This is a genomic window from Rhizobium sp. LjRoot98 (genome assembly GCF_964252935.1).
In the GTDB taxonomy this organism is placed as follows: domain Bacteria; phylum Pseudomonadota; class Alphaproteobacteria; order Rhizobiales; family Rhizobiaceae; genus Pararhizobium.
Map to the genome: position 1 here is coordinate 282638 of NZ_CAXUPW020000001.1, position 56132 is coordinate 338769.

At 60.3% G+C, this 56132-nt stretch carries 57 protein-coding genes (2 of these 57 running past the window's edge); 21 read left to right on the forward strand and 36 right to left on the reverse strand.

Annotated elements, in window-relative coordinates:
• Nucleotides 1–204, forward strand: partial view of a type II toxin-antitoxin system RelE/ParE family toxin gene (locus tag ACSQ3J_RS01365; protein ID WP_436038530.1) — the 3' portion only. It extends 84 nt beyond the left edge of the window; only the last 204 of its 288 coding nucleotides appear in the window; its start codon lies off the left edge, out of view; the stop codon is at nt 202–204.
• Between the two features lie 86 nt (nt 205–290).
• On the opposite strand, the gene rarD is transcribed toward ACSQ3J_RS01365, so the two are convergent.
• Nucleotides 291–1229 (reverse strand): EamA family transporter RarD, encoded by a 939-nt coding sequence (gene rarD, locus ACSQ3J_RS01370; RefSeq protein ID WP_060503568.1) that lies wholly within the window; start codon nt 1227–1229, stop codon nt 291–293.
• A gap of 244 nt (nt 1230–1473) precedes the next feature.
• Here rarD and ACSQ3J_RS01375 point away from each other — a divergent pair, with 244 nt between their 5' ends.
• Nucleotides 1474–3459 (forward strand): bifunctional 2',3'-cyclic-nucleotide 2'-phosphodiesterase/3'-nucleotidase, encoded by a 1986-nt coding sequence (locus ACSQ3J_RS01375; RefSeq protein ID WP_060503569.1) that lies wholly within the window; start codon nt 1474–1476, stop codon nt 3457–3459.
• A 160-nt stretch (nt 3460–3619) separates the two neighbouring features.
• On the forward strand, nt 3620–4501 hold the full coding sequence (locus tag ACSQ3J_RS01380) for a DMT family transporter (protein ID WP_060503571.1): 882 nt from the start codon (nt 3620–3622) through the stop codon (nt 4499–4501).
• Nucleotides 4502–4584: 83 nt separating this feature from the next.
• On the opposite strand, the gene cimA is transcribed toward ACSQ3J_RS01380, so the two are convergent.
• From cimA to cysS, 8 genes are all read right to left on the reverse strand, one after another.
• Nucleotides 4585–6201 carry a citramalate synthase gene (gene cimA, locus ACSQ3J_RS01385; protein WP_436038531.1) on the reverse strand — a complete coding sequence of 539 codons (1617 nt, stop codon included), beginning with the start codon at nt 6199–6201 and terminating at the stop codon, nt 4585–4587.
• A 210-nt stretch (nt 6202–6411) separates the two neighbouring features.
• Complete coding sequence (pip, locus tag ACSQ3J_RS01390; protein WP_436038532.1) at nt 6412–7371, reverse strand: prolyl aminopeptidase; 960 nt, start codon at nt 7369–7371, stop codon at nt 6412–6414.
• Nucleotides 7372–7405: 34 nt separating this feature from the next.
• Nucleotides 7406–7879, reverse strand: coding sequence for a GFA family protein (locus ACSQ3J_RS01395; RefSeq protein WP_436038533.1), 474 nt, complete (start codon nt 7877–7879; stop codon nt 7406–7408).
• 1 nt (nt 7880) lies between these two features.
• Nucleotides 7881–8375 (reverse strand): GFA family protein, encoded by a 495-nt coding sequence (locus ACSQ3J_RS01400; protein ID WP_436038534.1) that lies wholly within the window; start codon nt 8373–8375, stop codon nt 7881–7883.
• Complete coding sequence (locus ACSQ3J_RS01405) at nt 8372–8854, reverse strand: GFA family protein (protein WP_436038535.1); 483 nt, start codon at nt 8852–8854, stop codon at nt 8372–8374. The genes ACSQ3J_RS01400 and ACSQ3J_RS01405 overlap by 4 nt, the downstream gene beginning before the upstream one ends.
• A complete protein-coding gene (locus ACSQ3J_RS01410) occupies nt 8851–9255 on the reverse strand; it encodes a type II toxin-antitoxin system VapC family toxin (RefSeq protein WP_436038536.1) in 405 nt (134 codons plus the stop codon). Before ACSQ3J_RS01410 ends, ACSQ3J_RS01405 begins: the two co-directional genes overlap by 4 nt.
• A gap of 14 nt (nt 9256–9269) precedes the next feature.
• Nucleotides 9270–9524: an antitoxin gene (locus tag ACSQ3J_RS01415; protein ID WP_436038537.1), complete on the reverse strand. Its 255-nt coding sequence runs from the start codon at nt 9522–9524 to the stop codon at nt 9270–9272.
• A gap of 56 nt (nt 9525–9580) precedes the next feature.
• Nucleotides 9581–11011: a cysteine--tRNA ligase gene (gene cysS / locus ACSQ3J_RS01420; protein ID WP_436038538.1), complete on the reverse strand. Its 1431-nt coding sequence runs from the start codon at nt 11009–11011 to the stop codon at nt 9581–9583.
• 413 nt (nt 11012–11424) lie between these two features.
• Between cysS and ACSQ3J_RS01425 the strand changes: the two genes are divergently transcribed.
• Entirely contained in the window at nt 11425–11562 is a 138-nt protein-coding gene (locus tag ACSQ3J_RS01425; protein ID WP_164491950.1) for a hypothetical protein, read from the forward strand.
• Between the two features lie 4 nt (nt 11563–11566).
• Here the strand turns inward: ACSQ3J_RS01425 and ACSQ3J_RS01430 are convergent, their stop codons facing one another.
• Complete coding sequence (locus ACSQ3J_RS01430) at nt 11567–12331, reverse strand: SOS response-associated peptidase (protein ID WP_060503580.1); 765 nt, start codon at nt 12329–12331, stop codon at nt 11567–11569.
• Between the two features lie 65 nt (nt 12332–12396).
• Here ACSQ3J_RS01430 and ACSQ3J_RS01435 point away from each other — a divergent pair, with 65 nt between their 5' ends.
• The 9 genes from ACSQ3J_RS01435 (at nt 12397) to ACSQ3J_RS01475 (ending at nt 18394) form a co-directional block, all read left to right on the forward strand.
• A complete protein-coding gene (locus tag ACSQ3J_RS01435; RefSeq protein WP_436038539.1) occupies nt 12397–12819 on the forward strand; it encodes an NUDIX hydrolase in 423 nt (140 codons plus the stop codon).
• A 54-nt stretch (nt 12820–12873) separates the two neighbouring features.
• Nucleotides 12874–13296, forward strand: a complete 423-nt coding sequence (locus ACSQ3J_RS01440) for a TIGR02301 family protein (protein WP_082512061.1) — start codon at nt 12874–12876, stop codon at nt 13294–13296.
• Between the two features lie 125 nt (nt 13297–13421).
• Nucleotides 13422–13691, forward strand: coding sequence for a hypothetical protein (locus tag ACSQ3J_RS01445; protein ID WP_112834535.1), 270 nt, complete (start codon nt 13422–13424; stop codon nt 13689–13691).
• 13 nt (nt 13692–13704) lie between these two features.
• Nucleotides 13705–14454: a hypothetical protein gene (locus tag ACSQ3J_RS01450; protein WP_436038540.1), complete on the forward strand. Its 750-nt coding sequence runs from the start codon at nt 13705–13707 to the stop codon at nt 14452–14454.
• Between the two features lie 72 nt (nt 14455–14526).
• On the forward strand, nt 14527–15366 hold the full coding sequence (gene ygfZ, locus ACSQ3J_RS01455; protein ID WP_436038541.1) for a CAF17-like 4Fe-4S cluster assembly/insertion protein YgfZ: 840 nt from the start codon (nt 14527–14529) through the stop codon (nt 15364–15366).
• Nucleotides 15363–15971 (forward strand): YfbR-like 5'-deoxynucleotidase, encoded by a 609-nt coding sequence (locus tag ACSQ3J_RS01460; RefSeq protein WP_436038958.1) that lies wholly within the window; start codon nt 15363–15365, stop codon nt 15969–15971. The genes ygfZ and ACSQ3J_RS01460 overlap by 4 nt, the downstream gene beginning before the upstream one ends.
• 1 nt (nt 15972) lies before the next feature.
• Nucleotides 15973–16512: a tyrosine phosphatase family protein gene (locus ACSQ3J_RS01465; protein WP_436038543.1), complete on the forward strand. Its 540-nt coding sequence runs from the start codon at nt 15973–15975 to the stop codon at nt 16510–16512.
• The gene (locus ACSQ3J_RS01470) at nt 16502–17476 is read left to right on the forward strand and encodes an NUDIX hydrolase (RefSeq protein WP_436038544.1); all 975 of its coding nucleotides are present in this window, start codon (nt 16502–16504) and stop codon (nt 17474–17476) included. Before ACSQ3J_RS01465 ends, ACSQ3J_RS01470 begins: the two co-directional genes overlap by 11 nt.
• A 93-nt stretch (nt 17477–17569) precedes the next feature.
• The gene (locus ACSQ3J_RS01475; protein ID WP_436038545.1) at nt 17570–18394 is read left to right on the forward strand and encodes a mechanosensitive ion channel family protein; all 825 of its coding nucleotides are present in this window, start codon (nt 17570–17572) and stop codon (nt 18392–18394) included.
• Between the two features lie 11 nt (nt 18395–18405).
• On the opposite strand, the gene ACSQ3J_RS01480 is transcribed toward ACSQ3J_RS01475, so the two are convergent.
• Together ACSQ3J_RS01480 and ACSQ3J_RS01485 are read right to left on the reverse strand one after the other, a co-directional pair.
• Nucleotides 18406–18918, reverse strand: a complete 513-nt coding sequence (locus tag ACSQ3J_RS01480; protein ID WP_436038546.1) for a superoxide dismutase family protein — start codon at nt 18916–18918, stop codon at nt 18406–18408.
• Nucleotides 18919–19021: 103 nt separating this feature from the next.
• Nucleotides 19022–19753 carry a sulfite exporter TauE/SafE family protein gene (locus tag ACSQ3J_RS01485; RefSeq protein ID WP_436038547.1) on the reverse strand — a complete coding sequence of 244 codons (732 nt, stop codon included), beginning with the start codon at nt 19751–19753 and terminating at the stop codon, nt 19022–19024.
• Nucleotides 19754–19886: 133 nt separating this feature from the next.
• On the opposite strand from ACSQ3J_RS01485, the gene ACSQ3J_RS01490 reads away from it, so the two are divergent.
• Both ACSQ3J_RS01490 and ACSQ3J_RS01495 read left to right on the forward strand, forming a co-directional pair.
• On the forward strand, nt 19887–20117 hold the full coding sequence (locus tag ACSQ3J_RS01490) for a hypothetical protein (protein WP_436038548.1): 231 nt from the start codon (nt 19887–19889) through the stop codon (nt 20115–20117).
• Between the two features lie 10 nt (nt 20118–20127).
• Nucleotides 20128–20349, forward strand: coding sequence for a DUF6434 domain-containing protein (locus tag ACSQ3J_RS01495; RefSeq protein WP_436038549.1), 222 nt, complete (start codon nt 20128–20130; stop codon nt 20347–20349).
• 11 nt (nt 20350–20360) lie between these two features.
• On the opposite strand, the gene nadC is transcribed toward ACSQ3J_RS01495, so the two are convergent.
• The 5 genes from nadC to ACSQ3J_RS01520 form a co-directional block, all read right to left on the reverse strand.
• Nucleotides 20361–21269, reverse strand: a complete 909-nt coding sequence (nadC, locus tag ACSQ3J_RS01500; protein ID WP_436038550.1) for a carboxylating nicotinate-nucleotide diphosphorylase — start codon at nt 21267–21269, stop codon at nt 20361–20363.
• Nucleotides 21270–21437: 168 nt separating this feature from the next.
• On the reverse strand, nt 21438–23036 hold the full coding sequence (locus ACSQ3J_RS01505; RefSeq protein WP_060503591.1) for an L-aspartate oxidase: 1599 nt from the start codon (nt 23034–23036) through the stop codon (nt 21438–21440).
• Between the two features lie 169 nt (nt 23037–23205).
• The gene (gene nadA / locus ACSQ3J_RS01510; protein WP_060503592.1) at nt 23206–24285 is read right to left on the reverse strand and encodes a quinolinate synthase NadA; all 1080 of its coding nucleotides are present in this window, start codon (nt 24283–24285) and stop codon (nt 23206–23208) included.
• Nucleotides 24286–24456: 171 nt separating this feature from the next.
• Complete coding sequence (locus ACSQ3J_RS01515; RefSeq protein ID WP_060503593.1) at nt 24457–25701, reverse strand: MFS transporter; 1245 nt, start codon at nt 25699–25701, stop codon at nt 24457–24459.
• 108 nt (nt 25702–25809) lie between these two features.
• A complete protein-coding gene (locus tag ACSQ3J_RS01520) occupies nt 25810–26676 on the reverse strand; it encodes a helix-turn-helix domain-containing protein (RefSeq protein ID WP_060503594.1) in 867 nt (288 codons plus the stop codon).
• A 124-nt stretch (nt 26677–26800) separates the two neighbouring features.
• Between ACSQ3J_RS01520 and ACSQ3J_RS01525 the strand changes: the two genes are divergently transcribed.
• Together ACSQ3J_RS01525 and ACSQ3J_RS01530 are read left to right on the forward strand one after the other, a co-directional pair.
• Nucleotides 26801–27739: a phytanoyl-CoA dioxygenase family protein gene (locus ACSQ3J_RS01525; protein WP_060503595.1), complete on the forward strand. Its 939-nt coding sequence runs from the start codon at nt 26801–26803 to the stop codon at nt 27737–27739.
• A 110-nt stretch (nt 27740–27849) separates the two neighbouring features.
• The gene (locus ACSQ3J_RS01530) at nt 27850–28848 is read left to right on the forward strand and encodes an aldo/keto reductase (RefSeq protein ID WP_060503596.1); all 999 of its coding nucleotides are present in this window, start codon (nt 27850–27852) and stop codon (nt 28846–28848) included.
• Here the strand turns inward: ACSQ3J_RS01530 and ACSQ3J_RS01535 are convergent.
• The 16 genes from ACSQ3J_RS01535 to rpoZ form a co-directional block, all read right to left on the reverse strand.
• Nucleotides 28845–29690 (reverse strand): MOSC domain-containing protein, encoded by an 846-nt coding sequence (locus tag ACSQ3J_RS01535; protein WP_060503597.1) that lies wholly within the window; start codon nt 29688–29690, stop codon nt 28845–28847. The two genes, ACSQ3J_RS01530 and ACSQ3J_RS01535, sit on opposite strands and share 4 nt — an antisense overlap.
• 81 nt (nt 29691–29771) lie before the next feature.
• Entirely contained in the window at nt 29772–30428 is a 657-nt protein-coding gene (locus ACSQ3J_RS01540; RefSeq protein ID WP_060503598.1) for an HD domain-containing protein, read from the reverse strand.
• A gap of 40 nt (nt 30429–30468) precedes the next feature.
• On the reverse strand, nt 30469–33327 hold the full coding sequence (locus tag ACSQ3J_RS01545) for a DUF2339 domain-containing protein (RefSeq protein ID WP_060508674.1): 2859 nt from the start codon (nt 33325–33327) through the stop codon (nt 30469–30471).
• 168 nt (nt 33328–33495) lie between these two features.
• A complete protein-coding gene (locus ACSQ3J_RS01550) occupies nt 33496–34005 on the reverse strand; it encodes a PaaI family thioesterase (protein ID WP_060503600.1) in 510 nt (169 codons plus the stop codon).
• Nucleotides 34006–34019: 14 nt separating this feature from the next.
• Nucleotides 34020–34766, reverse strand: a complete 747-nt coding sequence (recO, locus tag ACSQ3J_RS01555) for a DNA repair protein RecO (protein WP_060503601.1) — start codon at nt 34764–34766, stop codon at nt 34020–34022.
• 93 nt (nt 34767–34859) lie between these two features.
• Nucleotides 34860–37184 carry a Tex family protein gene (locus ACSQ3J_RS01560; protein WP_060503602.1) on the reverse strand — a complete coding sequence of 775 codons (2325 nt, stop codon included), beginning with the start codon at nt 37182–37184 and terminating at the stop codon, nt 34860–34862.
• Between the two features lie 122 nt (nt 37185–37306).
• Nucleotides 37307–38563 (reverse strand): SAM-dependent methyltransferase, encoded by a 1257-nt coding sequence (locus tag ACSQ3J_RS01565; protein WP_060503603.1) that lies wholly within the window; start codon nt 38561–38563, stop codon nt 37307–37309.
• Between the two features lie 301 nt (nt 38564–38864).
• The gene (locus tag ACSQ3J_RS01570; protein WP_060503604.1) at nt 38865–39863 is read right to left on the reverse strand and encodes a glutathione S-transferase family protein; all 999 of its coding nucleotides are present in this window, start codon (nt 39861–39863) and stop codon (nt 38865–38867) included.
• A gap of 163 nt (nt 39864–40026) precedes the next feature.
• Nucleotides 40027–40959, reverse strand: coding sequence for a GTPase Era (gene era / locus ACSQ3J_RS01575; protein ID WP_060503605.1), 933 nt, complete (start codon nt 40957–40959; stop codon nt 40027–40029).
• 111 nt (nt 40960–41070) lie between these two features.
• Nucleotides 41071–41787, reverse strand: coding sequence for a ribonuclease III (rnc, locus tag ACSQ3J_RS01580; RefSeq protein ID WP_060503606.1), 717 nt, complete (start codon nt 41785–41787; stop codon nt 41071–41073).
• Nucleotides 41784–42518 carry a signal peptidase I gene (lepB, locus tag ACSQ3J_RS01585; RefSeq protein ID WP_436038959.1) on the reverse strand — a complete coding sequence of 245 codons (735 nt, stop codon included), beginning with the start codon at nt 42516–42518 and terminating at the stop codon, nt 41784–41786. The genes rnc and lepB overlap by 4 nt, the downstream gene beginning before the upstream one ends.
• A 200-nt stretch (nt 42519–42718) precedes the next feature.
• Nucleotides 42719–43126 (reverse strand): holo-ACP synthase, encoded by a 408-nt coding sequence (gene acpS, locus ACSQ3J_RS01590; protein WP_060503608.1) that lies wholly within the window; start codon nt 43124–43126, stop codon nt 42719–42721.
• A gap of 77 nt (nt 43127–43203) precedes the next feature.
• A complete protein-coding gene (locus ACSQ3J_RS01595; protein WP_244482031.1) occupies nt 43204–43833 on the reverse strand; it encodes a DUF2062 domain-containing protein in 630 nt (209 codons plus the stop codon).
• Nucleotides 43834–43994: 161 nt separating this feature from the next.
• Nucleotides 43995–44147, reverse strand: coding sequence for a DUF3563 domain-containing protein (locus ACSQ3J_RS01600; protein ID WP_081928008.1), 153 nt, complete (start codon nt 44145–44147; stop codon nt 43995–43997).
• Nucleotides 44148–44439: 292 nt separating this feature from the next.
• Nucleotides 44440–46662 (reverse strand): RelA/SpoT family protein, encoded by a 2223-nt coding sequence (locus tag ACSQ3J_RS01605; RefSeq protein ID WP_060508676.1) that lies wholly within the window; start codon nt 46660–46662, stop codon nt 44440–44442.
• 158 nt (nt 46663–46820) lie between these two features.
• Nucleotides 46821–47228 carry a DNA-directed RNA polymerase subunit omega gene (rpoZ, locus tag ACSQ3J_RS01610; protein ID WP_060503611.1) on the reverse strand — a complete coding sequence of 136 codons (408 nt, stop codon included), beginning with the start codon at nt 47226–47228 and terminating at the stop codon, nt 46821–46823.
• A 584-nt stretch (nt 47229–47812) separates the two neighbouring features.
• On the opposite strand from rpoZ, the gene ACSQ3J_RS01615 reads away from it, so the two are divergent.
• On the forward strand, nt 47813–48394 hold the full coding sequence (locus tag ACSQ3J_RS01615; protein WP_060503612.1) for a LabA-like NYN domain-containing protein: 582 nt from the start codon (nt 47813–47815) through the stop codon (nt 48392–48394).
• Between the two features lie 57 nt (nt 48395–48451).
• Here the strand turns inward: ACSQ3J_RS01615 and smpB are convergent, their stop codons facing one another.
• Together smpB and dapA are read right to left on the reverse strand one after the other, a co-directional pair.
• Nucleotides 48452–48928, reverse strand: a complete 477-nt coding sequence (gene smpB, locus ACSQ3J_RS01620; RefSeq protein WP_060503613.1) for an SsrA-binding protein SmpB — start codon at nt 48926–48928, stop codon at nt 48452–48454.
• Nucleotides 48928–49812, reverse strand: coding sequence for a 4-hydroxy-tetrahydrodipicolinate synthase (gene dapA, locus ACSQ3J_RS01625; protein WP_060503614.1), 885 nt, complete (start codon nt 49810–49812; stop codon nt 48928–48930). The genes smpB and dapA overlap by 1 nt, the downstream gene beginning before the upstream one ends.
• 299 nt (nt 49813–50111) lie before the next feature.
• Here dapA and ACSQ3J_RS01630 point away from each other — a divergent pair, with 299 nt between their 5' ends.
• Both ACSQ3J_RS01630 and ACSQ3J_RS01635 read left to right on the forward strand, forming a co-directional pair.
• Nucleotides 50112–52184 carry a lytic transglycosylase domain-containing protein gene (locus ACSQ3J_RS01630; RefSeq protein ID WP_060503615.1) on the forward strand — a complete coding sequence of 691 codons (2073 nt, stop codon included), beginning with the start codon at nt 50112–50114 and terminating at the stop codon, nt 52182–52184.
• 127 nt (nt 52185–52311) lie between these two features.
• Nucleotides 52312–53208, forward strand: a complete 897-nt coding sequence (locus ACSQ3J_RS01635) for an alpha/beta fold hydrolase (RefSeq protein ID WP_060503616.1) — start codon at nt 52312–52314, stop codon at nt 53206–53208.
• A gap of 110 nt (nt 53209–53318) precedes the next feature.
• Here ACSQ3J_RS01635 and ACSQ3J_RS01640 read toward each other — a convergent pair whose 3' ends face one another.
• Nucleotides 53319–54362 (reverse strand): porin, encoded by a 1044-nt coding sequence (locus ACSQ3J_RS01640; protein WP_060503617.1) that lies wholly within the window; start codon nt 54360–54362, stop codon nt 53319–53321.
• A gap of 1222 nt (nt 54363–55584) precedes the next feature.
• Between ACSQ3J_RS01640 and ACSQ3J_RS01645 the strand changes: the two genes are divergently transcribed.
• Nucleotides 55585–56132 carry the 5' portion of an AAA family ATPase gene (locus tag ACSQ3J_RS01645; RefSeq protein WP_436038553.1) on the forward strand. 463 nt of this gene lie beyond the right edge of the window, so 548 of the gene's 1011 nt are visible here — the first part of the coding sequence; its start codon is at nt 55585–55587; its stop codon lies off the right edge, out of view.

Below are 56132 nucleotides of genomic sequence, written 5' to 3' on the forward strand. Positions count from 1 at the left end.
GCGCGCATCGTCAACGACATTCACGCAAAAACAGAAAGGCTGCTGTCCAGCAATCCTTTCATCGGACGCCGTGGCGAAATTCGCGGGACGCGGGAACTCGTCATTCCCGGCACGCCCTACATTGTTGCCTACCGCGTCGGAGATACGCAGGTAGAAATACTCTTCGTCCAGCATGGCGCCCGTGAATGGCAGGAAGACGCTTAACGCACGTCCGGATCCATCGGGATCAGGATGTCTCCAGGCTCATCGCGCCACGCAAACCCGCAAAGCGGATTTTGCGTGGCTTTGGCCTATTCGGCCGCGTTCGGCACGGCTGCCCGGCGGGCGCGGCTTTCCAGGATCATCGATGTCGAATAGACCGCCAGCGCTGCCCAGATCAGGATGAAGGCTATCAGCTTCGATGTGCCGAAAGGCTCGTGGAAGACGAAGACGGCGATGATGAAGATCATCGTCGGGGCGATGTACTGCATGATGCCGATCGTCGACAGTTTCAACAGCTTGGCGCCGTTGGCGTAGATCATCAGCGGGATCGCCGTGACCACGCCGCAGGCCATCAGCCACGCGACATCGGCCCAGCCGGTATCGGTGAAATGGCCCTGCCCGGTGAATTCCAGATAGGCGATATAGCCGAGTGCGGGAACGCTGAGCAACAGCACTTCGAGGAAGAAGCCCTGATTGGGTCCAACCGGCAACGTCTTGCGGAAGAAGGCATAAAGCCCCCAGGACAGCGCCAGGCCGATAGACACCCAGGGCAGACCACCTGCATCGAAGGCAAGCACAACGACGGCGATGGCGGCGAGAACGATCGCCACGATCTGTGCCGGGTTGAGCTTTTCCTTCAAAAGAACCGCGCCGAGGAAGATCGAGAACAGCGGATTGATATAATAGCCAAGCGCGGTTTCGAGCGCCCGCCCTGCCCCGATCGCCCAGACATAGATGCCCCAGTTGATGGTGATCAGCACCGCCGTCAGCATCGCCATCTTCAGCATGCGCGGGCTGCGCAACGCCACCTTCACGTCCTCCGTGCGGCCAAGCAGGATCAAGACGGCACCGGCGAGCGGCACCGACCAGACGATCCGGTGCGCCACAACCTCGAAGGCCGGAATATGCGCCACAGCCTTCATGAAGAACGGCAGGAAACCCCAGAGCAGATAGGCCGTTAGCGCAAAGGCGAAGCCACGAGGAGAATCGCCGTTTTGCACCGCTGGTGTTTGTTTCGCGTCAGTCATGGCATTTCATCCCGTTGCAGGCTGCCAATGGCAGTCCTTTGTCATTACGGCCGTCCTACTCCAAACACGGGTGATCAACCAATTCATTTCCGTGAACCTTGCTACAGCAATGCTCACAATGCTCTGCCCCGGCTGTTTCACCGCAGCTTGTCGAAAATACCCGATATTTTACGGGGTGCATTCTGGCGTTTGCCGCTTTAGGTTCCTTACCAGGCAATGACCGGTCAGAGATAAGGACTTCACGATGTCATCCATCCTCGCGCTCCACCCGATTACCCGCCGCTCGCTCCTGAGCGGTGTCGCAGCCACCTCCGCCCTGGTTCTCCTGCACCCCTTTGCCGCGCGCGCGGCCGCCAACCAGGCGCATCTGCGCATCATGGAAACCACCGACATCCACGTCCACGTCTTCCCTTACGACTACTACGGCGACAAGCCGAACGACACGCTGGGACTTGCCCGCACCGCCTCGATTATCGACAAGATCCGTGCCGAGGCCGGTAATTCCTTCCTCGTTGACAATGGCGATTTCCTGCAGGGCAATCCGATGGGCGATTACATGGCCTATCAGCACGGCATGAAGGAGGGCGATGTCCACCCGGTCATCAAAGCGATGAACGTGCTTGGCTACGAGGCCGGCACGCTGGGGAACCACGAATTCAACTATGGCCTCGACTATATGTTCAAGGTGCTGGGTGGTGCCAATTTCCCTTATGTCTGCGCCAACCTGACCAAGGGGCAGCTCGCAGCGAATCCGAAGGACGACCAGCTGTTCTTCAAGCCCTACACGATCGTTGAAAAAACCATCACCGATGGTTCCGGCGCCGCAAACGAACTGAAGATCGGCATCATCGGCTTCGTGCCGCCGCAGATCATGCTCTGGGACATCAAGAATCTCGAGGGGAAGGCACAGACGCGCGATATCGTCGAGGCGGCCAAGGCTTGGGTGCCTGTGATGAAGGAGGAAGGTGCCGATATCATCATCGCGCTCTCCCACTCCGGCATCGATGGCTCCGGCCAGAGCGACCGCATGGAAAATGCCTCGCTCTATCTTGCCGGTGTCGAGAGTATCGACGCCGTGTTTACCGGCCACCAGCATCTCGTCTTCCCTGGCCCCAAGAGCTTTGACGGCATCGACGGCGTCGATCCAGTCAAGGGCACGCTGCTTGGCAAGCCGGCCGTCATGGGCGGCTTCTGGGGCTCGCATCTCGGCCTGATCGATCTTCTCTTGGAAAAGGACGGCAACAGCTGGAAGATCGTCGATTTCACCACCGAGGCGCGGCCGATCTATCACCGCGAAGACAAGAAGGTGGTGGCTGATGTGCCCGACCGCGCCGATGTCCTCGCCGCCGCCAGCGCCGAGCACGAGGCGACGCTTGCCTATGTCCGCACGCCGGTCGGCAAGACCTCGGCGCCGCTCTATTCCTACTTTGCGCTGGTGGCCGACGATCCTTCGGTGCAGATCGTCTCCAACGCGCAGACCTGGTACATCCAGGACATGCTGAAGGACACGGAATACAAAGACCTTCCGGTTCTTTCGGCCGCTGCTCCCTTCAAGGCGGGCGGGCGCGGCGGTGCGGACTACTACACCGACGTTCCGGCCGGCGACATCGCCATCAAGAACGTCGCCGACCTCTATCTCTATCCGAACACGGTTCAGGCCGTCGTCATCACCGGCGCGCAGGTGAAGAACTGGCTGGAAATGTCGGCCGGCATGTTCAATACCGTTGCGCCCGGCGCCAAGGACGTGGCTCTGCTCAACACCACCTTCCCCTCCTACAATTTCGACATTATCGACGGTGTCACCTACCAGATCGATCTGTCGCAACCGGCGAAATATGACGGCGACGGCAAGGCCGTAAACCCGGATTCCAACCGTATCCGCAACCTGTCGTTCGAAGGCAAGCCGATCGACCCGGCCCAGAAATTCGTCGTCGCCACCAACAATTATCGCGCCGGTGGCGGTGGCAAGTTCCCGGAAATCGCCAGCGACAAGGTGGTCTTCGCCGCCCCCGACACCAACCGCGACGTCATCGTCCGCTATATCATCGCCGAAGGCACCATCAACCCGTCGGCCGACGGCAACTGGAGTTTTGCGCCCGTGGAAGGTGCAACGGCGCTGTTCGAGAGCGGCCCGAAGGCACGCGGGCTGATGGCTGATGTCAAGAGCGTGAAGATCGAGGATGCCGGCGATGGCGCGGACGGGTTTGCGAAATTCCGGCTGGTGTTGTGACTTTCGAGCGCTCCGATAGGCGCGCTCCACCGGCACAGGATCCGAAGTGTACCGGGGCATGACGTCTTAGCCCGCCTGATTAAATCAGGCGGGCAAGCTCCCGCCCCCTATAATACTAGGTGATCCCGAGCCACCACTCGAACTTGAAAGCACACCTCGCATGGATAACAGCCCGTCAATCGCAAAGGCGGCAGCATGGATGGTGACGTCTGTGGTCCTGATCCTGCTCATGGCTGTGTCGGGCCGCGTTATTACCCGCGAGCTCGACGTTTTCCAGGCAATGGAGATGCGGTCCGTCATTGCCTTTTTCATGCTGTTGCCGCTGGTATATCGCGAAGGCGGTATCAGAGCGATGCGAACCGGCATCCTGCCCAAACATATCGGCCGCAACGTTGCGCACTATGCGGGGCAATATGCCTGGTTGATGGGCCTGACGCTCATTCCGCTGGCTCAGGTCATTTCGATTGAGTTCACCGCCCCCATCTGGGCTGCGTTTCTGGCCGCAATCTTCCTCGGCGAGCGGCTGACATGGCGAAAAGGTGTCGTGATCCTTTTCGGTCTGGCAGGTGTGGCGCTCATCGTGCGTCCGGGGGCAGCGCCCCTCAATCCCGGCCATCTGATCACACTGGGCGCCGCCTTCGCGTTTGCGATTTCCTTCATTTCCACGAAGGCACTGACCCGCTCCGACAGCGCAACAAAAATCCTTTTCTGGATGCTCGTCATCCAGTCGATCATCGGGATCATTCCGGCGATCAACGTCTGGCTTTGGCCATCGGCCTCAACATGGCCGTGGATATTCCTGTTCGCATTCGCTGGCTCGTTTGCCCATTTCTGCATGGCGAAGGCGCTGTCTCACGCGGATGCCACTGTTGTCATGCCGATGGATTATCTGCGGGTGCCCTTGTCGGCAGTGCTGGGTTTCCTCCTGTATTCCGAGGCGATCGACAGTTTTACGGCGATCGGCGCTGGACTGATCCTGGTTGGTAACCTCTTCAATCTGCGGCGGCCGAATGCCAAGAAAGTCGAACCGACACCGACGTGACGATTGCAGGAGGTGGCGCGCGCCCTCGGTTAAGAAAGCGCGCCTCCTCCACAACAGCAACATGGGGCTTGCAGGCGAATACCCTACTCGGCCGCAGCCAAACCGGCCTGATCGCGGTTCTTCAACAGCTTGAACACGATCGAATCCATCAGCGCCTGGAACGATGCGTCGATGATGTTGTCCGAAACCCCGACCGTCCACCAGCGGGCACCGGTACCGTCGACGGATTCGATCAGGACGCGGGTGATGGCCTCGGTGCCGCCATTGAGAATACGCACCTTATAGTCCACCAGTTCCAGGTCCTCGATCTCAGACTGGTATTTGCCGAGATCCTTGCGCAGGGCCAGATCGAGCGCGTTGACCGGGCCGTGGCCCTCGGCGACCGACATGGTGGCTTCGCCATCGACCGAGACTTTGACCACCGCTTCCGAGACGGTCTTCAAATGACCGTTGGCATCGAAACGCCGCTCGACCATGACGCGGAAGCTTTCGACATGGAAGAAATCCGGCACCGAGCCGAGAATGCGCTGGGCAAGGATGGCGAAGCTGGCATCAGCACCTTCATAGGCATAGCCGGTTGCCTCGTTTTCCTTGACGATGGAAATCAGCTGATCGAGCTTGGGATCATCCTTGGAAACGGTGATACCGCGGCGCTTCAGCGCGTTGATGAAATTGGCCTTGCCGCCCTGGTCCGACACCATCACCTTACGCAGGTTGCCAACGCTTTCAGGCGTCACATGTTCGTAGGTGCGCGGGTCCTTCAGGAGTGCCGAGGCGTGGATGCCGGCCTTGGTGGCAAAGGCGGACGCGCCTACATAGGGCATCTGATGATCCGGCGAGCGATTGAGCAGTTCATCGAATGAATGCGACAGCTGGGTGAGTTCCTGCAGCCGGTCGGCGTCGATCGCCGTCTCGAAGCGGCTGGTATAGGTTTCCTTCAGTGCCAGCGTCGGGATCAGCGTCACCAGATTGGCGTTGCCGCAGCGCTCGCCGATGCCATTCAGCGTGCCCTGGATCTGGCGCACCCCCGCCTCGACGGCAGCGAGCGAATTTGCAACCGCCTGGCCGGTGTCGTTATGCGCATGGATGCCAAGATTGGCGCCCGGCACGCCATGGGCAATCACAGCTGCGACGATGTCACGGATTTCGGGCGGCTGCGTGCCGCCATTGGTGTCGCAAAGCACGATCCAGCGGGCACCGGCGTCATAGGCGGTCTTGGCGCAGGCCAGCGCATAGGCCGGGTTGGCCTTGTAACCATCGAAGAAATGTTCGCAATCGATCATCGCTTCCTTGCCACTTGCGACAACAGCTTCGACCGAAGACTGGATCGATTCGAGGTTTTCTTCATTGGTGCAGCCAAGGGCGACGCGGACATGATAATCCCAGCTCTTGGCGACAAGACAGATCGCATCGCTTTCAGCCTGCAAAAGTGCTGTCAGCCCCGGGTCATTGGAGGCGGATACACCGGCGCGCTTGGTCATGCCGAAGGCGACGAAGCGCGCGTTCTGGGTGCGTTTTTTTCCGAAGAATTCGGTATCGGTCGGGTTGGCGCCGGGATAGCCGCCTTCAACATAATCCATGCCGAACTCGTCCAGCAGCGCGGCAATGGCGATCTTGTCCTCGACGGAAAAGTCGATGCCCGGCGTCTGCTGGCCGTCGCGCAGCGTGGTGTCGAAGAGGTGGATTTTTTCGCGGGTCATCGGCTGGCCTCCGAACGTGTATTCCGAGCATGAGGTACATTACCCCCCTCTGTCGGCGACGCCGACATCTCCCCCACAAGGCGGGAGATTAACCGAATGCTCCGTGCTCGCCTCAACGGAAAGCTGGAAAGGGAAATGAATGATCTCCCCCCTTGTGGGGGAGATGTCACGAAGTGACAGAGGGGGGTGCAAGCGGCAAACGCTGTCATGTCAATTCTTCCCCGCAAACCCGTCCGTCGCCCGGATCAGCCGGTCGAGAATGCCGGGCTCGGAATAGGCATGCCCTGCCCCTTCGATCAGGTGAAACTCGGCTTCCGGCCAAGCCTTGTGCAGCGCCCAGGCATATTTTGCCGGGCATGGCATGTCGTAGCGGCCATGGACGATGACGCCGGGAATGCCATGCAGCTGGTGGGCGTCACGCAGCAACTGCCCCTCATCCAGCCAGCCGGCATTGACGAAGAAATGGTTTTCGATACGGGCAAAGGCGTGGGCATATTCCTCCTGCTCGAACGGCGTCGAGGTCGACGGTTCCGGCAAAAGCGTAATGGTTTCGCCTTCCCAGATGCTCCAGGATTTGGCGGCGGCAACACGGGTCGCCCGGTCATCGCTTGTCAGCCGCCGTTGATAGGCGTGCATCATCTCGTGGCGTTCGTTTTCCGGGATCGGTGCGATAAAGCGCTCCCATTTGTCGGGAAACAGTTCCGAGACGCCGAACTGATAGTACCAGTCGAGTTCGACCTTGGTCAGCGTGTAGATGCCGCGCACGACGAGTTCGGACACGCGTTCGGGATGTTTTTCCGCATAGGCGAGCGCCAAAGTCGAGCCCCAGGAGCCGCCGAAAACCAGCCATTGTTCGACGCCGGCCATTTCACGCAGCCGCTCGATATCGGCAACGAGGTGCCAGGTGGTGTTGGCTTCCAGTTCCGCTTGCGGCGTTGACTTGCCGCAACCGCGCTGGTCGAACAGGGTCACGTCATAGAGTTTTGGATCGAACAGCCGGCGATGGTTCGCAGAGATCGTGCCGCCCGGGCCGCCATGCAGGAAGACGGCCGGTTTTGCGCCCGGCGTTCCGGATTTTTCCCAATAGATCGTGTGGCCGTCGCCAACGTCGAGATGGCCGGACGCATAGGCCTCGATTTCAGGATAGAGCGTGCGGAGAATTTCGGTCATGCTGTCTGCTTTCAAGGATGATCTTAAGCGCCGGTCAGGAGGCGTGCGGAAATTGCGGCCAGACTTCGGTGTCGTGGTCGGGATGCTGGAAGGAGATGATCTGTTCCTGCTGCATGTAGTAATTGGGATCTTCATGCACCAGCTGGTCGAAGATCGTTGTCACCCAGGCATTGCGGGCGGCGAAATTCACCTGGATCTGCGGCGCGAGATCGTCGCGGTTGTCGAAGGCGCCGATGGCAATTTCGAGCCCACCCGGATGCCTGTAGGTCAACGGCGTGCCACAAGCGGCGCAGAAGCCGCGGGCAATGTTGATGGATGACTGGAAATAGCTCGGCTCGCCGCGGGTCCATTCCGCCTCGCCTTCAACGGTGACCAATGGGCCGAAGAAGCCACCGAAGGCTTTCTGGCACATGCGGCAATGGCAGATCGACGGGCGGCCGAGGGCGCCATGGATCTTAAAGCGAACGGCACCGCACTGGCAGCCTCCGGTTCGGGTGGTTTCGGTCATCTCAGTCCTCCGGTGGCCAATGTTCAGTATCGTAGTCGGGATGCTGGCGGTTCGATTCCAGAATGGCAATATGCCGTTCGGTGATCGGCTCACTGCCGTCGTCCGTCTCCGTGCCCGGCAATCCCGGCAGATGCGAAAACCAGGGCATGCGCGATTCGACGCCGGATTGGGTCAGCGGCCGCACGTCATAGGGATCATCGAGCGACCCCAGCACGATATTGATGAAATCGGCCTCGGGCATATCGTAAAACAGCGGCGTGCCGCAAAGGAAACAGAAGCCGCGCCGGACCAGATGCGAGGAACGAAACCAACCGGGAGCGCCGCGGGTGATGCTGAAACTGGCGCGCGGCGCATTGGCGAGCGGCATGAAATAGTTGCCGGACGCCTTCTGGCACATGCGGCAATGGCACAGATGCGGATCGCCAAGCGTTCCTTCCGCCCGGTAACGCACCGCGCCGCACTGGCAGCCGCCGGTATAGATGCGGCTGATGCTCATTGGCGCTCCTCCGGCGGCCATTCGGCCGTATCGTGATCCGGGTGCTGATAGGAAACCAGATTGGCAAGGAAGGATACGGCGTCCTGATCGGCCATCGTATCCTCGCCCGGCAATTGCGGGATGTGATCCACATAAGGCAGCTTGGCCTCGGTGCCCCACTGGATTGTCGGGACGATGCCTTCCGGCCGGTCAAAGGCGGCGATCGTCAGCGCCACGCCATCCGGCGCTTCATAGGTCAGCGGCGTACCACAATCGCTGCAAAAGCCGCGCGACGCTGCGTTGGAGGACTGGAAGCGCTTGGGTTCGCCGCGTGTCCAGCTGAGCTTTGCCTGACGCACGGAAACCAGCGGCAGGTAGAAATTTCCCGCGGCCTTCTGGCACATCCGGCAGTGGCAGACGGACGCATCGCCAAGCGCGCCCTCGACACGAAAGCGAACGCCGCCGCATTGGCAGCCGCCCGTATGGACGATAGCGGTCATTGATGCTCCTCCGGCACCAGCCAGTTTTCGATTTTCAAACCCTCGACCCGGGAAAATTCACGGGTGTTGTTCGTTACGAGCGTTAAATTGAGCGAACATGCATGAGCGGCGATAAAGAGGTCAGCCAAACCGATTGGCTGACCCTGACGCTCCAAATCATTACGAATGACACTGTAGCTCTGGGAAGCCGCGTCATCATAGGGAAGGATGGCAATGCGGGATAAGGTATTCTCGACGAGATGGGATAGTCGCGGCGATCCTTTCTTCCTGATCCCGTAGCGCATCTCGGAGGCGACGACGGCACTCACGCACAGCGCATCTTCACCGACCCGTTCCATGTACTGACTTGCAATACCGAACGGGTTGCGGATCGCATCAGACAGAATATTCGTATCGAGCATGTAAAGCACACCGTTCACAGACTGAAGTCCTTCGGAAGCGGGCTGTCTTCATCAAGGTCCGGGAATTCTTCATCGAACGGTTCCTGCGCGCGAAGCCACTCCAGCAAGCCGCTTTTCTTCTTCGGCTCGATGATCAACCGGTCACCTTCCTTGCGCATGATCGCCTCGTTTCCCGGGAGTTCGAACTCCACGGGAATACGGACGGCCTGATTTCGGCCGTTGCGAAAGAGTTTTACCTCGCGTCCCTGGTCAACCTTGATGACATTCATGACAGCCTCCTTCGGCATAGGCCTCAGCATATGCCTGTATCGTCAGTGAGACAAGTTCAGCGCCTGACCTCCCACGTCGTGACCCGCTCGCCCGTCGCCGCATCCTTGCCGTCCTTCAGCTGGATGCCCTTGGCGGCGAGATCGTCGCGGATCTTGTCGGCCTCGGCAAAGTTTTTGGCCTTGAGCATTTCAAGCCGCATCGCCACAAGCGCATCGACCGCCGATGCAACCGCACCGTCAACTTCCGCCTCCTTCGGCAGAACGCCAAGCAATGCAGCACTGGCGGCAAAGACCGGCAATGCGGCCGGGTCTGCATTCGCAGCCGATGCCAGCGCATGCAGGGCCTGCACCGCGGCGACCGTGTTCAGATCATCGGCCAATGCGTTGAGCACGGACGCATCCGGCGCGGTATCGCCCGGCTTGCCGGCCGGCCATTTGGCCAGCAGGCGCTCCGCCTCCTCCAGCCGCTTGATCGAAAAATCGATCGGCTCGCGGTAATGCGTCATCAGCATGGCCAGGCGCAGAACCTCGCCCGGCCACTTGCGGCCGCCAAAGGTCTCGGTGTGCAGCAATTCGTAGATCGTGACGAAATTCCCTTCGGATTTCGACATTTTGCGGCCTTCGACCTGCACGAAACCATTATGCATCCAGACATTCGCCATCACCTTTGTGCCATGGGCGCAACGCGACTGGGTGATCTCGTTCTCGTGGTGCGGAAAGATCAAGTCGAGCCCGCCACCGTGGATATCGAAAACCTCGCCGAGATAGGCGGCCGCCATGGCCGAGCACTCGATATGCCAGCCGGGACGGCCCCGGCCCCAGGGCGAATCCCAGCCAGGTTCCTCCGGCGAAGAGAGCTTCCAAAGCACAAAGTCGCCAGGGTTTTTCTTGTGAATGTCCACAGCGACGCGTGCGCCAGCCTGCTGTTCGTCAAGGTTACGTTTGGAGAGCTCGCCGTAAGCCGACGTCGAAACGGTATCGAACAGGACTTCGCCATTGGTTTCATAGGCATGACCGCGTTCGATCAGCCGCCCTATCAGCGTGATCATGTCCGACTTTCCGTCCTCACGCGGCTGCACGAATTCGGTGGCACGCGGCTCGTGTGTCGGTTCAAGGCAGCCAAGTATCGCCACGTCGGAATGGAACTGGTTCGCTGTCTTCTCCGTCACACGGCGGATCGCTTCGTTCAGCGACAGCGTACCATTGCCGATCTCTGTGCCGAAATCCCGCAGCGCCCGCGCATTGATCTTGTCGTCGAGGTCGGTGATGTTGCGGGCGTAGGTCACGTGGCTTTCGCCATAGACATGGCGCAGCAGCCGGTAGAGCACGTCAAAGACGATAACCGGGCGGGCATTGCCGATATGGGCGAAGTCATAAACCGTCGGGCCGCAGACATACATGCGGACGTCATCGGGATCGATCGGCGCAAAGACCGCCTTCTCCCGTGTCAGCGTGTTGTAAAACTTCAAGTCTGGCAGTCCGCTCATTTCCATCTCCCATTCCGCACGATACCGGATACACGCAGCCGCCAGGCTGGACCTTCACGTTGTCATCTTGGATTTTGGGAGACGAAAACGGCCAGGCCAGCGTTGAGGCTAGCGAATAATAATCCGGCAGATGCAGCAGATAACCGTTTTCATGGGCTGCTTTATCGCGCTTCGATCCGTCCTGGTCAAGAGGTCAGCCGCGCTCCAGCATCTTATGTTGCAATACTGGATTATTCGTCATCGTTTTGTCATGATTGCGCTTATCTGGAGAGGCCAGATGTCTGGGGAATCAAGGCTTTGAGAACTTGCACATTAAAGCCTGTTTCCCGGGGCACAATAAGGAGCGCCGTTCTGGTGGAGAACACAACGGACGAAGCGATTCCGCTTAGGGAAGCATCTGAGGAGAATTTGAAATGCCTGGCACAAAAACCGACAAGAACAGTCCGCGAGCGGCGGCCAATCTCGTCGAGCAATATCGTCCGCTTGGCCTGAAGGCCGTGCTTGCCGCTGCCCTGCAGATCAAGCCAAAGCCGGTGAAAAAGCCGGCCTGATCGCTCAAAAGAGCGACAGCTGCGGATTTGCAGGTGTTTCTTTCGGCTTTGAGGAAGGCCGCGCCGATACATGCACCGGCGTCTGAAGATCGGCGCCGGTATTGGCCACCTTGTTCACCTTGTCCGACACGGCGATGACGTCGAAATAGTCATCATCGACCGGGGCCAGCAAATCGGCGACATCGCGCGGTTCCTGTGTCCTGCAATCAAGCCAGCGGGCAAAATCCTCCGGCTTGATCACCACCGGCATGCGGTCATGAACATCGCCGACGCGCGTGTTGGCACAGGTCGTCAGGATGGCGGCCGTATCGACCTCGGATCCGTCCGCCGAAGACCAAGTTTCCATCAGTCCCGCAAATGCAACAATGCCGCCGTCTCTCGGCTTGATCCAGTATGCCTGCGCCGCCTCGCCGCTTTCCTTTGACGGCCGGTGCCATTCGTAGAAACCGGAGGCCGGGATCAGAACGCGCCTATGGCGCATCGCTGCCTTGAACGAGGCTTTTTCCGCGGCAGTTTCAGCCCGCGCGTTGATCAGCAGCGGAAAATCGCGCGGGTCCTTGACCCAGGACGGCGTCAGCCCCCAGCGCACCAGCAGCGCCCGGCGATCCGGCAGGTTGCTGCCGGGGCGCTGCCTCTCACCGGACATGACGATGATAATCGGTTGCGTCGGGGCAATATTGAAGCGCGCCGGAAAATCCTCAGTCTCCATAAGACCGAAAATATCCGCCAGTTCCTTGGGTGTCGCCGTCAGCGAAAATCGTCCGCACATGGCTTTCAAATCGCACTTCGCCTAAGGTGGGTCAAGATTTTCAATACTTTTCCGGTTCCATCGATATGACAGCTTCCCCCCAACTTGCCTCGTCCGCCGTTCTCGAACGCAACGGGCGCTACCTGCTCGTGCGCCGCGCCAATCCGCCATCCGCCGATATGTATGCGTTTCCGGGCGGCCGGGCCGAGGCAGGCGAAACGCCGGCGCAAACGGCGGTACGCGAGTTTCATGAGGAGACCGGTATTCTGCCACGCAATCCGCTGCTGTTCGAGACTTACGATCTACCACCGCGTGAATCAGACGGGCCGAGTGCCCGGCATTTCTTTCTTTCGGTGTTCACGGTGGACGCCGACCCCGATCTTGTTGCCATCGCGGCTGACGATGCAGCCGATATCGGCTGGTATACGGCCGATGAAATCTTCGGCCTTCCCATTCCAGAAAGCGTGTGGGAATGCGTGGAAAAACTCGAGGCGCTGCGGCAGCGATGAGCCTGCCGCCAAAATCCACTTGCCCGCAGGCATGATTCGGGGCTTGAAAGGGAAATGATCCGTTTTCTGGCCGCACGATCGTCTCTTCTCCTGGCTTTTGCCTGCCTGCCGCTTGCCGCGCTGGCGCAGGGCGTTCCACCGGCGGGCGCGCCTGTTGCTGTCGCCGAGAAGCCTGCACCTTATGATGCGCGCCTGCTGCGTTTATCGGAAATCCTTGGATCCGTTCACTATTTGCGCACCCTCTGCAAGGATTCCACTGCAGATACCTGGCGGCAATCGATGCAGGATCTGCTCAACAAGGAAGCAAAGGGCGAAGCCGACCGGCGTGCGCGGATGACCGCCGCCTTCAACCGCGGCTACCGGACATTTGCCTCGGTTTATACGGCCTGCACGGCTCCGGCCGTGGTCGCTGACGAGCGATACCGTGCCGAAGGAGCAACACTTGCTTCAGAAATAACCGCCCGCTTTGGAAATTAACGATAAATTAACCTCTTTCTTCAGGAGCCCGTGTCGTTTTGGGAAAAGGCTGCTAAGGTTGTTAAGAGAGTGGTAAGAAGTGGCATCGCCCTGAGTCAGGTGCCAAGTAAAGAGCGTGAAACGGCATGGAACGAATGATGGAACCAAGTCTGAATGACATCGACGACATGATTGTTCATGAGAAGATGCAGGCAGCCCTGGAACACCAGAATGAGGCCTGGGCGGATGGCATGGCCGATGGCATCGAGCCTGAAATCATTGCCGACGCTGCCATTGCGCTTGCCATGCGCGAAACGATCCGCCTTCATGGCGAAGAAGGTGCCGAGGCCATGCTGAATTCGCTTCGCGAGCGTATGCTGGCCGGTGAATTCTCACCGGAACGCACCCTGCAGTAGTTTCGAGGCTATCATGGAACGTCAGCTGTCAGCATGCCGGATGCGTGCGGTTCGCCTTTCTGCGTTGCTGCTTTCCAGCCTGCTCGTCTCATCCATCCTCCTACCCCATCGAGCCTTCGCACTCAGCGAATTGAAGCAGATACCTGGCGAAACGAGCCAGGATAAGCCGGCCAAGGACGTTCCCGAAGAAGACGAGCCACGCGATACCGGCCCCATGCAGATTCCGATGCCGGATCCGCTGGTCAACAAGCCTGCCCGTGACGCCAAGGATGATTCGATAGAGGACAAGGCGCCAGCCGCTCCGGTCGAGGTCCTGTCGGACGTTTCCAAAATTCCCAAGCCGGTCGCCCGGATGCGCGAATTGATCGTCGAGGCTGCCGCCTCCGGCGACATCGAACGGCTGCGGCCCCTGCTCGGCAAAGGTCCGACCCAGACTCAAGTCGGCGAGGCCGATGCCGATCCGATCGAGACGCTGAAGGGCCTGTCGGGCGATCCGCAAGGGATCGAAATCCTGGCGATCCTGCTCGATGTGCTGTCGGCCGGTTTCGTTCTCGTCGACAAGGGTACGCCTGAAGAAGCCTATGTCTGGCCCTACTTCACCGAAAAGCCGCTGGCATCCCTGACCCCGCCGGAAAAGGTTGATCTGTTCCGTCTGGTGACCGCCGGCGATTTCGCCGAGATGGAAGAAGGCGGCAATTACAATTTCTACCGCGTGGGGATCACACCTGACGGCCAGTGGAAATTTTTCGTGGCTGGCGACTAACGGCGGCGCAAAGCGCTTGCCGCGGCGCGTGCGAAATCCTACCTGTTTCACCTGACAAACAGGATAAACGCCATGCAGCCCGTCACCCTTCCAGATCGTGCCATGATTACCGTGTCGGGACAGGACGCGCAGGAATTCCTGCAAGCGCTGATCACCACCGATCTCGACCTTCTCGAAGACGGCGAAGCAAAGCCCGGCGCGCTTTTGACACCACAGGGCAAGATTCTGTTTGACTTCATGGTCAGCCGCGACGGCGCGACGATCAATCTCGAAACCGGCGCGGATCAGGCCGAAGCGCTGTTGAAGCGATTGACCATGTACAAGCTACGCGCGCCGATTTCACTGTCGCTCGCCAATCCTGCCGCCGTTGCCATCCGTTTCGACGAGGCGCCCGGCGCCTATCGCGATGCGCGTTTTGCCAAGGCCGGACTGGCCGTTTTCCGCACCTATGGTGGAGAGGGCGAAACGGCTGGCACCGGCGACTATGATCGCCTTCGCATTCAGAGCGGTATTGCCGTTTCGGGCTCCGATTATGCTCTGCAGGACGCTTTTCCCCATGATGTGCTGATGGACAAGAACGGCGCACTGTCCTTCAAGAAGGGCTGCTATGTCGGCCAGGAAGTCGTGTCGCGCATGCAGCATCGCGGCACCGCGCGGCGGCGTGTGGTGATTGTCGCAGCAGAAACCGCACTGCCGGAAACCGGAACAGCGCTGACGGTCAAGGGACGCTCGATCGGCACGCTCGGCAGCGTCATTGGCGCATCAGGCTTGGCGATCGTGCGCATCGACAAGGCTGGCGAAGCCATCGCTTCGGGCGAGCCGATCCTTGCCGGAGACACCGCGGTAACGCTCACCCTGCCCACCTGGACAGGCCTGGATTTCCCGGCTGAAGCCGGTGAGGAAAGCGCCTGATGTCTGCCCGTGCCTGGCAGCGCATGCTTTCCGGACGGCGGCTCGATCTGCTCGACCCCTCACCGCTCGATGTCGAGCTGTCCGATATCGCCCACGGGCTTGCCCGTGTTGCCCGCTGGAACGGCCAGACGGACGGTGATCACGCCTTTTCCGTTGCCCAGCATAGCCTTGTCGTCGAGGAAATCTTTCGCCGCCAGTTCAGCTGCACAGCCGAGGAATGCCAGATGGCCCTGCTGCATGATGCCCCGGAATATGTGATCGGCGACATGATCTCGCCGTTCAAGGCCGTGGTCGGCGGCGGCTACAAGGTGGTCGAGAAGAGGTTGGAGAGCGCCATTCATCTGCGTTTCGGCCTTCCTGCCGCGGCATCGGCGGAGCTGAAGACCCGGATCAAGAAGGCCGATCAGATCGCTGCCTATTTCGAGGCGACCGTGCTTGCCGGATTTTCACTGACCGAAGCGCGCAAGTTCTTTGGCCAGCCGCGCGGCATCACCCGCGAGATGATCCTGATCGCTCCGCTGCCGGCCATCGAGGCGCAAAGATTGTTTGCTGAACGGTTTGCCGCGATCGAGACGGAACGTTCGGCTTTACGGGCGGTGTCCTGAGATGCCGGTGATCGTCGTCTCGCCCCTGTTGCGCATCGCCGAAATGGCTGTGCGCCATCGCGCCCGCGAAATGATCAGCCTGATGGCCAAGGAGCAGGCCTTTCATCGTCCGGCCGTGATTACGGCTGCCCGGCATCTGCTGCTGGGAATGAACGATATTACCTTTTCCGGAAATGCCGCTCTTGTCGCTCCGGGCGAAGAGCACGTGCAACAGATCATCGACTTTGCGCGGCAATGGGATCGTTCGGCTCCGTTGCTGATCCACTGCTGGATGGGCATATCGCGCTCGCCCGCCGCTGCCGTTATCGCCTCCCTGGCGGTTGAGCCCGATCAGGACGAAACAGAGCTTGCATTGCGGCTGCGCGCCGCCTCCGCCTATGTCACGCCCAATTCCCGGCTGATCGAGATCGGTGATCGGATGTTGTCGCGCAACGGCCGGCTGGTGGCGGCAATCAAGGCCATCGGCCGCGGTGCCGATACCGATGGAAACGTGCCCTTCGTCTTTTCCCCGCTGCCGGAGCCTGCCGTCCATGCCGGCTGACAGGACCGTTGGCGTCGAAATCGGCCTCAACGCCGCGATCGTCGCGGTGACCAGCCGCTCGCCGCGTATCCTCGCTGTCAGCGACGAACAGAGTGACAGCCGGGACGGCCTGCCCTTCGGCCCCTTCGACCCTGCCCGCCACCGGACATTCGAAACCAGCCTTCGCGCCAGCGTCGAGCAGCAGACGGCGCTTGATCTCGGGTACATCGAGCAGCTCTACACATTTGGCGACCAGGGCCGCCACCGCTCGGCGGGCGAAAGCAGTACGCATATGGTGTCGGTCGGCTATCTGGCGCTGACCCGCACGGACGCGGAAAACAACGCCCGCCTCGCCGAGGCCGGCGCCCATTGGCGCGACTGGTACAGCTACCTGCCGTGGGAAGACTGGCGGCAGGGCCGGCCAGTGCTGATCGACCAGATCATTCTTCCCGCCTTGCGCCAATGGGAAAAGGGCGGACATCAGGACGAGCGGATGGGCCTGCCGCAACGGCGCACCCGCACACGCCTTGCCTTCGGGCTCGATGATTTCCCCTGGGACGAGGAGCGCGTGCTGGAGCGCTACGAACTTCTCTATGAGGCCGGTCTGGTCGGCGAAGCCGTGGTCGACGGCCGCGCCAGCGCCACCGCCACTCCACCGGTTGGCCTGACAATGCGTCACGATCATCGCCGCATCGTTGCCACGGCGGTTGCGCGGCTGCGCGGCAAGATCAAATACCGGCCGGTGATCTTCGAACTGATGCCACCCGAATTCACGCTGACGGACCTGCAGGCGACGGTGGAAGCGATTTCCGGACGGCATCTGCACAAACAGAATTTTCGCCGTCTGGTCGAAGGCGCCGAACTGGTCGAGCCGACCGGCATGCTGACGGCTGCGACCGGTGGACGGCCAGCCGCCCTCTTCCGTTTCCGCCGCCAAATTCTCGACGAACGTCCGGCACCCGGCCTCAAAGTTGGTGGTCGATAAATGCTGCTGACAGCAACTGCCTTTTTTCAGGGTTGACGCACCGGCCCCGCGCTCCATCTCCCTCCCCTTCAAGCATGACAAGGGAAAGGCCCGATGGAACAACAGGCAACGGACGTCATCATCGCCACACGCACGGCGCTCAGTCAGGCAAGCGCGCTGGCGGTGCAATATTCCTTCTCGGTCCTCGGCGCCGTCATCCTTTTGTTTGTAGGATGGATCATTTCGCGGCTTCTGCACAACTGGGCTTATTCCGGCCTGTCACGGGTGCGCGGCATCGACGAGACGCTCGCCCGGTTTTTCTCCAATATCGTGCGCTACGCGGTCCTGCTGCTGGTCTTCATCACCGTTCTTGGCCAGTTCGGTGTACAGACCGCCTCGATCATCGCGACCTTGGGCGCCGCCGGTCTGGCCATCGGGCTCGCGCTACAGGGAACTCTGCAGAACATAGCGGCGGGAATCATGCTCCTGGTGCTGCGGCCGTTCCGGGTCGGAGAGTCGATCGAAACGCCTGCCGTCACCGGCACCGTCACGGAAATCGGTCTCTTCGCAACGGAGCTGAGGACAGCGGATGGGCTCTATCGCCTCGCACCAAACTCGACGCTCTGGAATGTTCCGGTCACCAACTACAGCCGCGAGCGCCTGCGGCGCCATGACCTGACGGTAATCATCGGCAATCACGAGGATATCGATGCGGCTCAGGCCGCCTTGCTGGATCTTGCGAAAGGAAATCCGGCCATCGAACAAACCCCGGCCCCCTCGACTTTCATTGCCGATCTGAGCAAGGACGGGACATCGCTGACGCTTCGCTACTGGGTGGGCACCGCCAAATGGTGGGCAACGACACGCGATATGCTGCGGGCCGCCAAGCGTGTCTTTTATCTGCCTGAACAGCCAGCCGAGGATCCGGCCCCCTCGTAGGGCCGGGGCTGCTATTCGATGACCGCACAAGCGAGCCGGTCACCGGCATCACCCGAAGGCTGGCTGCGATTGTCGTCGGATTTCGCATGCACCATCAGCGCCCGGCCGCGAATACCGTTATCGGCATTGTCGAGCACCACCATGCTGTTGAAGACCTGCGCTCGCATGACGCCATCGGCGCCGACATACTGGTTGGGCATATCACCGGCATGCGGGCCGTTGGCGGCGAGAAAACCATGTTCGGCATTACCCGGGTTGAAATGCTTGCCGGCCGATTCATGATTGTGCGCGGCGTCGCATTTGCCGGTCTCGTGCACATGAAAGGCCACCCACTTTCCGGGCGGCAGGTTTGTCACCTCCACCTCGATCAGCACGCCATTCTTACCCTGCGTCAGGGTTGCCCGTCCCGTCTCCTTGCCATCCTTGCCGATGAAATTGGCGATGGCAGTCTGGGATGACGATTGTGCAAAAACGCCTGTCGATGTGACGAGAACAAGGGCGAGCGTGGGGAGCAAGCATTTCATCAGACATTCCTCCAGTGGATGATTGGCTGAAGATGCAACGCCTGATGCGGCCAGCAGTTCCACAATCAACCGGTGTGGCCGGAGAAACCCGGTGATGTGCGGATCAGAATATCCGGATCGCCGACGTGGTGATGATGACGAGGGAAACGGCGATCAGAAGCGGCCTGACCGGCAAATGCTTGACGACGATCGCGCCGATGGGAGCAGCCAGCACTCCACCCAGCACGAGACCGATCGCCGAGCCGAGATCGGACCAGCCAAGCGTGAATACGAACGTCGCCGAGATCGTCAGGGTGACGAGAAACTCGGTCAGGCTGGTGGAACCGATGACCTTTTTCGGGTCATGGCCGCGGCCGATCAGTGATGTCGTCACGATCGGCCCCCAGCCGCCGCCGCCCGCAGCATCGAGAACGCCGCCACCCAAACCGATGAACGGCACGGCCCAATCCCTGACCTCGCGCACCCAGAGCGGCCGCACCGCCTTGAACAGGATATAGAGGCCGACCAGCACCAGATAGGCCGAAACGAACGGCTCGATCACCTTGCCATCAATGTTCGACACGCCGTAGGCGCCGAGCGCCCCGCCGATCATGCCAGCGGGAGCCAGCCGCGCGACAAGCCGCCAGTTGATGTTGCGCTGATAGGTATGCGATGCACCGGATGCAGCGGTCGTGAAGATTTCGGCGATATGAGTCATCGCGCTTGCCGTTGCCGGCGGGACACCGAAGGCCAGAAGGCTGGTGGTGGACAGCAGGCCGAAGGCCATTCCCAGAGCGCCATCGACCAATTGTGCGAAGAAACCGATGACAACGAAAATCCAGAAATCTGCCGACACGAACAATCCTTCTTCAAATCCAGCGATTGGAAACGCGGCCTATTTGCGCCAACCACGCCGTGTAGGTAAAGGTTCCCTGACGGCAATTCACAAGCCCTATGACCAACGGCCGTGATGAAAACAGGAGAAACCGATGAAGATCATTGCTCTTCTCCTCGCCGGTGCTGTTCTGACGGCCCCGGAGGACAAGCCTGCCATTTCCGATTATTTCGGTAACAACGGTACCACCAGCCAACCGGCGATTACCCAATGCAACCTGACCAGCGACGACCTGAATGGACAGTTCAAAACCTGCCGCTACGACTGCGGCAAGACGCTGACGATCGGCGCGCGCCTGGTCTGTCCGTTCGTACTGCAACGATAGGAAGCAAGAGATGACGGGGTTCGACTGGCACGCTGATCCGATCGACCGCAACACGGCGGTCACGCGCAACTATCGCAACACGCAGAATGTCCGCCGTTTTCTCGCCACAGAATGTGGTGACGGCTTTGCGCTCGACCGCGCCTTCATGGCCTGGATCAAGGACGGCACGGAAAAGACGATGGGTGACGTCGCCGACGAATGGAAGCGGCGTCACACAATCGCTGGTGCCTGACGCGCCCGCATTTAGCCGATGACGATATCAAGCCCGATATCCAGCGTCGGCGCGGCCATGGTGATTTTTGAGGTCGAGATATAGTCGACGCCGGTTTCGGCGATGGCACGAATAGTCTGGAAGTTTACGTTGCCTGACGCTTCCAGCTTCGTCCGGCGCGGGTCGGACGGATAGGCGTCAGCGGACAGTTGCCAATGCGCGGCGTTGATGGCCACGGCCTCCCTGAGCAGATCAGACCCCATATTGTCGAGCAGGATCACGTCCGGGCTGGCGGTCAGCGCCTCGCGCATCTGGTCGAGACCATCGACCTCGACCTCGATCTTGACGAGATGACCGCAATAGGCGCGCGCCGCATGAACAGCAGAGGCAACGCCGCCGGAGACGGCGATATGGTTGTCCTTGATCAGGATCGCGTCGTCCAGGCCATATCTGTGATTGGATCCACCGCCGAGACGCACCGCATATTTTTCCAGCGCCCGCAGGCCAGGAATGGTTTTTCGCGTGCAGCAAACTTTTGCCCGGGTATGGGCGATCTCGGCCGCGAACTTCGATGTGTAGGTGGCGACGCCGCAGAGATGCATGAGGAAATTCAGCGCGACGCGCTCGGCCGACAGCAGGCCACGGGCCGGGCCGGAGATGCGGGCCATCGCCGTGCCCGGCGCAATCTGGTCGCCGTCCTTCACCAGCGCCTCGAAGCGGATGGCCGGATCGATCAGGCGAAAGGCGGTGCGGGCAAGCTCCATGCCGACAACGACACCGGTTTCACGGGCGTTCATTTCAGCTGTTGCCGTCCGGTCCGGGGCAATCGTCGCATAGGTGGTGATATCACCGGCGCGGCCGAGATCTTCCAGAAGGGCCGTGCGAACCTGATCCTCGACCATCAGGGCGGGCAGTTCGGGGCGAAGGGCGGTTTGTGTCATGATTGAGCACTTTCGGTTTCGAACTGGTAGAATTCCTCTTCTCCCCTGCGGGGGAGAAGTGCCGAGCGAATGCGAGGCGATGAGGGGGGCGGCACGGCACAGTCCGGGTTTGCGGCCCCCTCATCCGGCCCTACGGGCCACCTTCTCCCCGGTGGGGAGAAGAACCACCTATACACTCTCCGTTTCCGCCACTTCGGCGACGACCCGGTCGGCTTCAGCGAGTGTGAGGAACGTGCGGTGCTTCCATTCCGGGCGCGGATCCGGGTAGTCGGAGCGGTAATGACCGCCGCGGCTTTCCGTTCGCAGATAGGCGCCGGTGGTGATCAGTTTGGCCGTGGTGACGATGTTGCTGAAGCGCAACCGGGTGTTCTGACGCTCGAGATTGGCAATTGCCCGGATGGCGCGCGTCAGCGTGTCCTGGCTGCGGATGACGCCGACATGATCGCTCATGATATGGCGCAGCGCCGTCAGCGGCGGGCTGTCTTCCAGCGTTACCGGATCGTCATTTTCTCCGGCATTGGCGCCCCAGTCGGTGATCTTCGGCTCCGGCAACATGCCCTTGATATTTTCGGCGATGCGGGCGGCAAAGACCACGGCCTCAAGCAGCGAATTGGAGGCGAGCCGGTTGGCGCCGTGGACGCCGGTGGAGGTCACCTCGCCCGCGGCCCAGAGTCCATCGATCGAGGTCCGGCCTTCCGCATCGGTCAGGACGCCACCCATGTGATAATGAACCGCCGGAACGACCGGGATGGGCTGTGTGACCGGATCGATGCCTGCCGACATGCAGGAGGCATAGACAGTCGGGAACGCTTCGGGGAAATGTGCGCCGACCGCCTTGGTGCAATCGAGAAACGCGCCGCGCCCGGCCTGCACTTCGGCAAACACACCCCGCGAAACGATGTCGCGCGGTGCGAGTTCGCCGTCCGGATGGATATCCAGCATGAAGCGTTTGCCGGCCGAATTGATCAGGTGGGCGCCGTCGCCGCGCAGGGCTTCGGTTGCCAAAGGGGCAGGATCGCGGCCGATATTGATCGCGGTCGGATGAAACTGGATGAATTCCGGATCGGCGATGATCGCACCGGCACGCGCTGCCATACCGACACCCTGGCCGCACGCTTCGGTCGGATTGGTGGTGACGGAAAAGAGATGGCCGACGCCGCCTGAGCACAGCACCACCGCGCGGGCCGGAAACGACACACGGTTCTTCGACTGTCCGGCATCCGGACGGGCGATGACGCCGGAGATGAACCGGCCCTGCCGCACCAGTTCCTCGACGACATACCCTTCCAGAACGCGGATCGACGGCGTGTTGCGCACGGCGGCAATCAGCGCTTCCATGATCGCCTTGCCGGCCATATCACCCTTGACGCGGACGATGCGGCGCTCGGAATGGGCGGCTTCGCGCGACAGAAGCAGCTTGCCTTCCAGATCGTGATCGAAGGGCACGCCATAGCCGAGCAGATCGTGGATGCGGGCCGGGCCTTCCGCCACCATCAACCGCGTCATCTTTTCATCGACGATACCGGCCCCGGCCACCAGCGTATCGGCAACGTGTTTGTCGATCGTATCGCCAAGTCCCATGGCAGCAGCAATGCCGCCCTGCGCCCAGGCGGACGAAGCGCCGTGACCGATGGGCGCTGCTGCGAGCACCGTTACAGGACGCGGGCTGAGCTTCAGCGCGCAGAAAAGCCCGGCGAGGCCACCGCCGACAATGACGATATCGTCGATGCCGTTGAAGGACTGTGGGCGGAAATGATCGGTCAGCATGCTCTTCCTCCTCCGGGAGTGTCTCCCTCTTCTCCCCTGCGGGAGAAGTGCCGAGCGCAGCGAGGGGATGTGGGGGCGGTAGGGCAAACTCCGGTTTGCTCGCCCCCGTCATCCGGCCTCCGGTCACCTTCTCCCCGCTGGGGGGAAGAGGCAGCGCCCGGCTTCCCCTTTATTGCTTCAAATTCACCATCCGCTCGACGGCAAGCCTGGCGCGATCGGCGATTGCCGGATCGACCAGAACTTCCTCCGTCATGAACAACAGGCTGTCGAGAATCTTCGGCAGCGTGATGCGCTTCATGTGCGGACAGAGATTGCACGGCTTGATGAAATCGACGCCGGTGATCTCGGCCTGGATGTTGGAGGCCATCGAGCATTCGGTGACCAGCAGCACGCGCGGCGGGCGCTTGTCCTTGACATAGTTGATCATGCCGGCGGTCGAACCAGCGAAATCGCAGACGGCGATGACATCCGGATGGCATTCCGGGTGACCGATGATCTCGATCGACGGATCGGCTTCCTTGTAGGCCAGCAGCTCGGCCGCCGTGAAGCGCTCGTGCACTTCGCAATGGCCCTTCCAGGTGAGGATCTTCTTGTTCGTCTGCTTGGCGACGTTCATGGCCAGGTATTCGTCGGGGATGCAGAGGACGGTGTCGCTCTCCAGGCTTTCAACGACGGCCAGCACGTTGGACGACGTGCAGCAAATGTCGGTCTCGGCCTTCACGTCAGCAGAGGTGTTGACGTATGTCACCACCGGCACGCCGGGATAGCGCTGTTTCAAAAGCCGGACATCGGCGCCGGTGATCGATTCCGACAGCGAGCAACCGGCCTTGCCGTCCGGGATCAGCACGGTCTTTTCCGGATTAAGCAGCTTGGAAGTCTCGGCCATGAAATGCACGCCGCACTGGATAATGATCTCGGCATCGACCTTGGTGGCATCACGCGCCAGCTGCAGACTGTCGCCGACGATATCGGCGACGCAGTGGAAGATGTCCGGGGTCTGGTAATTATGGGCGAGGATGACCGCGCCACGCTCTTTCTTCAGCCGGTTGATGGCATGCACATAGGGCGCATAAACCGGCCATTCGAAGGCGGGCACGAACTGCTTGACGCGCTCATACAGATGCTCGGTTTCGCGGGCGATCTCCGGCGTGAACGTCAGGTCCGGCCGCTCGATTATGCCGAAACGCTCGGCTGCGGTCTTTACCGCGCCGGAACCTTCAAGGGTTGCCTTGCTCTGTGCGATGGTCATCGACTGCTCCTCTTGCCGCCCCTCCGGCGGCTGACCTATTTTGCTCAAACTGAGCATAATAGGATCAAAACAAAACCGGCAGGGCCGGGAGATGAGATTTAGAAAGTTTTGTGACAGTTTTCAAGAATGCACTCCCGCTATTTTCTGCGGGAGTGCAAGAAATCGCGGGTGTCAGGCCACCGCTGGACGGGTCACAGCCTTTTCCTCGATCGGCCAATGGACGATGGCGGCAAAGACGCCAAGCGCCACGCCGAGCCACCAGACCGGATCGTAGGACCCGAAATGGTCATAGAGATAGCCGCCCATCCAGACGCCAAGGAAGGAGCCGATCTGGTGCGACAGGAAGACAATACCGCCAAGCAGGCCGAGATGGCGCGTGCCGAACATGATGGCGACAAGCCCGTTTGTCGGCGGCACCGTCGATAGCCAGAGCAGGCCCATGAGCGCGGCAAAGATGATCACCGACGTTGGCGACTGCGGCAGCAGCAGGAAGGCGGACACCACCACCGACCGGCCAATATAGATCCACGACAGAAAATACGGCTTCGAATAACGCTGGCCGATGAAACCGGCAGCGAGCGAACCGATGATGTTGAAGAAGCCGATCAGGGCGAGCGCAATCACCGCGTAACGCGCATCGATGCCGATATCGCCGATATAGGCCGGAAAATGCGCAGTGATGAAAGCCACCTGATAGCCACAGACGAAGAAGCCGGTGACAAGCAAAAGATAGCTCTTGTGGCCGAGTGCTTCCTTCAGCGCCTCGCCGATCGACTGCTTGTACTGCGCTTCCTTCTGGGTGCCGGACGAGGAGTTGCCACGCAACGGGATGGCAAATAGCGGCACCAGCAACATCAGCGCGCTCATGTAGATCAGGCTGTCCGACCAGCCGAAGGCGGAGATCAGGCCCTGGCTCAGCGGCGCAAACAGGAACATCCCGGCGGAACCGGCCGCCGTGCAGATGCCGAAGGCCATCGAGCGCTGCTCCGGCGTGACGTTGCGGGCGAAGGCCGACAGCAGGATACCGAACGAACCGGAACCGACCCCCAGCCCCACCATGACGCCGCCGCCGATATGCAGCCAGATCGGCGCGTTGGCAAATGCCATGATGATCAGGCCAGCGGCATAGACGAGACCGGAAAAAGCCAGCACTCGCCAAGAGCCGTATTTATCGGCGATTGCCCCGAAGAACGGCTGGCTGACGCCCCAGGCAAGGTTCTGGAAGGCCATGGCAAGGCCGAACGTGGTGCGGTCCCAGCCGGTATCGGCGAGCATCGGCAGCTGGAAGAAGCCCATGGCCGAGCGCGGTCCGAAGGTCAGAACGGCGATGAGGGACCCGGCAATGATGATTAGCCAGGGCAGACCGGGACTGGCTGCGGGCGCCCGCGTTGCGGATGGGGAGGAAACGGCGGACATGAGCGACTCCGTGTGATTGAGGCCGCAACTTACGCTGTAGCATCTTGCTAAAAAAGCGAAATAAAATGACGTTCGGATCAGCCACATTGATGGATAAGCCGCTATCGATCAGCGACGCGCGCGAAAACTATTACGATAATCCCGCGGCGTACGCATCTTCAACGCCTTGAACTGGCGATTGAAATTGGCAAGCGAGCCGTAACCGACCTCACCGGCGATATGGGCAACCGGCCGGTCCGTTCCCGATAGCAGCGCGCAGGCTTCGCCGATCCGCAGGCGCATGACATAGTCCGATATTGTCGTTTGCAGATGGCGCCCGAACAGACGGTGCAAGCCGGACGGACTGAGGGCGGCGATCCCCGCCAGTACATCGACCGGCAGGCTTTCGGCGTAGTGGAGGTGAATATGATCGAGAACACGATCGAGACGGGCGCGATCGCCCTGCCCTGCCGCCGGTACAGCCAGTGTGCTCGACAGGGGCTTTGCTTCCCTATCACGGGCAAGCAAGGTCAGAATTCGAATGGCGCTCAGCAACCGGTCTTCCGGCGGCTCGGTGAAAGCTGCCTCGATCAGCGGCCGGGCTTGCGCTGCAAACTGCGGCGAGAATTTCAGGCCGGCGCTTGCGCCTATCAGCATGACGCGCGCGGCGGCCAGTTCCGTGAAGGTCGCATCGAGGGCCTCCACCCATTCCGGGCGGAACCACAGGACCAGCGCCACATGCGGACGGTCCGTATCGATCTTTTCGGCCGAACACCAGGTATGCGGCAGGTTGGAGCCCACCAGCACGAGGTCACCGTCGTCATACGTCCCGATATGATCGCCGATGAACCGTTCGCCGCGCGAATTGAGCGTCAGCGTCAACTCCAGTTCGGGATGGTGGTGCCATTGAAACGGGATACCGTCGTCCAGCCGGCGGTTGAGCATCGACCAGGATGAATCGGCGGCAGGCCGCAAGCGCTCAAGATGTGGCTTCATTCCCGCATATTCCCAAACAACTACGCCAGAATAGTATCAGAACTTGCGTCGTGGCGACAACATCAACACTCCAAGGGGGCTATCCTCTCTTCATCGATACACGTCATGGAGAAGAGGAAGCGCCATGCAGACTGCCGCCAAGAAAGACAGCCATCCGACCAGCAGCGCGGTCGAGACGCAGCTGAAGGACATCAAGAAGACACTGCCGCTCAGGGTCTTGTCTGAAGCCGATTGGCAACACTGGATCACCCGCGGTTACGTGATCGTGCGCCAGGCCGTACCGATGGCGAATGTCGAGCGGCTGGTCAACCTGCTCTGGCAGTTCGACGAAAAGGACCCGGCCAATCCGGACACTTGGTATGCGCCGCAACGCCGCGAACACAAGATGAAGGAACTCAACAATACTGGCATGCTGGAGATCTACAATCACCAGCATCTCTGGGACAATCGCCAGGAGCCGCGTGTCTACGGCGCCTTTGTCGATATCTGGGACCGCGAAGACCTCTGGGTGACGATCGACCGGGCAAACCTCAATCCGCCGAAACGGGTGAAGGGCAATCCGGGCGGCTTCATCCACTGGGATGTGGATACCTCGATCACGCCTCTGCCTGTCGGCGTGCAGGGCGTTCTCAGCCTGAAGAAGCAGGACGGCGATGTCGGCGGATTCCAGTGCATTCCCTGGCTGTTCGAGCACCATGAAGAATGGGTGAAAACGCAGCCCACTGACCGCGACCCGATGCATCCGGACACAGCAGGCCTTGATGTCGTCAACATCGAGATGGAGCCCGGCGATCTGTTGATCTTCAACTCGTTGCTGGCGCATGGTGTGCGGCCAAACCATTCCGGCGACCGGGTGCGAATGGCGCAATATATCTCCATGCACCCGGCCGAGGAGAGCAACGAAACCGAACGGCAGGAACGCATCCGGCTCTGGCGCGAACGCGACCATCCCCGCCGCGATGCCTTTCCCGGCGACCCACGCGAATGGGAAAAGCAGAATGCCGCGACCGCTGAACTCAGCCCCCTCGGTGAAAAGCTGCTTGGCTTGAAGAGCTGGACATAACGTTTTTAAGCAGGGTGTTTTTCACCGGTGAAAAACACCCTGCAAGACTGTCCGTATGGGCAAGGGCCAGCGGCTGATAGCTTTCCCGCAAACATCACGCGGAGGTCATCATGCTCGACAGGACAAAACCAACCGGCATCACACTTTGGGACGGACGCAGCATTCCGCGTCTTGGCATGGGCTGCTGGGCCATCGGTGGTCCATTCTATGCCGGAGACGTGCCGCTCGGCTGGGGTGATGTCGATGATGCGGAATCGATCCGGGCGATCCATCGCGCCATCGATCTCGGTATCCGCTTCTTCGACACGGCGTCGAACTACGGCGCCGGTCATTCCGAGGATGTTCTGGGCCAAGCCCTCGCCTCTCATCCCGACATTGTCATCGCCACCAAATTCGGCTTCGCCACCGATCCGGCAACAAAACAGGCGACAGGCGCCTTTGCGTCGCCGGAATTCATCCGGGCCTCAGTGGAAACCTCGCTAAAGCGGTTGAAGCGCCAGCGGATCGACCTCCTGCAATTCCATCTCAATGAATTCGATCCGCATGAGGCCGATGCGGTCTTTACCACACTCGACGGCCTGCGAGCCGAGGGCAAGATCGCCGCCTATGGCTGGAGCACGGACTGGCCGGACCGGGCGGCGCGCTTTGCCGGGCGCGATGGCTTCGTTTCGGTGCAGCATACGATGAACGTTCTGGAGCCGGCAGACGAGATGATCAGGCTCGTCGAACAGACCGATCTCATTTCGATCAACCGCGGCCCTTTGGCAATGGGTCTGCTCTCCGGCAAGTTCAAGCCGGGCGACCGACTGGCCGCAAACGATGTGCGCAGCGCCGATCTCGACTGGCTGCAATATTTCCGCGACGGCGTGGTCTCTCCTGAGTTTTCACGGCGGCTCGATGTGATCCGCGACCTCCTGCAAACGGACGGCCGGACATTGACGCAAGGGGCTCTCGCCTGGCTTTGGGCACGCTCGCCCAACACACTACCGATCCCCGGCTTTCGCACGGTGAAGCAGGTCGAGGAAAATGCCGGGGCGCTGGAGAAGGGGCCACTACCAGCACTGGTCATGGAGGAGATTGACGGCGCGTTGCGGTGCGAACGGCGTTAAGCCCTGATCTTCATCGGCCAGCGGTCGGCTCGTTCGCTGACAACACGCATCTCGTCGCCGAGATTGATCGCGCCCTCGCTGCGCGGCACGGCATTCCAGCCGAACAGGACACCCGGAACGCGACGGTCGGCTGACATGCGCTTTTCGGCAAGCCCCTGGATCGGGTTGCCGCCGATGCGCTCGCCGGTGACCTGGTCCTGCGTTGTCATGATGCAGCGGGCGCAGGGTTTGACGAGATCGAAGATGATGCCCCCGATCTCGACGCTTTCCCAAAAATCCTCTTCCCAGGGATCGTCATTGTCGATCAGGATATTGGTGCGGAAACGGTCCATACCGACCGGCTCCTGTCCCTTTGCAATCAGCGTGACGTTGAGATCGGCAAGCGACGATGTGGTGGTGATCAGCACCGGAAAACCATCGGCAAAGCCGACGGGTGCCGCCTTGCCCGCCCATTCCTCGCCGACCGCGCGGGTGGCGCGCTCATCCATATGCACCAGCTTGACCGGGCGGCCGAACCAGCCGGACAGCGTGGTATTGGTATGGTCTTCGGACACGGCGGCGTTGACCTTGCTGTCCCAGACGCGAACATCCAGCCGCCGGGCGGGATCGAAGGAGACGGTGGTGGACCGGGTTCCCATTTTCAGGTGAACGCCGCCGGTCACATGGGTGGCTTCCACCTGCGCCAGAAGCTGCAATTCGCGCTGGGTGATGAACTTTCCGTCGGGATCGACGACCATGAAGCGGCGGTCTCCGGCCAAGCCGTCATGCTGGATCGAAACCGAAGTCTGCGGGATGGCGCGGCCGCTCTTCAGCGGGTGGATGTTGAGACCAGTCACCTTCATGTCGTCACTCCCGAGCGTTCAGATTGTGATTCAAGCGCATTGCAGATCGATTCCGCAGATCACGGCAAGGCTTTGGTTTTTCTAGATTTCCTCAAGCAGCATGCCGAGCACAGCACGCAGCCGCTCCTGCCCTTGGCGGGCAAGCGCCCGGCCCGCCGCCGTCTGGAAACCATCGGTCAGCTTGAACAGTTTTGTCTCGAAATGATCAATGGCAAAGGCCTTGTCGTCGAGCGGGCGATTTTCGGCGAGTGGATCCAGCGGATCATAAAGGCCGCTGCCCATGCGTCCGGCAATGTAGAAGCAGCGGGCAGCACCAATCATGCCGATCGCATCGAGCCGGTCCGCATCCTGCAGAATTTTCGCCTCGAGGCTTTCAGGGGCAATGTTGGCAGAAAAACTGTGCGTGACGATCGCGTGGGCGACCGCAGTGATGTCCATGGTCCGCCAGCCGAGCGCATCCAGTATTTCGAATGCCTTCTCGGCCGCAAGCCGCGAGGCATGGGCGCGATCGGGCGAATTCTTTTCGACCGAAACGCAATCGTGCAGCAAAACCGCGGCCGCGATGATGCGCAGGTCTCCGCCTTCCGAGCCGTGGATGCGCAGCGCATTCTTCCACACCCGGATCAGATGAGCGGCATCATGCGAGCCGTCATTGCCGGAGACGGCGTAAGGCAGCAATTGTTCCGCAAGAGCCTGGTGAGGCGCAAAAGCGGCGGCGAGCGAAACACTGTGGCTCATGCGGCGTCCATCCAAACGGTTGCTGGAGAATCGAAACAGCTCAGGCTGTTTGACCCGGTTCCGCCTCGATGTCCACCGGTGTTTCCTGCTGTGGCCCGGCACCCGCCCTGCCGGACAGGATCTTCTGGTAGAACAGCCCGATGCCGATCAGCACCGCGCCGAGGCCGATAAACGAGAGCGCGCGCAGAAAACCTTCGAGATTGGCCATGTCGATCAAGAACACTTTCAGCACCGAAACGAAGACCAGAACCGCCGAGGCGATGCGGATGCTCTTGGCATTGAAGCGGGAGCCGAGCACCAGCAACAACACGCCGAGCAGCAGCCAAACGACGGAATAGGTATAGGTCTCGCCCTGCACAAACCCTTTCCAATCAGCGATGTTCTGCCCCTGCCAGAACCGGCGCACCGACAGCGTTGCCCAGGCAAAGGCAAGTACCGCAGCGGCGACGGCAAGGATCGTCACGTAAGGCACCGGCCGCTTGCCTCGGGCATACCAGGCGAGGCCGGCATAACCGAGCCCCGGCAGCAGGTAGCCGATCAGCAAGAGATCGAAGAACGGGATCGAGCCGAGCAGTTCGCCGCTGAAATAAGGATTGAGCCCGATCAGATGGGCAAAAAGGATCGACAGGATCGACAGGACACCAATCACCATACTGCCATAGTGGAAAATCGGGCTCGGTGACTTGCGGTCGAGCGTCATCATGATGCCCGAGGCGCCGATGGCAAGCAGCGTGTAGATCGACTGTTCGCCGAGTGTCGGCACGGCGCTGTCGAGCACGCCGCCGTTCATGGCATGGCGCACGAGGATGGCGACCGTCAGAAGCACGAACAGGCTGGCAAGCGCCTGTAATAGATTGCGCACCCGCAGATCCGGCCAGCGGCGCAACTCGAATGCCGAGAAGACCAGCAGCAGCGCCGGAATGCCATAACCGGCCAGAAGCGCGTTGAAGACCGGTGTTTTGCCAAGATGGAGAGTGCCAACGATGGTCGGTTCCCAGGCGATACGGGCAAGCACGGCGATGGCGGCGCCGACCATCATCCAGGGCAGTGACGGCCAGGTCCGCAGACGCGTGGCCGCGACATAGGCTGCGCCGACAAGCGCAATCAGGATGGTGGTCGCGAGACCATCAGTCAGGGCATGCAGCGCAATGATGATCAAGCCAAGCGAACCGGCGACGAGGAAAGCCTGTGGCAGATCGAGGCCGTCATCGCCGCCCTTGCTGCGCGAGAACCACTCGGTGAGGCCGAGGAGGACGAGGCCCGCAGCCAGCGCAAACAATCCATGTGGCAGATCGAATGTCAGATTGCCAGTCATCAGCAGAGACATGCCGATCAGTGCGATCGGAACAACAGCCGTGATGGTGGCCCAGATGGTGGCGAGCGGCGGACGGTCCTTGCCATGCAGATGGATGGCAAGGGCTCCAAGCGCGATGAACACGCCGGACAAAATCATACTGGCCAGCATCGCGGTGTGACCGGAAACAGCAAACGTGACGATGTGGCCGGGGATGGTTGGATCGATGAATGTCAGAAGGCCGCTCAGCGCCGTCATGCTCCAGACGCCCAATATCGTGCCGACGGCGGAGAAGATGGCAGGATAGACGGCATAGCTGCGCGTCGCACCAAGCGCTGCCAAAGAAGCAACGACAAGGCTGAACTCGATGACCGGATAGCCGGAGGCGGTGGCGAGCGGGCTGATCATCGCCAGCGCAGTGAGAAGAGCGGAAATGCCCGCTGTTACCGTGATCGCCACGAAGGGCGGGGTCATGGTGCGCTCCCACGACGACGGCACGGCTGCAAGCGGCTGGTCCGGCTCTGCCGGCTGGTCATCGATGGTGTCCGCCAGTTTGCCCGGCCAAATTAAGCCGACACCGGCGATCATCACCAGCATGATCAGGGTGACGGGCCGTGTCTCAAATGGCGTTGCCGAGGCGATATAGGCCAGTGCCCAGAGGCAAAGGCCGATATTGGCCATCGATGGCACCACCGTCCAGCGGCGGATGCGGGCGGCAAGAAGGGTGGCGATCCAGGCGATGCTGAGAAAGCCGAACAGGCTCCAGGGACTGGGGCTTTCAGACGAAACCACTGCCGGCGTGACCAGCGAGGCCAGCAGCCCGAGACCGGCCAGAGCCTGCCCATGCAGCAGCGACAGGCCAACGGTGGCAAGCGATACCAAGGCCAACAGCGCAAAGGCGGTAACCGGCCCGATGAAACCATAGATGCCATGGGCGGCATAACACACCCCGAACAGGGTGACGGCGCCTGCCGCGGTCAGGATGCCGGGGATCATCGCATTCTGGAATGCGTCGGCCACCAGAGGCACGGCGCGGCGGCGGACAAACTCGCCGATGGCCATCAGGACGAGACCGAAGACGGCCGCCATCGACAACCGTACGACCGGGCTGAGCAGACCTGCATCGATCGAATATTTCACCATGAAGACGCCGCCAAGCGCCAGCGCGATACCGCCGACCCAGACCGCCCAGCGCGCGCCGAGACGGCTCTCGAGGCTTTCCTTCTGGCGCGGGGCGACGGCGTCGATCGTGGTGCTCGCCGCGTTCGAACGGGCGGCCACCGGTTCGCCACGCGACGCTTTTTCGACGGCATCCTGGCTGGGTGGCAGGCCGCCGAAGATCGCGTCACCCTTGCGGATTTCGGCAGCGCGCGGCGTTTCCGCCGGTATCACCTCCAGCGATTCCGGCGCGCTTTCCTGCATTTCGGGCTGATCGGCTGCTTCGACCACCGCATCAGCGGCCGGAATGACGGGTAGGCGCGCCTGAAGCTGCGCCAGCTGTTCCTTCAGCGCGGCAATCTCGGCATCCAGCCGTCCATCTGTCTTACGCCCGTTGAAAAACGCCGCAAGCGCTAGACCAAAAGCAATGAAAGCAATGACTTCCATTCTGATTTCTCCATGGCGCCAGTGACGGCGCGATCCTGCGAACCATACAGCTTTTCAGCCGGACGCCAATCATAGACGGTTCAGATCGACGATATGTTCACCGGATTGTTGTCCCCTCTGGTTGTGCCGCAGCACCCGTCTTTCGAGTGACAACCATTTGCAGCGCACTCAGCGCATCAGGTTCTCGATCGGAAAAATCGCGCAGGTTTCCGTGCCGTGAGCCAGAAGCTTGCCGTTCTTGCCTTTGAGCCACGCTTCCGAGGTTGCAATCGTGCGGCCGCGATGGACGATCTTGCCTTCGCAGAACACCTCGCCCATGCCGGGCAGCAGCGGGCGGACCAGATTGACCTTGAACTCGACGGTCGTATAGGCCTCGCCCGGTTTCAGCATCGTCATGACGGCGCAGCCAAGAGCCGAATCCATGATGGTCGCCGCCCAGCCGCCATGCACGGTACCCAGCGGATTGAGATGTTCGGCGGCTGGCAGCCCCTTGAAGACGACCCTGCCCTCTTCGACCTCACTCAATCCGAATTTCAGGGTTGCCGACATCGGCGGCGCGGGATGCACGCCGGCCAGAAGGTCGAGCATCGCCTTCAGCCCGCCATCGCGCGCGACAGCCTCAAGCGGCACCGTGCCGACGCCGGACACGGTCATTCCGGGATAAAGTTCGACAGTCATGCGTGAAGGATTCCTTATGGGAGGATTGTCGCGCTCTGCGGCTTCAGGGCCTTGAGTGCCGCCTGCACAAACCCTTCGCGGGCGGCCGAAAGGCCAATGCCGCGCGGCTCGTAGACATGGCGATGAAGAAAGAACGCCGTCATGCGGAACGCTTCGGACAGGCTATCAAAATCGGCGGCGCCGCCCTGCGCCAGGAAACCCGGCAGCGCCAGCATCTTGCCGGCATAGGGCGCGCCTGCGGCCCGGCTGACCGCCCGGCCGGATTTCGGCGAAACATAAATGAGATCGTCGCGCGTTCCGGTGGCTGCACATTCCGCAAGATCAAGTCCAAAGCCGAGATCATTCAATACAGCGATCTCGAAGCGCACGAACAGTTCACCGGCATCGCGGGGGTCGTGCAGATTTTCCAGGATGACATCGAGTGCTTCATAGAGATGCGGGTGCGGATCGCGCTCAGGTAAGAGCCGAAGCAGTGCACCCATGGCCTGAACGCCGTAAACGGAAGTTGCCGCCTCCATCAACCGTGCCGCACGCAGGCGCACAGGCTCCATCTTGAACTCACCCAGATGCTCGTCGAGCCGCGCCCGCCAGGTGACTTCGACCTCGTTGCCGGGCTGCAGCACCGGCTGCATCGTCCGCGACCTGCCGCCGCGCACAAGCCCGAGATGGCGGCCGCGCACCCGCGTCATCACCTCGGCGACCACGGAGGTTTCCCCGTGCCGCTTGACGCCGATGATGATGGCCTGATCGCTCCACTGCATGGCTTCAGTTTTACTCCCGGCGGCAGGCGAAAACAATCAGAACGCCACCCGATCGCCAGATCACCCGGCAACCGGACGTCCCCGAGCCAAGCTCTACTTCCGCTTCATCGCCTCGGCGAGCGCCGCGCCAAAGGCACCCTGCGACGGAGCCTGCGGCTTCTGCTGCTGGACGCGGGACAAGGTCTGGCGTGCCTGCTGGGCCGCCTTCGGATCGCTCTTCATGTCATTGCGTCCACCTGACTCTGCGGCACCATCCTTGCGCATGGTGAGCCCGATGCGCTTGCGGGGAACATCGACCTCGGTGACGCGCACCTGCACGACATCACCGGCCTTGACCACTTCATGCGGGTCCTTGACGAAACGATCGGCAAGCTGGGAGACGTGAACCAGGCCATCCTGATGCACGCCGATATCGACGAAGGCGCCGAAGGCCGCGACGTTGGTCACCGTGCCTTCCAGAAGCATTCCCGGCTTCAGGTCCTTGATGTCATCGACACCATCGGCGAAGGTCGCCGTCTTGAAGCTCGGGCGCGGGTCGCGGCCGGGCTTTTCCAGCTCAGAGAAGATATCCTTGACCGTCGGCAGGCCGAAGCGCTCATCGACGAAGGTCTTTGGATCGAGGCTCTTCAGCGCAGCACTATCGCCCATGATGGCGCGCAGGTCGCGGCCGCAGGCGGCGACGATCTTCTTCGCCACGCCATAAGCTTCCGGGTGCACGGACGAGGCATCCAGCGGCTCCTTGCCATCACGGATACGCAGGAAGCCTGCGCATTGTTCGAACGTGCGGGCCCCCAGACGCGGCACTTTCAGGAGTTCCTTGCGGCTGGTAAAGGCGCCGCTCGCATCGCGATGGGCGACGATGGCTTCGGCCGATGACTTTCCAAGTCCGGAAACGCGGGCAAGCAGCGGAGCGGATGCGGTGTTCAGATCGACGCCAACCGCGTTCACCGCGTCTTCGACGACAGCTTCAAGCGAGCGGTTGAGACGGCCCTGATCGACATCGTGCTGATATTGGCCAACGCCGATCGATTTCGGTTCGATTTTCACCAGTTCGGCCAGCGGATCCTGCAGGCGGCGCGCTATCGACACAGCGCCGCGCAGCGAAACGTCGAGGCCAGGGAATTCATCGGCTGCGGCCTGCGATGCGGAATAAACCGATGCTCCGGCCTCAGAAACGATGACCTTGGTCGGCTTCGGGCCTGCCGGCAGCTGCGTCAGCATGTCGGCGACCAGACGTTCGGTCTCGCGGCTGCCGGTGCCGTTGCCGATGGCGATCAGTTCGATCTTGTGCTTGCGGATCAGGCTGGCAAGTTCCGCCTGCGTGCCGCGAATGTCGTTCTTCGGCGGGAACGGGTAGACCGTCGTCGTGTCGAGCAGTTTGCCGGTGCCATCGACGATGGCCACCTTGACGCCGGTACGGATGCCCGGATCGAGGCCCATCGTGGCACGCGATCCGGCGGGAGCAGCAAGCAGCAGGTCCTTGAGATTGCGGGCGAACACGTGGATCGCTTCCTCCTCGGCCCGCTCGCGCAGTTCGCGCATCAGGTCAAGCGACAACGACATGGAAAGCTTGACCCGCCAGGTCCAGCCGATCATCTCCAGCAGCCACTTGTCGCCCGGCAGCGTGCCGCCGACCGCGTAGGCGGCGGCGATGGTGCGCTCGACTGGCTTGACCGGCGATGTATCGTCGAGATCGACGACGATATCGACGGACAGAAACTCTTCGTTCCAGCCGCGCAGCATGGCCAGAGCCCGGTGACCCGCAGTCGTTGCCCAACGTTCGGAATGGTCGAAATAATCCGAAAACTTGGCGCCGGCCTCCTGCTTGCCATCAACGACCTTGGAGCGCAGCATCGCATACTGGCGCATATGGGCGCGCAGGCGGCCGAGCAGATCGGCATTTTCGGTAATGCCTTCGGCGATAATATCGCGGGCACCATCGAGCGCCGTCTTCACATCCGGTACTTCAGCGGTGATATAGGCGCTGGCGCGGTCGGCCGGGGCAATCTTACGATCGGCAAGGATCGCGTCGGCTAGCGGCCCAAGGCCGCGCTCCCGGGCGATCTCGGCCTTGGTGCGGCGCTTCGGCTTGTAGGGCAGATAGATGTCTTCCAGTTCCGCCTTGGTGGTGACCCCGGCGATCTTGGCTTCCAGTTCCGCCGTCAGCTTGTCCTGGCTGCGGATCGAATCGAGAATGGATGTCCTGCGCGCCTCTAGCTCGCGCAGATAGACCAGCCGTTCGGCGAGGTTTCGCAGCTGCGTATCATCCAGCCCGCCGGTCACTTCCTTGCGGTAGCGAGCGATGAAGGGAACGGTCGCGCCTTCGTCCAAAAGCTCGATGGCTGCGATCGCCTGGGCGGGCGTGGCCTTGATTTCCTGGGCGATGAGGACGGCGATGGACTTTGATGGCAGGGACATGGCATTCCGGATTCAGTTGAGATGGCGGGACAATAGATGCACATGCCATCAAGGCCAAGTGAAGGCGCGCCCTCGCCCCGGCGCGTCCACAGATGGATACCTGCAAAGCACTGACTGCTGGCTTAAAACTCCACAGGCTCCAAGGGCGGCCGGGTCTTTTCGAATTGACGCAACGCCTCTTCCCGTTCGCCAATATAATTGCGCGTATAGGGTACGGATTCCAGTTCGTGCGACAACTGGATCTGGAAGATCGCCATTTTGTCATAGAGGAAGGCCGTTTCCGACGAGGCCAGATAGAATTCCCACATGCGGAAGAAACGCTCGTCGTAGAGCCGGACAGCCTCTTCCTTGCGGGCGGTAAACCGTTCGCGCCAGGCCCTGAGCGTGTGGGCATAGTGCATCGGCAATATCTCGATGTCGCGGATCATCAAGCCCGCCTTTTCAATGGACGGAACCACCTCGGACAGGGCCGGCATGTAACCGCCGGGAAAGATGTACTTTTCGATCCAGGGATTGGTGGCCCATGGTTTTTCCGCTTGGCCGATCGCGTGCAGCACCATTACGCCCTTCGGCGCCAACAATCCGGCCATCTTGATGAAAAAATTGGGATAATTGGGCATGCCTACATGCTCGAACATACCGACCGAAACGATGCGGTCAAATTGGCGCTCGGCCATCGTGCGGTAGTCCTGTAGCTCGAACCGGACGCGATCCTCAAGCCCGCGCTTCTGCGCCCGGCCGCGCGACACTTTCAGCTGTTCTTCACTGAGTGTGATGCCCGTGACATCGACGCCGGAGGATTCGGCCAGATACATGCCCATGCCGCCCCAGCCGGAGCCCACTTCCAGCACCGACTGCCCGGGCTCCAGCAAAAGCTTGGCAGCGATATGGCGCTTCTTCGCCGTCTGCGCCTCATCAAGGTGGATACCCGGAGGATCGAAATAGCCGCAGGAATATTGCCAGTCCTGATCGAGAAACAGGTCAAACAGCTTGCCGTCGAGATCGTAGTGATGGGCGACATTGTGCTTGTTGCGATTGACCGGCAGGCGGCTTTTGATCTGCTGTTCGGCCACGTGCATCAGTGCCGTCGCCGTGTTGCTGATCGTTGCGGCCTTTTCCAGGCCATTGGCCTTCACCATCGATAACAGGTCGAAAATATTGCCCTCATCGATGACGATGCGGCCTTCGACATACATTTCACCGAAACGGAGGCCCGGATCGTGCAGGATCGCTTTTTCGGCTTCCTCATCCAATGTGCGCACGGTCACGGCAACGCCGGACCCATCGCCAAGAATGGCGCGCTCTCCAGAAGACAGAATGAGTGTCAGATTGCCTTTTTGAACCAGCCGGCGGAAAATCTTCAGAAATGTCGTATTCATTCCGGACCTCGACCACAGATGCAGAACATTCTGGTGAAGGGTCACGTGCCGCCGGTCTTGGTTTTGCCGGACATTCGCAAACGAGAAGAACCACAGCTAGCGCGCCGTCGGCGTCGTCCGGGGGCAAACAGGAACGGTAACATCACGGGGTCGCCGCCGTCTGGCTGCCGGACAGATCGTCTGGGCACCCCGGCCAGGGAGCTCAATCCATCAGAACACCCGTTTAAATAGTGCTGTTTTACAGCCGTGCAATGCCGGCGCTGGTCCCTCAAGAATTTATTTGCTTAGCAAATCCCGTGGATCATATGGACATCACGCCCTGCCCCGGCAACCGTGCCCGATCATGCGGCCGGTCAAGATCAAGCAGCGGACCGAGCGGCACGATCTTCGTTGGGTTGATATGCACAATGGAGTAATAGCCCCGCTTGATATGATCGATCCGTGCCGTCTCGCGGATGCCCGGCCATTGATAGATCTCGCGCAGGTAGTTCGACAGGTTCGGATAGTCTTCCAGGCGGCGCAGATTGCACTTGAAGGCACCGAAATAGGCGGCATCGAAGCGGATCAACGTGACGAACAGCCGGATGTCGACTTCGGTGAAAAAGGCACCGGCGACGTAGCGATTGGCAGAAAGATGCGCTTCCAGCGTATCCAGCATATCGAACAGGCTGGTCACGGCCTCTTCATAAGCACCCTGCATCTTGGCAAAGCCTGCCCGGTAGACGCCATTGTTGACCCGTTCATAGATTGGCGCATTCCAGCGGTCGATCGAGGGGCGCAAGCTCTCCGGATAGAAATCCCGAGTGTTGCCTGTCAGGTGATTGAAGGCGGTGTTGAGAATGCGGATAATATCGGCGGACTCGTTGTTGACGATGCGGCCTTCCTTGCGATCCCAGAGCACCGGCACGGAGACCTTGCCGGTATAGTGTGGATCTGACGCAGTATAGAGTTCGTGCTGGTAGCGGATCTTTGCAGTGCGCGGGCCGGCGTCCTGCGGTGCGGCATAGGTCCAGCCGTTTTCACCCAGCTCCGGTTCCGAGATCGACACGGAAATGATGTTCTGCAAGCCTTTGAGACTGCGCATCATCAGCGTGCGCGAGGCCCAGGGGCAGATGAAGGCGACGAAAAGCTGATAACGGCCTGCCTCTGCGGGCAATGCCGGCTGGCCGTCAGGCCCCGGCGCGCCATCCGGCGTGATCCAGTTGCGGAAACTGGTCGGCTCACGATGAAAGGCGCCGTTCTTCATCTCGCTGGCGGCGACATCGCCGGTTTCCCACTTTCCATCGACCAGCTGCGGCATCGTCCAAATCCTCACGCGCCCGGAAACGCCGGGACATCAAACTCACCTTCAGATCTCATGCGCCCGCGCGACGGGCAAGACTGTGGTTGTGCGACAGACTGTTCGATGATCCGGTCCGGATACGAAAAGGCGCCGTTTCCAGCGCCCTCGTCCTACCTTGATCTTACTTCGGGAATTCCAGCCCCATCTCGCGGAAGCGCTCGGGATCGTCGCCCCAGTTTTCGCGGACCTTGACGAACAGGAACAGGTGCACTGGCTGTTCGAGGATTTCCGACAGCTCCTTGCGGGACGCCATCGAGATGGCCTTGATCGCATCGCCGTTCTTGCCGAGCGCAATCTTCTTCTGGCTGTCGCGCTCGACATAGATGACCTGCTCGATGCGCACCGAGCCGTCCTTGCGCTCTTCCCACTTTTCCGTCTCGACATGCGACGAATAGGGCAGTTCCTGGTGCAGCCGCAGGAACAGCTTTTCGCGGGTGATTTCGGCGGCGAGCTGGCGCATCGGCAGATCGGAAATCTGGTCTTCCGGATAATACCAGGGACCTTCCGGAAGCTTCATGGCGAGATAGTCGAGCACGTCGTCACAGCCCGAGCCGTTCAGTGCCGAGATCATGAAGGTGCGCTCGAAATCGACATATTCGTTGGCGGCGGTCGCCAGCTTCAACAGATCTTCGCGCGATACCTGGTCGATCTTGTTGAGGACCAGCATCTTCGGCTGCTCGACTTCCTTCAGACCGTTCAGGATGGTTTCGGCATCGCCCTTCAGCCCGCGTTCGCTGTCGATCAGCATCATGATCGCATCGGCATCCTTGGCACCGCCCCAGGCGGTCGTGACCATGGCGCGGTCGAGGCGGCGGCGCGGCTTGAAGATGCCGGGCGTGTCCATGAAGACGATCTGGGCGTTCTTGTGGATGGCGATGCCGCGCACGATGGCGCGCGTCGTCTGTACCTTGTGGCTGACGATCGACACCTTGGCGCCGACCAGCTTGTTGACCAGCGTCGACTTGCCGGCATTGGTGGCACCGATCAGGGCGACGAAACCTGAGCGGGTCGGGCCTTTTTCGGTTTCTACTGCGGTTGGTTCTGTTTCGCTCATGATGTCCGTAATTTCCGATTGAGCGACCGGGCGCCGCTGAGGCGCGCAGGATCGCAAGTGTCTGTCAAAAGATTGCCTGATCTTTCGGGAGGAACCGTACCTCCGGACAGATCAGGCCGTCGTCGCTTTCTTCCAGACGCCTTCGCGCTCCAGAATTTTCGTGGCAGCCACCTGTTCGGCGGCGCGCTTGGACCGGTCGATGCCCGTTTCAGGACCGATACCGGGTATTTCGACCGTCACCGTGAAGCGCGGGTCGTGATCCGGGCCGGAGCGATCGTCGATACGGTAGTTTGGCGTCACGCCGAATTTGGCGTGTGCCCATTCCTGCAATTCGGTCTTGGCATCGCGCCGCGCGCCATCGACACGGCTTGCCCGTGACGACCAGTGGCGCTGAATGAAACCACGCGCAGCCTCCAGCCCGCCGTCGAGATAGATCGCCGCGATCAGCGACTCTACCACATCGGCGCGCACATTGAGCATCGATTTTCCGGTGAGCTTCTTCACGTCGGCACCGGTGCGGATGAACAGGTGCAGCGACAGCGTATCGGCGACAAGCGCACAGCTGTCTGCGCTTACGAGCTGGTTCAAGCGAACCGAAAGTTCGCCCTCATCGGCATCCTTGAAAGTATCGAACAGCAGTTCGGCGACGCAGAGCCCAAGCACGCGGTCGCCGAGAAACTCCAACCGTTCATAGTTGGAGCCCTTGGCATTGCGGGCGCTGGCATGAGTCAGCGCCCGGTCGAGCCGTTCCTTCTGGACAAAGCTGTAGCCGATCGCAGTCTCAAGCCGCTGCCGGTCTTCGGTGTTCAGAGAACGGCCCTTGCTCATTCTACGCCCTTGAAAAGACGGTCGTAGCGCAGGTTGGTCGGCCACTTCCAGATTTCGCGGAACGAAGTGTCGTTGCCCAGCGAGAAGAAGATCATCGAGGCGCGGCCGATCAGGTTCTGCGCCGGGACGAAGCCGACGTCGAAACGGCTGTCTGCCGAGTTGTCGCGGTTGTCGCCCATCATGAAGTAATGACCTTCGGGAACGATGAATTCGCGGGTGTTGTCGCCGCGCGAATCCGGAAACTGGTCGAGCGTGTCGAAGCTGACGCCGTTGTCGAGCGTTTCGCGGTAGACCGGAACGTCGGCACCGGTGTCGTACTGGTCGTCGGCCCGGAACATGCCGTCCGGAACGCGCTGAACGGCCTTGTCATTGACGTAGAGAATGCTGTCGCGAACCTGGACCTTGTCGCCCGGCAGACCGATCAGGCGCTTGATGTAGTCGATGTCCGGATTTGGCGGGAAGCGGAACACCACGACATCGCCGCGCGCCGGCTCACTGGCGAAGATGCGGCCTTCAAACAGGTCGGGCGAAAATGGCAGGGAGTATTTCGAATAGCCATAGGCGAACTTGTTGACGAAGATATAGTCCCCGACCAGGAGCGTCGGCATCATCGAGCCGGACGGGATGGTAAACGGCTGGAAAAAGACGGTGCGGATCACCACGGCCAAGAGAAGCGCCTGGATGATGACCTTGACGTTCTCCCAAAGGCCGCCGCCCTGCTTCTTGTCGATATTTTCTGCCACGCCACTTGTTCCTTGATCTGATTCCGCGCGCGCTGCAAAGCGGGCGGGTATATTGTATGGGGTCCGTATGCTGCCGGGTCATTCGATTGGAGGCTGCCTGACGCAAATGGTCCGCGGCGCCGTCCTTTCAAATGAACTTGAGGCAGATCATACGGTCCACGTCATCCGGACATGCTCTAAACGCTTCCTCAATCTTGAGCAACGGGCAGAGCCTCAATTATGACGAAGGCCTGCGCCAGCGGGAAATCGTCCGTGATGGTCAGATGAATGACGCCGCGATGGGCGGCCGGCAGCATTGCGGCAAGCCGCTCGGCAGCACCACCGGTGAGTTGCATCGTTGGCTTGCCACCCGGCAAGTTGACAACGCCCATGTCCTTCCAGAAAACCCCCTGCGCCAAACCGGTACCGAGCGCCTTGGAACAGGCTTCCTTGGCGGCAAACCGCTTGGCATAGGATTCGGCGCGGTTCTTGCGGCCTTCCGATTTGCGGATCTCGACATCGGTGAAACAGCGATGAGTGAACCGCTCGCCAAAACGCTCCAGCGAACTGGCGATACGCCGGATGTCGATCAGGTCACTGCCGATGCCGATAATCATCGAAATGAAAATACCTTAGTGAGAGTGTGACAAGAGCAAACGATAAGCCCTCTGCCAAGTTAAAAATTTGTCAGAAATCAAACATCGTCGGCCCAGGCGACGGCCCGTGCGCGCATTTTGCTGAGACGGCGGACCTGCCGGCGCGACTGGAACAGTCTGGCGGCATAAAAAGCAGCAACGTAAAAGACGGCAGCGCTTGCGGCAGCAAGCGGCAACGAGCCGACCAGCATCGGCTTGAGCACCGGCCCCCACAAATGGGAAAGTTCGAGATGCCGCAGCATGTGGAGGATATCCTGGCCGGCCATCGCACCGTTGCCCTCCGTCCCGAGCATGATCAGGCCAAGTTCGTAGGTCGCCGCCAGGATGAACGGAATGGTCAGGGGATTGGCCAGCGCAGTCGAAATGCCGGCCGCAATCATGTTGCCGGACAGGAGATAGGCGAACGCCAGGGCGATGAGAATGTGAAAACCGACAAACGGGGTTGCCGAAGAGGCCGCACCGGCAGCGACGCCGAGCGCGATCGAATGGGGCGACGACGAGAGCCTGAGCACACGCATCGACAGATAACGCAGCCCACGCGAAAAACCTTTTCGCGGCCACAGAAACTCACGGAGCTTTCCCGACCAGGTCGCCGGCTTCTTGCGTCTGAACAACATAATGCTCTGATAGACGATGCGGATATGGCTGTTCAATGGCAGCGGCAGCAAAATCAGCTTTTCCGGCGCCGCAAATGCTAACAGCCTGAGACTGGCTGGCGCCGGTGATGGCCGATGGGCCGTGTATCGTGCACAGTGAGCAAATCCGCTATACGCTACATGCATAGGTCCCGGCAGCCTGACGATGCAGGCAGCCGGACAAGGGCATCTTTTTAGAACGAGTTGCGGAACAGGCCACGGTCAATCTGACGCTGACGGTATTCCAGGTCGATCCGGTCGAGCGAACCATTGAGATAGCTCAGTTCACGGTCTTCGACGGACGGGACGCGCAGGGCGTTGGTGATCTTCTTCAGTTGCTTAAACATGGTAAACCTTCTTTCGTTTACCTCCCGACGCTGAAGATAGTGGAACCACCCCTTTTTCACCAGAGCCACAAAAAGACGGCAGCCATGCACAGAACGCATGACCTGCACCTTTTCGCCCCAGAGAATGCACAATCAAACGGCAATTGCCACCAAGCCGTGCGTAACTACTGGCGATCATGGCGAAATATCGGCATGACCTTGCGCCCGCCCTCGAACCATGCGGACGCGGCTGTGAGCCGAGCATCATTTCAGCCCTGTGCACGGATGACAAAGCAATGCCGCCAGGGCGGCATTACTCGAAGACGCGCTTGACCGTCGAAACGCTTGGCAGATCGCGAATCTGGGTGATCAGGTGGTTGAGCTGGCGAAGATCCCAAACCTCGATATCCAGCTGAAACTCGCTGAAATCGGTCGCCACCTGCCCCATCGACAGGGTGCGAATGTTGATATCGCTGGTGGCAACCGCCTGGGCGATCTCGGCCAGTGTGCCCGGTTCGTTGAGCGCATTGATCTGAATGCGCGCCATGAAGCGGGTGTTGTTGGCCTCGTCGAGATCCCAGCGCACATCGATCCAGCGCTCCGATTCCTCGTCGAACTTCTGCAGGCTCGGCGACTGGATCGGATAGATGGTGATACCCTTATCCTTCTCCATGATACCGACGATCCGATCGCCAGGGACAGCCCCGGACGCGCTGAAATGCACCTCGGCATTGCCCGAAAGACCACGGATCGGCAGAGCCTCCGGCCCCTCGCCGTCGAGGACGTCGAACATGTCCTTCGGGCGCCCCGGCAATTTGAAGACCATGCCGGCGGCGCTGCGCATATTAAACCAGCCCTCATCATTCGGCTTGAGCGTGACGCGCTCATCCTGATGGTCGGGATAGACGGCCCTCAGCACATCGAGCGACGACAGTTCGCCACGGCCGACGGCGGCAATGGCGTCCTCGATCTCCTTGTGGCCGAGCCGGTGCAGGACCGGCTTCATACCCTCGCGGGTAAACTGTTTGCCGGCCCGCTCGAACGTGCGCTCGAGGATGCGGTAGCCGAGACCGGAATATTGCTTTCTGACGGCCGCACGGGTGGCGCGCCGGATGGCGGCACGCGCCTTGCCGGTCACGACGATCTCTTCCCAGGCCGGCGGCGGCACCTGGATGCCGGAGCGGACGATCTCCACCTCGTCACCATTGTTCAGCCGCGTGACCAGAGGCATGATCCGGCCGTTGATCTTGGCGCCGACGCAGGTATCGCCGATATTGGTGTGAACCGCATAGGCAAAGTCGATCGGTGTTGCGCCGCGCGGCAGAGCGATGAGCTGGCCCTTCGGCGTGAAGCAGAAGACCTGATCCTGGAATAGTTCGAGCTTGGTGTGTTCGAGAAACTCTTCCGGATTATCGCCTTCGGCCAACGACTCGATCGTCCGGCGCAGCCAGGAATAGGCGTTCGATTTCGGCGAAAGCTTCACCTCGCCCACCGGCTCGATGCTATCCTTGTAGAGCGTATGGGCAGCGATACCGTATTCGGCGATCTCGTGCATCAGCCGTGTGCGGATTTGCAGCTCGATACGCTGACGGGACGGGCCGACAATGGTCGTGTGGATCGACTGGTAATCGTTCTGCTTCGGCGTCGAGATATAGTCCTTGAACCGGCCCGGAACAACGCGCCAGCGCGTGTGGACGATCCCGAGCGCCCGGTAGCAGTCCGGTATATCGGCAACGATGATCCGAAAACCCCAGACGTCCGAAAGCTGTTCGAAGGACAATGACTTCGACTGCATCTTTTTGAAGACGGAATAGGGTTTCTTCTGCCGTCCCTTGACCATCGTGCCGGTCAGGCCCCTCGCCTGAAGCAGTTCGTCCAGCTCGGCCTCGATCTTCTTGATCAGACCCTCATTGCGGGTCGACAGTTCCTCAAGGCGGCGGGTTACCGTTTCGAAGGCTTCCGGATTGATATGGCGGAAGGAGAGGTTTTCCAGTTCCTCGCGCATGTCCTGCATGCCCATGCGGCCGGCAAGCGGCGCATAGATATCCATCGTCTCCTCGGAAATCCGGGCACGCTTTTCCGCCGACATATGATCGAGGGTGCGCATGTTATGCAGCCGGTCGGCGAGCTTGACGAGAAGGACGCGCACGTCGTCGGAAATCGCGAGAAGCAGCTTGCGCAGGTTCTCGGCCTGCTTGGCCTTCTTGGTGACAAGATCGAGCTTCTTGATCTTGGTCAGACCTTCAACCAGCGCGCCGATGTCTTCGCCGAAGAGATCATCGATCTCGGCCCGCGTCGCGGTCGTATCCTCGATCGTGTCATGCAGAAGCGCGACCGCGATGGTCGATTCATCGAGATGCATCTCGGTGAGGATCGCGGCAACTTCGAGAGGATGGGAAATATAGGGGTCGCCGCTTGCCCGCTTCTGCTGGCCATGTTTCTGCATGGCGTAAACATAGGCCTTATTGAGGAGTGCCTCGTTTACATCGGGCTTGTATTTTTGAACGCGCTCAACGAGCTCGTATTGGCGCATCATCCGCTAGGGACTCCAGGAGGGATCCGGAAAACAAAAAGTGCGCCAATCATAGGAGTGGCGCACTGCTTTGCAAATACCGGTGTCACGCGAATTCCGAATGAAAACGCGGCATTGCGTCAGAGCGTCGCGCCCAACCCAAGGCCGGGCACGCCATTGGCTCAATAATCGTCACTTTTTTCCGGCGGAACGAGGCCTTCGATACCAGCCAGAAGCTCCTCTTCCGACATGCGGTCGAAGGTGACGGCCTCAGGCTGATCGTCTTCGGCCGACTGGTCGGCAAACACGGAAGCAGCATCGCCGCTGATCATCGAAGCCGGATCGGGCTCAGGCTCATCGACTTCGACATGCTTCTGCAGCGAATGGATCAGGTCTTCCTTGAGGTCGCCGGGCGACAGCGTTTCGTCAGCGATTTCGCGCAGGGCCACGACCGGGTTTTTGTCGTTATCGCGATCGATGGTGATCGCTGCACCCTGCGAGATCAGGCGGGCGCGGTGGCTTGCCAGAAGCACGAGCTCAAAACGGTTATCGACTTTGTCGATGCAATCTTCAACGGTGACGCGGGCCATGCCTGTCCTTTGGATCTCAGGAGCGCAGCTAAAAACATGGATGCCGTGAGAGGCCCCGTTGCTGCGCCGATTAACAACACCGGAACCCGTCCAGCCGTCGGCTTGACGGTATGCGCGGCTCCGATTTCAGGAATTACCCTGCCCGATACAATCAAAACCGCATAAATTCAAGTTTTTCCTGCAATGCGAAAAAAGATATCCAAAAATCCGCCCAGCCACAGCTGCCGGAACAAAAATGCTATCTGGTAACCACTCCCAATCGATTGGCTTTGACATCTGCTTAAATGATGATTGAATATCGCTAAACCCTGATGTGCCATGGAGAAATTGACATTTGCGCCGATGACGCCCGGCCCCGCCCATCAGAAAAAAAATCTAAACATTTCTGGATATCTCATATTTTTAGCAAAAAACTGCGAGATATAGCTATTCCAAGCGGAATTTTCTTAGACTAAAGCGAATGCTGGCTTAGAAAGCTAGAATATGATGAAATCTTAATGTATTCGAGTTGTTCTGCGGCCGGGAACATTATCGCTCGCTCAGGTTGAAATCAAAAACATTGAGACAACAAAAAAGGAATTACGATGTTCGACCCACGCGAAAAAATCGCGCTCTTCATCGATGGGGCCAATCTTTACGCCGCGTCGAAAAGCCTTGGTTTCGACATTGATTATCGCAAGCTTCTCAAAGCCTTCCAGAAGCGCGGCTATCTGCTTCGGGCGTATTATTACACGGCGCTGATCGAGGATCAGGAATACTCATCGATCCGGCCACTGATCGATTGGCTAGACTATAACGGTTACAAGGTTGTGACAAAGCCGGCCAAGGAGTTTACCGATTCTCTCGGCCGCCGGAAGATCAAGGGCAACATGGACATCGAACTGGCCATCGATGCGATGGAACAGTCCGAAACAGTTGATCATCTGGTGATCTTTTCCGGCGATGGCGATTTCACCACGCTGGTGGAAGCACTGCAGCGCAAGGGGCGCAAGGTCTCCGTCGTCTCTACCATGTCGACCCAGCCACCAATGATCGCCGACGACCTACGCCGCCAGGCAGATCACTTCATCGAACTTGTCAGCCTGAAAGCCGAAGTCGGGCGCGACCCCTCGGAACGCCCCGTCCGGGTGGCGGCCGAACCGGTCCATGACGAAATCCACGACTAAAAAAGAACCGGCTGATCGCAGCCGGTCCTTTTTTCAATCCCAACGCCGCTTTGTGATCTAATGGTCCTTCAGCAACCGGCTCTTCTGCCGGTTCCAGTCGCGTTCCTTTTCGCTTTCGCGCTTGTCGTGCAGCTTCTTGCCCTTGCCCAGCGCCAGTTCCAGCTTAGCCCTGCCCTGATCATTGAAATAGATCTTGAGCGGGATGAGCGTCATGCCGTCGCGGTTGATCGCGCTTTGCAGCCGGTGCGCCTCACGCTTCGACAGCAGGAGCTTGCGCCGGCGGCGCGGCTCGTGGTTGAAGCGGTTGGCCTGCAGATATTCCGGCAAGTACGAATTGATCAACCACATCTCGCCGCCCTCGTCCGTGGCGTAGGACTCGGCGATGTTGGCCTTGCCTTCGCGCAGCGACTTCACCTCGGTGCCGGTCAGAACCAGACCGGCCTCGTAGGTATCGATGATCTCGTAGTTGAAGCGGGCCTTCCGGTTTTCCGCGACAACTTTCTTGACCACACGCTGGCTGCCCTTCGGTGCCATCAGTTCATCAGCCCCGCATGGCGCAGCGCTGCGTCGATGGCAGCCTCGGTTGCCGGCTCCAGCGTCGACAGAAGCGGCGAACGCACGGTGCGGCTCATCTGGCGCAGGCAGTTGAGCGCATATTTGGCACCGCACAGGCCCGGCTCCATGAAGATCGCCTTATGCAGCGGCATCAGCTTATCCTGATAATCGAGCGCCTTGGCGTAATCACCGGCTAGAGTGGCCTCCTGGAATTCGGCACAGAGGCGCGGCGCCACATTGGCCGTGACCGAGATGCAGCCGACGCCGCCATGCGCGTTGAAACCAAGGGCCGTTGCGTCCTCGCCGGAAAGCTGGACGAAGCCTGCGCCGCAGGACAGGCGCTGCTCGGAGACGCGCTCGATCTTGCCGGTCGCATCCTTGACGCCGATGATCGACGGATAGGCCTTGTGCAAGGCAGCCATCGTTTCGACGCTCATATCCACGACGGAGCGGCCGGGAATGTTGTAAATGACAACCGGCAGTTTCACGCTTTCGGCAACAGCTGCAAAATGGGCGAAAAGCCCCTTCTGGGTCGGCTTGTTGTAATAAGGCGTCACGACCAGAACGGCATCTGCCCCCGCCTTTTCGGCGTGCTGAGCCAACTCGATAGCCTCTGTCGTGTTGTTGGAGCCGGCACCTGCGATCACCGGGACGCGCTTGGCCGCGGTTTCGATGCACAATTCCACCACGCGTTTATGCTCGGCATGCGACAGGGTGGGCGATTCACCGGTGGTGCCGACCGGCACCAGACCGTGACTGCCTTCGCTGATCTGCCATTCGACATGCGCGGCAAAGCTATCCGTGTCCACAGCGCCGGAGGCGGTGAACGGGGTGACGAGTGCGGGAATGGATCCCTTGAACATGCACGACTCCTGACGGCCGGGGAGCTTGAAACCAACCCACGCTTTAGCCGCATTTCATGGTTAGAAAACTGGCGCACCTTAATCATGTGCAGTGCCTGCGGCAAGCACTCTATCGCGCCATTCGTTGCCGGCTCCCGTCAATTACGCTGGCATCAACGGCGGTTTTACGCATTTCGGGGCTCGCCCAACCGCGAGAACAGGCCGACCGATATTTATGGGATTGAATGGAAGCGGGTAACCTTTCGTTAACAATTGCGTCGCCAAATGAGAGAATGTCAGGGGCAAGCGTGGGGTTCTGGATGCGTGGGCAGATTTTACGCCGCATGATTGCGATGCTCGGCGCGTCGGCAGTGCTTTTTTCAGCGGTGACCGTTTCGGCGCAAGGCCTTCCGGTCCCACTGCCCCGGTCAAAGCCGGAGACGCTGGTAAAGGCCGGACGGGTGCCCTCCTCTGAAGTCACAGGCTCCATCATTTCCGCCACCGCCTCGATACCGGTCAACTCGAACCTGAAAGCCGGGCTGGACGCACTCTCCAACAGAGATGCGGCGAAGGCTATCGTGGCGCGAAACGCCATGACCCAAGGCACGCTCGACCGCCACATTCTCACCTGGGCGATCGCCACCTCGGGTCAGAAAGGCGTGCCTTCCTATGAAATCGCCGCTGCGCAGCAGGAATTGAAGGGCTGGCCGGGGCTTGGCGCACTGCGTGCCAATTCCGAGCGTGCGCTCTATCGGGAAAACCCGGCAGCCGCTGATGTGCTCTCCGCCTTTGGCACGACACGGCCGGAGACGGCGGATGGGACCATCATTCTTGCCCGGGCCCTGCAACAGACCGGCAACATGAATGCGGCAGCGAAGTTGCTACGAGGCCTATGGCTGAAAGATGCCCTCGACAAGGACAACGAGACCCGGATTCTCGCAGAATTTCCGGGCCTCCTGACAACCGCTGACCACAAACAGCGCATGGAAATGTTGCTCTATCGCGGCCGCCTCGACCAGGCATCCCGCTTCAGCGACCTCGGCAAGGCGCAATCGCTGTATCGCGCCTGGGTCGCGACGGCCAAGAAGGCCGATAACGCGGCGGCACTGATTGCAGCCGTCGACCGGTCCTGGGCCAACGAACCGGCCTACCTGTTTATCCGGGTCGAATACCTGCGCAAGCAGGAGAAATATGAAGAGGCAGCCAAGCTTCTAGCCGGCCTGCCGAAAGACAAGGACGCGCTGGTCAATCCGGGCGAATGGTGGGTTGAACAACGGATCATCAGCCGGGGCCTGCTCGACCAGGGTAAGTTCAAGGCTGCCTATGCAATCGCCGCAAACAATTCCGCCGCCAACCCGGCCGATATCGTCGATGCGGAATTCCATGCCGGCTGGTATGCGCTGCGCGGACTGAAGGACGCAACAACCGCAACGCAGCACTTTCAACGCATCCTGAAAGCATCTAATAGACCTATTTCGGTTTCGCGGGCCTGGTACTGGATGGGCCGCGCAGCTGAAGCAGGCGGCCCCGGCGATGCAAAAGAGTATTTTGCCAAGGCCGCAACGCTTTCTGGGACATTTTACGGGCAGCTTGCCGCAGCCCGGCTTGGCCGCACGGGGCTGAATGTTACCTACCCATCACCGACGGCCGAGGATCGCGGGCGGTTCGAGGGGCGCGAGGCAGTTCAGGCTATCGCGCGGCTGGAACAGGCAGGGCATGCGTGGCGGGCCGACAATCTCTACCGCGCGCTGGCCGAGGAGCTGACCAGCCCGGGAGAACTTGCCATCCTTTCAGCCCGCGCGGAAAAAGCCGGAGGGCACCAGTTGTCGCTGCAGATCGGCAAACTCGCCTTCGGCCGGGGCATCGACGTCGCAGCCCTCGCCTTCCCGATCGGCGTCATTCCGGCAAATGCCAATATCAGTGGCGCGGGCAAGGCTTTGGCCTATGCGATTGCCCGCCAGGAAAGCGCCTTCAACCCGGCAGCCATCTCGCCGGCCAATGCACGCGGATTGCTTCAGATCCTGCCCGGCACCGCCAAGGGCGTCGCCGGGCGGCACGGCCTTGCCTATTCCCAGGAGCGGCTGACGACGGATACCGCCTATAATGCCACGCTCGGCGCGCATTATCTTGGCGAACAGATCGATGATTTCGGTGGCTCCTATATCCTCACCTTCATCGCCTATAATGCCGGCCCCCGGCGCGTACCGGACTGGATAAACCGGTACGGCGACCCGCGCGGCAAATCGATCGACGACGTCGTCGACTGGATCGAGCGAATTCCATTTGCCGAAACCCGAAATTATGTGCAACGGGTGATGGAAAACTATCAGGTCTACAAGTCCCGGCTCGGGCAGACAGCAGATATAGTACAGGATCTGCGCGTGGGCCGCTGACAACAGTCCTTTTGTTCACCTGCCAGAAACAGCACCCGGATTGCCGGCGGATATAAACCCGCCGCCCCTCTTCCGGGACTGCCCTGATGAGCTATGCTTCTCCCGACAATCAGCAACGGGAGAGATCGTGACAAGCGCCACCAAGACGAGTTTTCAAGAACTCCGGTTTTCAACCAGCGACGGATTACAGCTCTATGCCCGCGACTATGGCAATGGCGATCCACGAACGGCAGGAACGCTTCCGATCGTCTGCCTGCCTGGGCTCAGCCGCAACAGCCGCGATTTTCATCTTCTGGCAATGCGGCTCTCAACTCACCCCGAAAACCCGCACCGCGTCATTGCGCTCGACTATCGAGGCCGCGGATTTTCAGATTGGGACACAGATAAAAGCCGCTATCAGCTGCCGGTGGAGGCCGAAGACGTTCTGTGTGCGTGCGCCGCTTTCGATGTAACGCGCGCCATTTTCATTGGCACGTCCCGCGGCGGTCTGATCCTTCATCTTCTTGCTGCGATGCGCCCGGCCCTGCTGGCAGCCATCGTCCTCAACGACATCGGGCCAGTCATCGAAATTGCCGGTCTGCTACAGATTCGACGGTATCTGGAGGCGCAACCGACGTTGCACTCCTGGGACGAGGCAGTCGAAAGCTTGAAAAGAGTGCATGGCCCGGCCTTCCCGTCCCTGGAAGAGCCAGACTGGAGGGATATGGCGGATGCCATCTTCCGTGACAAGGACGGTATGATCGTCGCCGATTTCGACCCGGCCCTGATCGAGCCACTGAAAAACTTGGATGCAGATATGCCGGTTCCTGATCTCTGGGCGCTTTATCAAGGTTTTCAGACAATGCCCCTGATGGCCATCCGGGGTGAGAATTCCAGCATTCTGTCACGCGCAACCTTCGCGGAGATGGCAAAACGGCATCCACATATGACGCTGGTCAATGCCGTGGGACAAGGACACGCGCCGCTTCTGCATCGCCCAGATTTGCTTGACGAAATCACGGCGTTCATCGGCAGGATTTTGTAAAGGCGCCGATTACGCGAATGGCGGTTAAAAGGCCAAGGCCAGGTAAACCGTAAAACGGAAAAAGCCCGGTCTTTCGACCGGGCTTTCCATCACTGATATGAAATCAGAGATTAGAAGTCGCGCTGCAGACGGAGGAAGCCGGAGACTTCGTCGCCGCCAATGCCGTAACGACGGGAGTCGTCTACGTCCTGGTACTGAACCGTTGCGAGGGTCTTCAGACCGTCGGTGATCTGGTAGCCAGCCGTCAGGCCTACACGCCAAGCGTCAACACCGTTGATGAAAGCGTAGTCGCCGAAGTACTGAGCAGCCGGAGTGATGGTCAGCTTGTCAGTTGCCTTGAATTCATACGAGGCAGCAACGGTCCATTCGGATTCGTTGTAGTATACGTTCGGGTCAGAAGCCCAGACGCCTGCCAGGTTGAATGTGCCAGCACCGAGTTCAGCGGAGATGATAGCGCGGATAGCGCCTTCTTCGCGTTCAGTGTCGTAAGCGCCGAGCAGGGTAGCTGTTACGCCACCAACCGAGCCGGACAGCATGGCAGCAACGCCGAGGCCGTTGTCTTCACGACCGAAGTCGTTCGGCAGACCCATCGGCAGGCCCTTTACGCGGCCAATGCCTTCGATTTCGTCAACCGAGAGACCGGCCTTGAATGCGCCGCCATCGTAGGTGTACGAGATCGAGTTGAACAGGGTGTTGGTTGCAAGAGCGTCGGTTTCGCCGGCGATGCCGTCGTCCCACCAGCTGTAGTAGTAGCCGAACTTGAAGCCAGCGATCGCGATCGAAGCTGTGTCAAGGAAGGTCGAGCCGCCGTTTACAGAGCTGTCAGCATTGGTCTGCAGAACGATGGTGCTTTCGAGCGTGCCAAGTTCAGTGTCGTTCTTGGCGTCGAACTGCAGCTGGCCACGTGTGAACGTATCCCAGTCAGACGTGCCCGAACGGTCACGACCGAAGTTGGTCTGGAAACGGACGTAACCGCCGATCTTCAGGCAGGTTTCCGTGCCCGGGATGTAGAAGTAGCCAGTGCCGAAAGCGTCGCAAACGCGAACGTATTCCATTGGTTCCGGCTCAGCAGCAACGATTGCGTCAGCTGCCTGGGCGCCGGATACTGCTGCGAGAGCTGCAGCGGAGCCGAGAAGAAGGCTCTTGATGTTCATTTCTGACCTCCAGTCAAAAGTTTCAAACAGGTCTGGGTATTATACTGAAGGACAGTATTCCCTGCCCCATCCCCAACATTTAAGAAGTCGGACGATCAACCGCCCTTGCTTCCGGAGTTGAAAATACAAGACGGGACCGCTGGCGCAATCACCAACTTGCGAGTTCGTCATGTTTGGCCCGCCCTTCCCCCTGCGCTGTTGCTGAAACGACACAAAAACGCCCCAAGCGGCCGGAAGTTATTAACAAGACGTTAAGAAAACCCTTTATTCATCGGGACTTAGCTGCACCCTTCGCGGTGCGATCCGTATCATAACGGGGCGAAAATGGGGCGAAACGGCTGTGCGCAGCCGGATTCGCGGCACGGTCCACGAGGCGCTTCGACGGCCGCTACACCAATCGCGGACAGTCGAGAACCGGAATCATGGTGTCATTCGATGAGATCAGCGGCACGATTCGGAGAATCATTAATGCGGGGAGCCCGCCGGCACGATTCGTATGTTCCTGACGAACAATCAAACTGCGCATGCCAATTTATTGCGTAGGCCGTCCTGACCACCGATCGGATATCGACCTCGCCGTGGAGCAGACAAGAGACATCAAAGAGCTGCGTAACCAGAATCGATTGCCGCTGACCAAAAGGGAGAGTTGAGCACCTGTCGTACTCGCCCCGTCAGCGAAGACTGGAGGGAGCCATTCCGGCGTCGCGATCAGCAAGCCGCACCTAAACCCGCGAGAGGATGAAATGGAGCCAGGCTCTTTGGAACCGGAAAAACGGCAAGGTGCGATTTGGAACTGATTTCCGGCGCAGCAATTGATGCGGGCCGATGTGCGTGCCAAAAATCGAGCTTAAGATCTGATGGCGGGCCGTGCCCGACGATGATGAGCACTATGTCTACGCTATAGCCCTCTAACGCCGCAACGCTCTTTCGGGCTGTCGGCGGAGATTGGCGGCTATGGGGTAGCGACCGCGGTCATGTCGCACTATCGACGGCCCGCCGCCTATATGGCGGAGGTGCAGCGCAGTTGGATTGCAGCGTTTTCTTAGCGCGTACCCGTCCAGCGTTTCGGCTTCTTGGCGTTCCCGAGCTTGACGGATGGCCGCACAGGAATCGATGGCTTTTTTAACCGTCTTGGGCTACTGCTTTACAAGCCTATACGGGGTGTTGGGCGCTTGAGGCACATTCAGGTATAGCGAGGCCGAATCGAAGAAAGGAGGCGATTATGTCTACGAAGCATTTTCTCGCCCTTCTGAATTCGCATATCGACGGGGATGAGGATCAGTTCCTCTCCATAGCCCTTCAGGTTGCTGCTCAGGAAGCTCGCCAGGGACGCACCGACGAGGCCGACAAACTGAAGCGCCTTGTCCAGAAAGCCCGCGATCAGCTCCGGGTCGGGAAACCGGCTGGCGGGCAAACACCGATCCCGTTGGCGCGGCCTCGTGGCGAACTCCAAGGGTTGGTCGAGAGCGCCTATCCGAAGGTCACGCTGTCGAGCATGGTGCTGTCGGATGACATCGGCAAACGCCTCGCGCGCATCTTGCGGCAGCAGCAGGAGCGCGTGACCCTGCGCGAACACGGCCAGACGCCGGCGACCCACATGCTGCTCGTCGGTCCGCCGGGAACCGGCAAGACCATGACGGCCTCAGCGCTGGCTGGTGAATTGCGCCTTCCGCTCTTCACTGTCCGCCTGGAGGCGTTGTTCAGCCGATTTTTCGGCGAGACGGCAGGGAAAATGCGTCTGCTGTTCGACCAGATCGCCCAGACGCGCGG

Excerpts from the sequence above, each read along its gene's own strand:
- rarD (WP_060503568.1), bottom strand. The coding sequence starts at position 1,229 with ATGACTGACGCGAAACAAACACCAGCGGTGCAAAACGGCGATTCTCCT.
- ACSQ3J_RS01375 (WP_060503569.1), top strand. The coding sequence starts at position 1,474 with ATGTCATCCATCCTCGCGCTCCACCCGATTACCCGCCGCTCGCTCCTG.
- ACSQ3J_RS01380 (WP_060503571.1), top strand. The coding sequence starts at position 3,620 with ATGGATAACAGCCCGTCAATCGCAAAGGCGGCAGCATGGATGGTGACG.
- cimA (WP_436038531.1), bottom strand. The coding sequence starts at position 6,201 with ATGACCCGCGAAAAAATCCACCTCTTCGACACCACGCTGCGCGACGGC.
- pip (WP_436038532.1), bottom strand. The coding sequence starts at position 7,371 with ATGACCGAAATTCTCCGCACGCTCTATCCTGAAATCGAGGCCTATGCG.
- ACSQ3J_RS01395 (WP_436038533.1), bottom strand. The coding sequence starts at position 7,879 with ATGACCGAAACCACCCGAACCGGAGGCTGCCAGTGCGGTGCCGTTCGC.
- ACSQ3J_RS01400 (WP_436038534.1), bottom strand. The coding sequence starts at position 8,375 with ATGAGCATCAGCCGCATCTATACCGGCGGCTGCCAGTGCGGCGCGGTG.
- ACSQ3J_RS01405 (WP_436038535.1), bottom strand. The coding sequence starts at position 8,854 with ATGACCGCTATCGTCCATACGGGCGGCTGCCAATGCGGCGGCGTTCGC.
- ACSQ3J_RS01410 (WP_436038536.1), bottom strand. The coding sequence starts at position 9,255 with ATGCTCGATACGAATATTCTGTCTGATGCGATCCGCAACCCGTTCGGT.
- ACSQ3J_RS01415 (WP_436038537.1), bottom strand. The coding sequence starts at position 9,524 with ATGAATGTCATCAAGGTTGACCAGGGACGCGAGGTAAAACTCTTTCGC.
- cysS (WP_436038538.1), bottom strand. The coding sequence starts at position 11,011 with ATGAGCGGACTGCCAGACTTGAAGTTTTACAACACGCTGACACGGGAG.
- ACSQ3J_RS01425 (WP_164491950.1), top strand. The coding sequence starts at position 11,425 with ATGCCTGGCACAAAAACCGACAAGAACAGTCCGCGAGCGGCGGCCAAT.
- ACSQ3J_RS01430 (WP_060503580.1), bottom strand. The coding sequence starts at position 12,331 with ATGTGCGGACGATTTTCGCTGACGGCGACACCCAAGGAACTGGCGGAT.
- ACSQ3J_RS01435 (WP_436038539.1), top strand. The coding sequence starts at position 12,397 with ATGACAGCTTCCCCCCAACTTGCCTCGTCCGCCGTTCTCGAACGCAAC.
- ACSQ3J_RS01440 (WP_082512061.1), top strand. The coding sequence starts at position 12,874 with ATGATCCGTTTTCTGGCCGCACGATCGTCTCTTCTCCTGGCTTTTGCC.
- ACSQ3J_RS01445 (WP_112834535.1), top strand. The coding sequence starts at position 13,422 with ATGGAACGAATGATGGAACCAAGTCTGAATGACATCGACGACATGATT.
- ACSQ3J_RS01450 (WP_436038540.1), top strand. The coding sequence starts at position 13,705 with ATGGAACGTCAGCTGTCAGCATGCCGGATGCGTGCGGTTCGCCTTTCT.
- ygfZ (WP_436038541.1), top strand. The coding sequence starts at position 14,527 with ATGCAGCCCGTCACCCTTCCAGATCGTGCCATGATTACCGTGTCGGGA.
- ACSQ3J_RS01465 (WP_436038543.1), top strand. The coding sequence starts at position 15,973 with ATGCCGGTGATCGTCGTCTCGCCCCTGTTGCGCATCGCCGAAATGGCT.
- ACSQ3J_RS01470 (WP_436038544.1), top strand. The coding sequence starts at position 16,502 with ATGCCGGCTGACAGGACCGTTGGCGTCGAAATCGGCCTCAACGCCGCG.
- ACSQ3J_RS01475 (WP_436038545.1), top strand. The coding sequence starts at position 17,570 with ATGGAACAACAGGCAACGGACGTCATCATCGCCACACGCACGGCGCTC.
- ACSQ3J_RS01480 (WP_436038546.1), bottom strand. The coding sequence starts at position 18,918 with ATGAAATGCTTGCTCCCCACGCTCGCCCTTGTTCTCGTCACATCGACA.
- ACSQ3J_RS01490 (WP_436038548.1), top strand. The coding sequence starts at position 19,887 with ATGAAGATCATTGCTCTTCTCCTCGCCGGTGCTGTTCTGACGGCCCCG.
- ACSQ3J_RS01495 (WP_436038549.1), top strand. The coding sequence starts at position 20,128 with ATGACGGGGTTCGACTGGCACGCTGATCCGATCGACCGCAACACGGCG.
- nadC (WP_436038550.1), bottom strand. The coding sequence starts at position 21,269 with ATGACACAAACCGCCCTTCGCCCCGAACTGCCCGCCCTGATGGTCGAG.
- ACSQ3J_RS01505 (WP_060503591.1), bottom strand. The coding sequence starts at position 23,036 with ATGCTGACCGATCATTTCCGCCCACAGTCCTTCAACGGCATCGACGAT.
- nadA (WP_060503592.1), bottom strand. The coding sequence starts at position 24,285 with ATGACCATCGCACAGAGCAAGGCAACCCTTGAAGGTTCCGGCGCGGTA.
- ACSQ3J_RS01515 (WP_060503593.1), bottom strand. The coding sequence starts at position 25,701 with ATGTCCGCCGTTTCCTCCCCATCCGCAACGCGGGCGCCCGCAGCCAGT.
- ACSQ3J_RS01520 (WP_060503594.1), bottom strand. The coding sequence starts at position 26,676 with ATGAAGCCACATCTTGAGCGCTTGCGGCCTGCCGCCGATTCATCCTGG.
- ACSQ3J_RS01525 (WP_060503595.1), top strand. The coding sequence starts at position 26,801 with ATGCAGACTGCCGCCAAGAAAGACAGCCATCCGACCAGCAGCGCGGTC.
- ACSQ3J_RS01530 (WP_060503596.1), top strand. The coding sequence starts at position 27,850 with ATGCTCGACAGGACAAAACCAACCGGCATCACACTTTGGGACGGACGC.
- ACSQ3J_RS01535 (WP_060503597.1), bottom strand. The coding sequence starts at position 29,690 with ATGAAGGTGACTGGTCTCAACATCCACCCGCTGAAGAGCGGCCGCGCC.
- ACSQ3J_RS01540 (WP_060503598.1), bottom strand. The coding sequence starts at position 30,428 with ATGAGCCACAGTGTTTCGCTCGCCGCCGCTTTTGCGCCTCACCAGGCT.
- ACSQ3J_RS01545 (WP_060508674.1), bottom strand. The coding sequence starts at position 33,327 with ATGGAAGTCATTGCTTTCATTGCTTTTGGTCTAGCGCTTGCGGCGTTT.
- ACSQ3J_RS01550 (WP_060503600.1), bottom strand. The coding sequence starts at position 34,005 with ATGACTGTCGAACTTTATCCCGGAATGACCGTGTCCGGCGTCGGCACG.
- recO (WP_060503601.1), bottom strand. The coding sequence starts at position 34,766 with ATGCAGTGGAGCGATCAGGCCATCATCATCGGCGTCAAGCGGCACGGG.
- ACSQ3J_RS01560 (WP_060503602.1), bottom strand. The coding sequence starts at position 37,184 with ATGTCCCTGCCATCAAAGTCCATCGCCGTCCTCATCGCCCAGGAAATC.
- ACSQ3J_RS01565 (WP_060503603.1), bottom strand. The coding sequence starts at position 38,563 with ATGAATACGACATTTCTGAAGATTTTCCGCCGGCTGGTTCAAAAAGGC.
- ACSQ3J_RS01570 (WP_060503604.1), bottom strand. The coding sequence starts at position 39,863 with ATGCCGCAGCTGGTCGATGGAAAGTGGGAAACCGGCGATGTCGCCGCC.
- era (WP_060503605.1), bottom strand. The coding sequence starts at position 40,959 with ATGAGCGAAACAGAACCAACCGCAGTAGAAACCGAAAAAGGCCCGACC.
- rnc (WP_060503606.1), bottom strand. The coding sequence starts at position 41,787 with ATGAGCAAGGGCCGTTCTCTGAACACCGAAGACCGGCAGCGGCTTGAG.
- acpS (WP_060503608.1), bottom strand. The coding sequence starts at position 43,126 with ATGATTATCGGCATCGGCAGTGACCTGATCGACATCCGGCGTATCGCC.
- ACSQ3J_RS01600 (WP_081928008.1), bottom strand. The coding sequence starts at position 44,147 with ATGTTTAAGCAACTGAAGAAGATCACCAACGCCCTGCGCGTCCCGTCC.
- ACSQ3J_RS01605 (WP_060508676.1), bottom strand. The coding sequence starts at position 46,662 with ATGATGCGCCAATACGAGCTCGTTGAGCGCGTTCAAAAATACAAGCCC.
- rpoZ (WP_060503611.1), bottom strand. The coding sequence starts at position 47,228 with ATGGCCCGCGTCACCGTTGAAGATTGCATCGACAAAGTCGATAACCGT.
- ACSQ3J_RS01615 (WP_060503612.1), top strand. The coding sequence starts at position 47,813 with ATGTTCGACCCACGCGAAAAAATCGCGCTCTTCATCGATGGGGCCAAT.
- smpB (WP_060503613.1), bottom strand. The coding sequence starts at position 48,928 with ATGGCACCGAAGGGCAGCCAGCGTGTGGTCAAGAAAGTTGTCGCGGAA.
- dapA (WP_060503614.1), bottom strand. The coding sequence starts at position 49,812 with ATGTTCAAGGGATCCATTCCCGCACTCGTCACCCCGTTCACCGCCTCC.
- ACSQ3J_RS01630 (WP_060503615.1), top strand. The coding sequence starts at position 50,112 with ATGCGTGGGCAGATTTTACGCCGCATGATTGCGATGCTCGGCGCGTCG.
- ACSQ3J_RS01640 (WP_060503617.1), bottom strand. The coding sequence starts at position 54,362 with ATGAACATCAAGAGCCTTCTTCTCGGCTCCGCTGCAGCTCTCGCAGCA.